This is a genomic window from Pseudomonas sp. FYR_2 (genome assembly GCF_043106425.1).
GTDB lineage: Bacteria > Pseudomonadota > Gammaproteobacteria > Pseudomonadales > Pseudomonadaceae > Aquipseudomonas > Aquipseudomonas monteilii.
Window position 1 is genome coordinate 1 of sequence record NZ_JBICMM010000042.1, and the last position, 57,565, is coordinate 57,565.

The 57,565-nt window shown below is 61.7% G+C and carries 46 protein-coding genes, 4 pseudogenes and 1 riboswitch; of the genes and pseudogenes, 30 read left to right on the forward strand and 20 right to left on the reverse strand.

Annotated elements, in window-relative coordinates; translation table 11 throughout:
- Positions 1-180 precede the first annotated feature (180 nt).
- Positions 181-858, reverse strand: coding sequence for a DUF3313 domain-containing protein (locus ACF8R4_RS18265; RefSeq protein ID WP_104834739.1), 678 nt, complete (start codon positions 856-858; stop codon positions 181-183).
- Positions 859-1,070: 212 nt separating this feature from the next.
- Between ACF8R4_RS18265 and ACF8R4_RS18270 the strand changes: the two genes are divergently transcribed.
- Both ACF8R4_RS18270 and ACF8R4_RS18275 read left to right on the forward strand, forming a co-directional pair.
- Complete coding sequence (locus ACF8R4_RS18270; RefSeq protein ID WP_104834737.1) at positions 1,071-1,454, forward strand: type II toxin-antitoxin system RelE/ParE family toxin; 384 nt, start codon at positions 1,071-1,073, stop codon at positions 1,452-1,454.
- Positions 1,435-1,740: a DNA-binding transcriptional regulator gene (locus ACF8R4_RS18275; RefSeq protein ID WP_104834736.1), complete on the forward strand. Its 306-nt coding sequence runs from the start codon at positions 1,435-1,437 to the stop codon at positions 1,738-1,740. Before ACF8R4_RS18270 ends, ACF8R4_RS18275 begins: the two co-directional genes overlap by 20 nt.
- 28 nt (positions 1,741-1,768) lie before the next feature.
- Here ACF8R4_RS18275 and ACF8R4_RS18280 read toward each other — a convergent pair whose 3' ends face one another.
- The 3 genes from ACF8R4_RS18280 to ACF8R4_RS18290 form a co-directional block, all read right to left on the reverse strand.
- Positions 1,769-3,064, reverse strand: a complete 1,296-nt coding sequence (locus tag ACF8R4_RS18280; protein ID WP_104834734.1) for an FAD-binding oxidoreductase — start codon at positions 3,062-3,064, stop codon at positions 1,769-1,771.
- A 13-nt stretch (positions 3,065-3,077) separates the two neighbouring features.
- Positions 3,078-4,166, reverse strand: a complete 1,089-nt coding sequence (locus tag ACF8R4_RS18285) for a polyamine ABC transporter substrate-binding protein (RefSeq protein ID WP_060499360.1) — start codon at positions 4,164-4,166, stop codon at positions 3,078-3,080.
- Positions 4,167-4,230: 64 nt separating this feature from the next.
- Positions 4,231-5,589, reverse strand: a complete 1,359-nt coding sequence (locus tag ACF8R4_RS18290) for a glutamine synthetase family protein (protein ID WP_060499361.1) — start codon at positions 5,587-5,589, stop codon at positions 4,231-4,233.
- 183 nt (positions 5,590-5,772) lie between these two features.
- Between ACF8R4_RS18290 and ACF8R4_RS18295 the strand changes: the two genes are divergently transcribed.
- Both ACF8R4_RS18295 and ACF8R4_RS18300 read left to right on the forward strand, forming a co-directional pair.
- A complete protein-coding gene (locus ACF8R4_RS18295) occupies positions 5,773-6,672 on the forward strand; it encodes a helix-turn-helix domain-containing protein (RefSeq protein WP_060499362.1) in 900 nt (299 codons plus the stop codon).
- A 59-nt stretch (positions 6,673-6,731) separates the two neighbouring features.
- A complete protein-coding gene (locus tag ACF8R4_RS18300) occupies positions 6,732-8,642 on the forward strand; it encodes an AAA family ATPase (protein ID WP_104834733.1) in 1,911 nt (636 codons plus the stop codon).
- Between the two features lie 38 nt (positions 8,643-8,680).
- On the opposite strand, the gene ACF8R4_RS18305 is transcribed toward ACF8R4_RS18300, so the two are convergent.
- The gene (locus ACF8R4_RS18305; RefSeq protein ID WP_156866954.1) at positions 8,681-10,066 is read right to left on the reverse strand and encodes an aldehyde dehydrogenase family protein; all 1,386 of its coding nucleotides are present in this window, start codon (positions 10,064-10,066) and stop codon (positions 8,681-8,683) included.
- 106 nt (positions 10,067-10,172) lie between these two features.
- Between ACF8R4_RS18305 and ACF8R4_RS18310 the strand changes: the two genes are divergently transcribed.
- The 3 genes from ACF8R4_RS18310 to ACF8R4_RS18320 all read left to right on the forward strand — a co-directional run bounded on the left by ACF8R4_RS18310 (position 10,173) and on the right by ACF8R4_RS18320 (position 12,480).
- On the forward strand, positions 10,173-11,042 hold the full coding sequence (locus tag ACF8R4_RS18310; protein WP_060499365.1) for a LysR family transcriptional regulator: 870 nt from the start codon (positions 10,173-10,175) through the stop codon (positions 11,040-11,042).
- Between the two features lie 133 nt (positions 11,043-11,175).
- Positions 11,176-11,619 carry a carboxypeptidase regulatory-like domain-containing protein gene (locus tag ACF8R4_RS18315; RefSeq protein ID WP_392493098.1) on the forward strand — a complete coding sequence of 148 codons (444 nt, stop codon included), beginning with the start codon at positions 11,176-11,178 and terminating at the stop codon, positions 11,617-11,619.
- A gap of 339 nt (positions 11,620-11,958) precedes the next feature.
- A complete protein-coding gene (locus ACF8R4_RS18320) occupies positions 11,959-12,480 on the forward strand; it encodes an acyloxyacyl hydrolase (protein ID WP_060499367.1) in 522 nt (173 codons plus the stop codon).
- 127 nt (positions 12,481-12,607) lie between these two features.
- Here the strand turns inward: ACF8R4_RS18320 and ACF8R4_RS18325 are convergent, their stop codons facing one another.
- Positions 12,608-14,743: a TonB-dependent siderophore receptor gene (locus ACF8R4_RS18325; protein ID WP_392493100.1), complete on the reverse strand. Its 2,136-nt coding sequence runs from the start codon at positions 14,741-14,743 to the stop codon at positions 12,608-12,610.
- 223 nt (positions 14,744-14,966) lie between these two features.
- A pseudogene (locus ACF8R4_RS18330) lies at positions 14,967-15,116 on the reverse strand (universal stress protein); the annotation flags it as partial.
- Between the two features lie 128 nt (positions 15,117-15,244).
- On the opposite strand from ACF8R4_RS18330, the gene hisN reads away from it, so the two are divergent.
- Together hisN and ACF8R4_RS18340 are read left to right on the forward strand one after the other, a co-directional pair.
- Positions 15,245-16,036: a histidinol-phosphatase gene (gene hisN, locus ACF8R4_RS18335; protein WP_060499369.1), complete on the forward strand. Its 792-nt coding sequence runs from the start codon at positions 15,245-15,247 to the stop codon at positions 16,034-16,036.
- Between the two features lie 225 nt (positions 16,037-16,261).
- Positions 16,262-16,993, forward strand: coding sequence for a hypothetical protein (locus tag ACF8R4_RS18340; protein ID WP_060499426.1), 732 nt, complete (start codon positions 16,262-16,264; stop codon positions 16,991-16,993).
- A gap of 23 nt (positions 16,994-17,016) precedes the next feature.
- Here ACF8R4_RS18340 and ACF8R4_RS18345 read toward each other — a convergent pair whose 3' ends face one another.
- Positions 17,017-17,160, reverse strand: a complete 144-nt coding sequence (locus ACF8R4_RS18345; RefSeq protein ID WP_225521798.1) for a hypothetical protein — start codon at positions 17,158-17,160, stop codon at positions 17,017-17,019.
- Positions 17,161-17,199: 39 nt separating this feature from the next.
- On the opposite strand from ACF8R4_RS18345, the pseudogene ACF8R4_RS18350 reads away from it, so the two are divergent.
- The 11 genes and pseudogenes from ACF8R4_RS18350 to ACF8R4_RS18400 all read left to right on the forward strand — a co-directional run.
- Positions 17,200-17,682, forward strand: a pseudogene (locus tag ACF8R4_RS18350) (helix-turn-helix domain-containing protein); the annotation flags it as partial.
- Between the two features lie 317 nt (positions 17,683-17,999).
- On the forward strand, positions 18,000-18,956 hold the full coding sequence (locus ACF8R4_RS18355) for an AraC family transcriptional regulator (protein WP_104834731.1): 957 nt from the start codon (positions 18,000-18,002) through the stop codon (positions 18,954-18,956).
- 221 nt (positions 18,957-19,177) lie between these two features.
- Positions 19,178-20,536, forward strand: coding sequence for a benzoate 1,2-dioxygenase large subunit (benA, locus tag ACF8R4_RS18360; RefSeq protein WP_392493102.1), 1,359 nt, complete (start codon positions 19,178-19,180; stop codon positions 20,534-20,536).
- Positions 20,533-21,018: a benzoate 1,2-dioxygenase small subunit gene (gene benB, locus ACF8R4_RS18365; protein ID WP_060499371.1), complete on the forward strand. Its 486-nt coding sequence runs from the start codon at positions 20,533-20,535 to the stop codon at positions 21,016-21,018. The genes benA and benB overlap by 4 nt, the downstream gene beginning before the upstream one ends.
- A gap of 72 nt (positions 21,019-21,090) precedes the next feature.
- Positions 21,091-22,101: a benzoate 1,2-dioxygenase electron transfer component BenC gene (gene benC / locus ACF8R4_RS18370; protein WP_060499372.1), complete on the forward strand. Its 1,011-nt coding sequence runs from the start codon at positions 21,091-21,093 to the stop codon at positions 22,099-22,101.
- 192 nt (positions 22,102-22,293) lie between these two features.
- Positions 22,294-23,055 (forward strand): 1,6-dihydroxycyclohexa-2,4-diene-1-carboxylate dehydrogenase, encoded by a 762-nt coding sequence (locus ACF8R4_RS18375; protein ID WP_200929350.1) that lies wholly within the window; start codon positions 22,294-22,296, stop codon positions 23,053-23,055.
- Positions 23,056-23,112: 57 nt separating this feature from the next.
- Positions 23,113-24,441: an aromatic acid/H+ symport family MFS transporter gene (locus ACF8R4_RS18380; RefSeq protein WP_104834728.1), complete on the forward strand. Its 1,329-nt coding sequence runs from the start codon at positions 23,113-23,115 to the stop codon at positions 24,439-24,441.
- A 54-nt stretch (positions 24,442-24,495) separates the two neighbouring features.
- Positions 24,496-25,695, forward strand: coding sequence for a benzoate/H(+) symporter BenE family transporter (locus ACF8R4_RS18385; RefSeq protein ID WP_060499375.1), 1,200 nt, complete (start codon positions 24,496-24,498; stop codon positions 25,693-25,695).
- 54 nt (positions 25,696-25,749) lie between these two features.
- Entirely contained in the window at positions 25,750-27,000 is a 1,251-nt protein-coding gene (locus ACF8R4_RS18390; protein WP_060499376.1) for an OprD family porin, read from the forward strand.
- A 74-nt stretch (positions 27,001-27,074) separates the two neighbouring features.
- Positions 27,075-28,145, forward strand: a complete 1,071-nt coding sequence (locus ACF8R4_RS18395) for a metal-dependent hydrolase (RefSeq protein ID WP_060499377.1) — start codon at positions 27,075-27,077, stop codon at positions 28,143-28,145.
- A 60-nt stretch (positions 28,146-28,205) separates the two neighbouring features.
- A pseudogene (locus ACF8R4_RS18400) lies at positions 28,206-28,340 on the forward strand (LysR family transcriptional regulator); the annotation flags it as partial.
- Between the two features lie 69 nt (positions 28,341-28,409).
- On the opposite strand, the gene ACF8R4_RS18405 reads toward ACF8R4_RS18400, so the two are convergent.
- The 3 genes from ACF8R4_RS18405 to ACF8R4_RS18415 form a co-directional block, all read right to left on the reverse strand.
- The gene (locus tag ACF8R4_RS18405) at positions 28,410-29,420 is read right to left on the reverse strand and encodes an aldo/keto reductase (protein WP_392493106.1); all 1,011 of its coding nucleotides are present in this window, start codon (positions 29,418-29,420) and stop codon (positions 28,410-28,412) included.
- A gap of 71 nt (positions 29,421-29,491) precedes the next feature.
- Positions 29,492-31,012, reverse strand: a complete 1,521-nt coding sequence (locus ACF8R4_RS18410; RefSeq protein ID WP_392493108.1) for an FAD-dependent oxidoreductase — start codon at positions 31,010-31,012, stop codon at positions 29,492-29,494.
- Positions 31,013-31,209: 197 nt separating this feature from the next.
- Entirely contained in the window at positions 31,210-32,538 is a 1,329-nt protein-coding gene (locus ACF8R4_RS18415) for an MFS transporter (RefSeq protein WP_392493109.1), read from the reverse strand.
- 163 nt (positions 32,539-32,701) lie between these two features.
- Between ACF8R4_RS18415 and ACF8R4_RS18420 the strand changes: the two genes are divergently transcribed.
- Positions 32,702-33,799 carry a sugar diacid recognition domain-containing protein gene (locus ACF8R4_RS18420; RefSeq protein ID WP_104834725.1) on the forward strand — a complete coding sequence of 366 codons (1,098 nt, stop codon included), beginning with the start codon at positions 32,702-32,704 and terminating at the stop codon, positions 33,797-33,799.
- A gap of 128 nt (positions 33,800-33,927) precedes the next feature.
- Complete coding sequence (locus ACF8R4_RS18425) at positions 33,928-35,067, forward strand: glycerate kinase (RefSeq protein WP_060499382.1); 1,140 nt, start codon at positions 33,928-33,930, stop codon at positions 35,065-35,067.
- Here ACF8R4_RS18425 and ACF8R4_RS18430 read toward each other — a convergent pair whose 3' ends face one another.
- Complete coding sequence (locus ACF8R4_RS18430; RefSeq protein WP_060499383.1) at positions 35,068-35,973, reverse strand: LysR substrate-binding domain-containing protein; 906 nt, start codon at positions 35,971-35,973, stop codon at positions 35,068-35,070.
- 206 nt (positions 35,974-36,179) lie between these two features.
- Between ACF8R4_RS18430 and ACF8R4_RS18435 the strand changes: the two genes are divergently transcribed.
- Positions 36,180-37,088: an SMP-30/gluconolactonase/LRE family protein gene (locus ACF8R4_RS18435; RefSeq protein WP_225521917.1), complete on the forward strand. Its 909-nt coding sequence runs from the start codon at positions 36,180-36,182 to the stop codon at positions 37,086-37,088.
- Here ACF8R4_RS18435 and ACF8R4_RS18440 read toward each other — a convergent pair.
- The 4 genes and pseudogenes from ACF8R4_RS18440 to ACF8R4_RS18455 form a co-directional block, all read right to left on the reverse strand.
- The gene (locus ACF8R4_RS18440; protein WP_016715244.1) at positions 37,078-38,028 is read right to left on the reverse strand and encodes a site-specific integrase; all 951 of its coding nucleotides are present in this window, start codon (positions 38,026-38,028) and stop codon (positions 37,078-37,080) included. The genes ACF8R4_RS18435 and ACF8R4_RS18440 overlap by 11 nt on opposite strands.
- Before the next feature lie 57 nt (positions 38,029-38,085).
- Positions 38,086-39,639, reverse strand: a pseudogene (locus ACF8R4_RS18445) (putative bifunctional diguanylate cyclase/phosphodiesterase); the annotation flags it as partial.
- A 216-nt stretch (positions 39,640-39,855) separates the two neighbouring features.
- Positions 39,856-40,839 (reverse strand): SCO family protein, encoded by a 984-nt coding sequence (locus ACF8R4_RS18450; RefSeq protein ID WP_104834720.1) that lies wholly within the window; start codon positions 40,837-40,839, stop codon positions 39,856-39,858.
- Positions 40,840-40,894: 55 nt separating this feature from the next.
- Positions 40,895-44,290 (reverse strand): Ig-like domain-containing protein, encoded by a 3,396-nt coding sequence (locus ACF8R4_RS18455; RefSeq protein ID WP_164524536.1) that lies wholly within the window; start codon positions 44,288-44,290, stop codon positions 40,895-40,897.
- Between the two features lie 249 nt (positions 44,291-44,539).
- Positions 44,540-44,654: riboswitch (TPP riboswitch) on the forward strand.
- A gap of 78 nt (positions 44,655-44,732) precedes the next feature.
- Between ACF8R4_RS18455 and ACF8R4_RS18460 the strand changes: the two genes are divergently transcribed.
- From ACF8R4_RS18460 to codA, 3 genes are all read left to right on the forward strand, one after another.
- Positions 44,733-45,380, forward strand: a complete 648-nt coding sequence (locus ACF8R4_RS18460; RefSeq protein WP_060499389.1) for a TenA family protein — start codon at positions 44,733-44,735, stop codon at positions 45,378-45,380.
- Positions 45,377-46,039 (forward strand): thiaminase II, encoded by a 663-nt coding sequence (gene tenA / locus ACF8R4_RS18465; RefSeq protein ID WP_060499390.1) that lies wholly within the window; start codon positions 45,377-45,379, stop codon positions 46,037-46,039. Before ACF8R4_RS18460 ends, tenA begins: the two co-directional genes overlap by 4 nt.
- Before the next feature lie 88 nt (positions 46,040-46,127).
- Positions 46,128-47,369 carry a cytosine deaminase gene (codA, locus tag ACF8R4_RS18470; protein WP_060499391.1) on the forward strand — a complete coding sequence of 414 codons (1,242 nt, stop codon included), beginning with the start codon at positions 46,128-46,130 and terminating at the stop codon, positions 47,367-47,369.
- 57 nt (positions 47,370-47,426) lie between these two features.
- Here the strand turns inward: codA and ACF8R4_RS18475 are convergent, their stop codons facing one another.
- The 3 genes from ACF8R4_RS18475 to ACF8R4_RS18485 form a co-directional block, all read right to left on the reverse strand.
- On the reverse strand, positions 47,427-48,098 hold the full coding sequence (locus tag ACF8R4_RS18475; protein ID WP_392493114.1) for a hypothetical protein: 672 nt from the start codon (positions 48,096-48,098) through the stop codon (positions 47,427-47,429).
- Positions 48,099-48,286: 188 nt separating this feature from the next.
- The gene (locus tag ACF8R4_RS18480; RefSeq protein WP_001138014.1) at positions 48,287-51,253 is read right to left on the reverse strand and encodes a Tn3-like element TnAs1 family transposase; all 2,967 of its coding nucleotides are present in this window, start codon (positions 51,251-51,253) and stop codon (positions 48,287-48,289) included.
- Between the two features lie 3 nt (positions 51,254-51,256).
- Positions 51,257-51,817 carry a recombinase family protein gene (locus ACF8R4_RS18485; protein WP_001161490.1) on the reverse strand — a complete coding sequence of 187 codons (561 nt, stop codon included), beginning with the start codon at positions 51,815-51,817 and terminating at the stop codon, positions 51,257-51,259.
- A gap of 1,002 nt (positions 51,818-52,819) precedes the next feature.
- On the opposite strand from ACF8R4_RS18485, the gene ACF8R4_RS18490 reads away from it, so the two are divergent.
- Positions 52,820-53,374 carry a tyrosine-type recombinase/integrase gene (locus tag ACF8R4_RS18490; protein WP_392493118.1) on the forward strand — a complete coding sequence of 185 codons (555 nt, stop codon included), beginning with the start codon at positions 52,820-52,822 and terminating at the stop codon, positions 53,372-53,374.
- Between the two features lie 865 nt (positions 53,375-54,239).
- On the opposite strand, the gene ACF8R4_RS18495 is transcribed toward ACF8R4_RS18490, so the two are convergent.
- Entirely contained in the window at positions 54,240-54,734 is a 495-nt protein-coding gene (locus ACF8R4_RS18495) for a helix-turn-helix domain-containing protein (RefSeq protein WP_392493120.1), read from the reverse strand.
- Between the two features lie 951 nt (positions 54,735-55,685).
- Between ACF8R4_RS18495 and ACF8R4_RS18500 the strand changes: the two genes are divergently transcribed.
- The 3 genes from ACF8R4_RS18500 (at position 55,686) to ACF8R4_RS18510 (ending at position 57,492) form a co-directional block, all read left to right on the forward strand.
- Positions 55,686-56,072 (forward strand): hypothetical protein, encoded by a 387-nt coding sequence (locus ACF8R4_RS18500; protein ID WP_392493122.1) that lies wholly within the window; start codon positions 55,686-55,688, stop codon positions 56,070-56,072.
- A gap of 13 nt (positions 56,073-56,085) precedes the next feature.
- The gene (locus tag ACF8R4_RS18505; protein WP_392493124.1) at positions 56,086-56,607 is read left to right on the forward strand and encodes a hypothetical protein; all 522 of its coding nucleotides are present in this window, start codon (positions 56,086-56,088) and stop codon (positions 56,605-56,607) included.
- Between the two features lie 366 nt (positions 56,608-56,973).
- Positions 56,974-57,492: a hypothetical protein gene (locus ACF8R4_RS18510; protein ID WP_060515827.1), complete on the forward strand. Its 519-nt coding sequence runs from the start codon at positions 56,974-56,976 to the stop codon at positions 57,490-57,492.
- Positions 57,493-57,565: the final 73 nt, after the last annotated feature.

Sequence of the window (57,565 nt, forward strand, 5' to 3'; positions counted from 1 at the left end):
TAAGGCTAACTACGTACCCGTGTCGCCCAGTGCTCCTTCTTGGCTATCACAGCCGGCTGGAAGTGGCGATGCAATTCGCGAACCTGCCACTCCCAGCGCCCCTCCGTTGTCACCGTCAGCCGTGCGTGCTCTGCGAAGCGGTCAAACTGACAATTAGCGTTTCCTTCAACACGGCAAGCACTAGCGCGATTTCTGCTTAACAGAAGTAAAACTGGCGCGCATGTCCTTGGCCCAACCATCCAGCACTGGCTTTACGTCATTCAAGGTCAGCTTCTGGGTATCGTTCTCCAGTTCCTGCCCCGTGCCTTTGCGCACCACCTGGGCCAGCACCTTCTGGCTGGCACCATCAAGGAACGCTGCCTCCACGCCGACATCCACTTCTTGATCACGGCCGCCCATGGCAGTGTTCACACCCGCCGAAATCAGTGCGATAGGGATGACTTCGTAAGGCTTCAGGCCTTCGTTGCTGGTCGACACCGCTGTAATGGCGGGGCGCACCACGATCACTCCCGGGCCTGGCCCCTTGGCCAGCGGCATCACGCTGCCCATTTCACGGCGCAAGGCTTCATTGAAGTACCGCGTGATTTCTTGCAGCGTCTGCTGCGAAATCACCGCCGTTGGCTGTGGTTTGGGGTAATACTGGCTGGGCTCGATGAACACCTGACTGTACTGGTTGATGTTAACGTTGGGGTCGATCCAGCGCATCACCGGGTCACCCGAAGGGCTCTTGGCTTCCTGCAGGCGGCTGTAGTCCTTGAGGAAGCCGGAATAATCCTTGGGGTCCACGCTTTTGCTGGAGCAGGCGGCCACGGCAAGCAGCGCGGCGCACAACAGGGTAATGCGAGGCAGTGATTTCATGATGGAGACGCGTCCATGAGAGGTCGGTCAGAACAACGCTAGCAGGTGCGAGGCAGTTGGCCAGTGGAGTAATCAATCTGTGGTGGCAGCACCGTGATAGCGGGTACTGGTAACAGTGCGAATTCCTACAGTGCCATCGGAAGTGGCTGGCTTTGAATCTGCAACCACTCTTGGAAAACTATGCCCGCTACGGGTATGGTTAGAGGTGGATCATGGAGATTTTCAAGCGCAAGGACTTCGCGCGCTTGCAGGCGGCCCAAAGACTTGATGATGAGTTGTTGTGTCAGGCAGTAGACGAGATGCAAAGAGGCTTGGTCGATGCAAACCTGGGTGGTGCATTGTACAAGAAGCGCGTAGCGGCGCAGGGCATGGGAAAACGCGGTGGTTATCGAACCTTGCTTTCCGCCCGAATCGGCAATCGATGTGTTTTCTTGCATGGTTTTGCCAAGAGCGACAAGGCAAACATCACGCTTGAAGAACAGAATGCGTTGCGATTTGCAGGTAAGGTTCTTCTGAATTTATCACCACTGGAGCTTTGCCGTGCGCTGCGCGCGGGGGTATTAATGGAGATCTGTTGTGAGCAGCAAGCTGGTTGAATCATTACGTGAGGATCTTGTTGCCCTTCATGAGGCAGGGGCAGTCGGCAAGATAACCCTTCGGGACTACGAAGCACTGTGCCCCGCGCCGGTGCTGGACTTCAGTGCACTAGAGATACGTCGCTTGCGTGAGGCACTCAATTTCAGCCAGCCGGTCTTCGCGATGCATCTGCATACTAGTGCGTCAACGGTGCGTAAATGGGAGCAGGGCGAAACCCACCCCTCAGGACCGGCTCTGAAGTTGTTGAACCTAATCAAAAACAAAGGTTTGCAGGTTATTCTTTAAGTAAAATCTTCATGCCTTCGTATCTTCATCACCCCAGTGCTTCGCGCAACCGGTACCACAGCATGCCAAGAGCGAGCAGTGGCGAGCGCAAAGCCTTGCCGCCGGGGAAGGTCAAGTGCGGCACGGCGCTGAACACATCCAGGCCATGGCTATGGCCGAGGGCAATGCTCTCGGCCAGCAGCTTCGCCGTCCAGTGAGTCACGTTCAGCCCATGCCCGGAGTAGCCTTGGGCGTAGTACACGTTCGGGTACTGGCTCAGGCGCCCAACCTGGGGGAAGCGGTTGGCGGTGATGCCGATCATGCCGCCCCACTGGAAATCGATGCGTACATTGGCCAGCTGGGGGAATACCTTCAGTACCTTGGGCCGCATATAGGCCGCGATGTCCTTGGGGTCGCGCCCGGAATAGTGGCAGGCGCCGCCAAACAGCAGGCGGCGGTCGGCGGTGAGGCGGTAGTAGTCCAGGCCGACCTTCTGGTCGCACAGCGCCATGTTCTGCGGAATCAGGCTGCTGGCCAGTGCTTCGGGCAATGGTTCGGTGGCCACCACGTAACTGCCGGCTGGTAGCACCTTGCCGCTCAGGCGTGGCTCCAGCTCGTCGAGGTGAGCGTTGCACCCGAGTACCAGGCTACTGGCCCGCACCTTGCCGCGAGCCGTGTGCAGGGTGACGCAAGGCCCGTGCTCGATGCGCACTACCGGGCTTTGCTCGAAAATGCGCACACCCAGGCCGTGCGCTGCACGGGCCTCGCCCTGCACCAGGTCGAGCGGGTGCAAGTGGCCCGAGCCCATGTCGACCAGACCGCCGGCGTACTGGTCGCTGGCGACAATCTCGTTCAACTGCCCGGCACCGACCAGGCGTGTTGCATGGCGATAACCCAGCGCAGCGAGGTCGTCCTGTTCATCCTTGAAAGCAGCGAACTGGGCCGGTGTATTGGCCAGTTCGCAGAAACCCCAACGCAGGTCGCAGGCAATACCGTAGCGGGCGATACGCTCGGCCACCAGCGCCACTGAATCGATGCCGGCCTGCTTCAGGTAACGCACGCCGTCCTGGCCCACATGCCGGGCGAATCCGCTGACATCGTGGCCAATACCGCGAATCAGCTGGCCGCCATTGCGCCCACTGGCGCCCCAGCCGATGCGCCGGCCTTCCAGCAGCACCACCGAAAGGCCACGTTCGGCCAGCTCCAGGGCGGTATTGACCCCGGTCAGCCCGCCGCCGACCACGCACACGTCAGCCGTCAGTTCGCCGTCCAGGCTGGGGTAGGGTGCCGCATCGCGCGCCGTGGCGGCGTAGTACGAAGCGGCGTGTTGAGTATTGAAAGACATGGGCGTTCTCGACTCAGCGGTTGGACTTGATCTTGCTCCAGGAGCGGGTCATGACGCGCATGATCTTCGGGCTCGGGGTGCTGGAGATGTACAGTTTGTCCAGCACGTCCTGGGGTGGGTAGATCTCAGGGTTGTTGACCAGCGATGCATCCATGTAGGCCTTGGCGTCCGGGTTGGCATTGGCATAGCCGACGGTTGCGCTGACCTTGGCGATCACTTTGGGGTCGAGCAGGTAGTTGATGAATGCCAGAGCCTGCTCGGGGTTGCTGGCGTCCTTGGGGATGGCCAGCAGGTCGAACCACAGGTTGCTGCCTTCCTTGGGAATGCTGTAGGCCACTTTTACGCCGTTCTTCGCTTCCACGGCACGGTTGGCGGCCTGGAACACGTCGCCGGAGTAGCCGAAGGCCACGCAGACATCGCCATTGGCCAGGTCGGAGACGTATTTGGATGAATGGAAGTAGGTGATGTAGGGGCGCAGCTCCAGCAGGCGGGCTTCGGCCTTGGCGTAGTCGGCCGGCTTTTCGCTGCGCGGGTCCATGCCCAGGTAATTGAGGACAGCCGGGAACAGTTCATCGGGCGAGTCCATGAAGGCCACGCCGCACTGTTTGAGCTTTTTCAGGTTTTCCGGCTCGAACAGCACCGCCCACGAGTCGATATGGTCCACGCCCAGTGCCGCCTTGACCTTGTCGACATTGTAGCCGATGCCATTGGTACCCCACAGGTACGGCACCGCGTACTGGTTACCGGGGTCGTTCTGTTCAAGCTGCTTGAGCAGCTTGGGGTCAAGGTGCTGCCAGTTCGGCAGCTTGCTGCGGTCCAGCGGCAGGAAAGCACCAGCCTGGGCCTGGCGGGCGAGGAAGTGGTTCGACGGCACTACCACGTCATAACCGGTGCGCCCGGCCAGCAGTTTGCCTTCGAGGGTTTCGTTGGAGTCGAACACGTCATACACCACCTTGATCCCGCTGCTGGCCTGAAAATCGGCCAGGGTGGTGTCACCAATGTAGTCGGTCCAGTTGTACACGCTGACCGAAGGGGTGGCGTGGGCGGTGGTGGCGAACAGCAGGGTGAATGCAGCGGGTATCAGGGCTTGCAGATGACGCATGGGACACCTCGTAGGTCTTGTTCTTCGAGTTCGGTGCAGGGGGCTTTAAGCCCCCCAAGGTGGGTCAGACGCTGAGCATCAGGAACTCGCGCTCCCACGAGCTGATCACGCGCTTGTAGTTCTCGTGCTCGGCCCGCTTGACCGCCACGTAGCCCTGGACGAACTGCTTGCCCAGGTACTGCTGCACGGTTTCGCAGTCTTCCATGTGCTGCAGCGCATCCTCGATGGTGATCGGCAAGCGCAGGTTGCGCCGTTCGTAGGCACGGCCTTGTACCGGTGCGCTGGGGTCGATTTGCTCGACCATGCCCAGGTAGCCGCACAGCAGGCTGGCGGCAATCGCCAGGTACGGGTTGGCATCTGCACCCGGCAGGCGGTTTTCCACGCGCATCGCCTCGGGGCCGGAAGTAGGCACACGCAGGCCGGCGGTACGGTTTTCTTCCCCCCACTCGACGTTCACTGGCGCCGAAGTGTCCGGCAGGAAGCGGCGGAACGAGTTGACGTTGGGGGCGAACATCGGCAGCAGCTTGGGGATGTACTTCTGCAAGCCGCCGATGTGGTGCAGGAACAGCGGGCTCATGCTGCCGTCTTCATTGGCGAAAATCGGCTTGCCGGTGGCGATGTCCACCACGCTTTGGTGCAGGTGCATGGCGCTGCCCGGCTCGTCGGTGATCGGCTTGGCCATGAAGGTAGCGGCGACGTTGTGCTTGAGGGCTGCCTCACGCATGGTGCGTTTGAACACGGTGATCTGGTCGGCCAGGTCCAGCGCGTCTCCGTGGCGGAAGTTGATCTCCATCTGCGCCGGGCCGTCTTCGTGAATCAGCGTATCCAGGTCCAGGCCCTGGATCTCGCACCAGTCGTAGACGTCTTCGAACAGCGGGTCGAATTCGTTGGCGGCATCGATCGAGAACGACTGACGGCCGCTTTCGGCACGGCCTGAGCGCCCCAGCGGTACCTGCAGCGGCAAGTCCGGGTCTTCGCAGCGCTTGGTCAGGTAAAACTCCATTTCCGGTGCGACGATCGGCTGCCAGCCTTTGTCGGCGTACAGCTTGAGCACCTTCTTCAGCACGTTGCGCGGCGACAGCTCAATGGGGTTGCCTTGTTTGTCGAAGGTGTCGTGGATCACGATCGCAGTCGGCTCGATCGCCCACGGGATCTGGTACACAGCGCTCGGGTCGGGGCGGCAGACCATGTCGATGTCGGCGGCGTCGAGCAGGTTGTAGTAGATGTCATCGTCAACGTAGTCGCCGGTGACCGTCTGCAGCAGCACGCTTTCCGGCAGGCGCATGCCACGTTCGTGGAGGAACTTGGCGGTGGGCGCGATCTTGCCACGGGCAATGCCGGTCAAGTCGCTGATCACGCATTCGACTTCGGTGATGCGGTGTTCTTTCAGCCAGGTGTACAGCTGATCGAAGGGGGCGTTCATACAGACCTCTTGGTTGGGTTTTAGTGTGGGAACGTGTAAGCCCGAGAAAGCCGTCGCAGGGTTTGCGGGGCATCACGCTTCCCAGGTGACGCGCTGGAGACTATCTTGGTCGTAGCCCCCCGGGGCAATCTATCCACTTTCTTCAGTAATGAATGCACCAAAAGAGTGCATACAGGACAATGCGTGACAACCGCCAATGCGTTGCAGGTCCAGGCTTTTCATACCACCGACGTTACCGAGCAAGTGCGCGCCACCCCTGGCTGGCAGCAACAGTATCGGCAGATGTCACCCGGGCATTTCAGCGGTGAACTGCGCTGCCTGGGGCTCGATGGTGTGGAGGTGTACGAAGAGCGGCTGAACACCCGGGTGGAGCAGTTTTTCCGCGCACCGAGCGGTTCGCTGGCGTTCTGCTTCGACCGCAGCGAGAACAGCCTGTACCTGCTCAACGAGCAAAGCCGCAATATCTGGATCACGCCGGAGAACTACCAGGAAGTGGCGGTGGTGTTCGACCAGGCCTTTCTGGCCCAGCACGGGCTGGACCCACAGCGCCTCGAGGGTTTGTTCATGGTGCCGTTGGGCAGCGGGCAGAATGCCCTGTTCGGTAGCTGGCTGAGCGCCACGCTGACGCGCCTGGGCGAGGCGGATTGCCCGCTGCAAGGGCAGGCCCTGGCGGAGCAATTGCTGGAGGACTGCCTGTTTATACTCGACAATGCCTGCCAACGCTTGCAGGGTGTGGCGCTGGGGCGCCGTGACGAAGAGCGGGCGATCATGCGCCGGGTGAGCGAGTGGGCAGCCGACTGCCCGGAAGAGACGCTGAACCTGGTGGAGTTGGCAGGGGTTGCCGGGGTTTCCCTGCGCCAGTTGCAGCAGGCGTTCAAGGCATTTACCGGCATGCCACCGGCGCAGTGGCTGCGTTTGCGCAGGCTGAACGGTGCGCGGCGCGACTTGTTGCGCGGTGGTGGCGTGACGGTCGCCGAAGTAGCGATGCGCTGGTCATTCTGGCATTTGGGAAGGTTTTCAGAGCGTTACAAACAGTTGTTCCAAGAGTTTCCCAGCGAGACATTGAAGCGGGGCAGGGGTTAAACCCAGCATTCCCTACTGAAAGTTGCTATCGTGCCGCCCTGTTTCCACCCGAGGTACCGATGTTTTACCTGCCTTTGCCCAGCGACCAGGCCGACCGCCTCGCCAGCAAACTCAACACCGAATTTTTCACCACTGCCAGCGTGCTCGACGCCGCCGCAGTGTTGTTCGTGCAAAACCTCCCACGCCAGCCCGGCACCGCATCGGCCGACGCACAAGAGCGCCGTTTCGCCGAAATCGTGCGCATCGCCAACGAAGTCGAAAGCGCTGCGCCCGGGCGTTTCCAGGGCCAGGTGGCGCAGCACTTCGATCGCGAAGCCTTTGCCATGGGCCTTGGCATGCTGGGTGAAAACGGCATTGCCCTGTTGTCGGCCGAGGTGGAGTACACCGTAGACGAGCTGCTGGATGCCGAAGGCCAGTGGAGCTTCCTGTTCGCCGACACCTACCGCCAGCGGGCCACACCGCTGCACCCGGTGTACTTGCCGTCCCTGGCCAGTGACCTGATGCTCAGCGATCAGCAAAACCGCCTGCTGCGCGAGTTTCTCAGTGGAATAGACGAGTCGGTGGCCGTGCAGGGCTTCGCCGGCACCGGCAAGACCTTCCTGATTCACCAGTTCGCCCGGCTGCTGGAGCCACAGCGCACGTTGCTGCTGGCATTGACCGAGGGCCAGTTGCGCGCCCTGCAAGCGCGGGTGAAGGACCCTGCCGCCTACACCGCTATGACCTTCGGCCAGCTGGCGGACGAGCTGCTGAACCGTGACCTCACCAGCAATGGCTGGCGCTTGCGCGACCCGTACCGTACCAAGCTGTCGTGGCGCCCGCAGGACGCGCAGGTGGTGCGCTGGCTGGCCATTCCCGACATCGGCCCGGTTGCCGCACGCGATGTGGTTGCCTTGTGCGTGCGCGCCGTGCGCACGTTCTGCCACAGTGCCGACACCCAGCTGCAATTGCACCATTTGCCCTGGGCCGGGCCGGGCACCTCGCCGCTGGACCAGGAGGTGCTGCTGGAAAAGGCGAGGTCGTACTGGCAGGAACTGATTCGCCCGTCGGCACGAGAAATCCAGCTACCGGTGCGCGACTACCACCGGGTAAAGCTGCTGTCGCTGACCGACTATGTGATCGACAGCCGTTATACCCACGTCATCGTCGACGAAGCCCATGAGTTGTCCGCACCGATGCTTGCCGTGCTTGATCGCAGCCCGCAGTCGATCATTGCCCTGGGGGACGAGCTGCAGAACCTCAACGGCCTCAGCCCGCACCATGGCGGTTTCATTCGCCAGCGCTGTATCGACCATTCGCTGCGTGCCGGGCCGGCGATGGACAACGTGCTGAACCCGCTGATTCAGGCGCACCCGGCCGCGATTCAGGCCGCTTTCAGTGGCAGTGCCGAGCACTACACGCGGGTCAGTTTCTTCGATGCCGTGACGGTGCCGGAACAACCCACGGCGCTGATCGTCGATGACGAATGGGGCCTGTTTGGCTGGTTCCAGCGTCTGACTCACCAGGGCGTGCCGTTCGTGCTGCTCAAAAGCGCGCGCAAGGACTTCGAATTGTTCGTCGAAGACTGCATCGAGTTGTACCGTTACGGCACACGGCCCCGGCACCCGATGCTGTTCCGCTATGCCAGCTGGCAGGCGTTGGAGCAGGACAAGGGCGATGACAAGGCGTTCGTTGCCGTGGCCAACATGCTGCGCAAGGGCTACACGCCGGAGCACTTTGCCAAGGCCAAGAGCCGTTACCGTTGGGACAAGGCACCCAAGTTGTTCCTGGGGCGGGTAAGGGATGTAAAGAACATGGAATTCGCCCGGGTGATGGTGTCACCGGAGCTGATGGTGGCGCCTCAGGTGGCGGGCAACCGCAATGAGCGTGCGCGGATGCTGGCGGGGTTGTACACCGCCTGTTCGCGGGCGCGGCATGAATTGATCGTGCCGGGAGGGATGCTGGACTGGGTCAAGGACCAGGTTCGCGATTGAAGCCTTTGGGGCTGCTAAGCAGCCCCAAAGGTTCTGAATCAGTTGCGGTCCAGCCAGACAGTCTGGGCATTGGTGAACTCGCGCACACCAAAGTGCGACAGCTCACGCCCGAAACCGCTTTTCTTCACGCCGCCAAACGCCACACGGGGGTCGGAAGCGCAGTAACCGTTGATGAACACGCCACCGGTATCCAGTGCTGTGGTCATGCGCTCGGCCAGCGCATAGTCGGCGGTATAGATCGTTGCGGCCAGGCCGAACTCGCTGTCGTTGGCCAGCTCCACCGCATGGTCGGCATCACGGGCAGTGATGATTGCGGCCACCGGCCCGAACAGCTCCTGCTTGAACGCCGTCATGTCCGGCGTGACGTTGGCGAACACGGTCGGCGCGTAGAAGTTGGCCACACCCTCGACCTTGTTGCCGCCCAGCAGCAGGGTGGCGCCTTCGGCGAGGGTCGCTTGCACCTGGCCGTCCAGCTCATCGCGCAGGTCGTAACGGGCCATCGGGCCAATGTAGGTGTCGTCGTCCAGTGGGTTGCCCACTTTCAGTTCACGGGTGGCTTCAACGAACTTGCGGGTGAATTCGTCAACGATGCTTTCTTCGACGATCAGGCGCTTGGCCGCGGCGCAGACCTGGCCGGTGTTCTGGTAGCGGCCGATGACCGCAGCCTTGACGGCGGCATCCAGGTCAGCGTCGGCCAACACGATGAACGGGTCGGAACCACCCAGCTCCAGCACGCACTTCTTCAGCGCGGCACCGGCCTGGGCACCGATCGCCATGCCGGCACGTACGCTGCCGGTCAAGGTCACGGCAGCAATGCGCGTGTCGTTGATGGCGCGGGTGACGCCATCCGGGGTCACGTTCAGCACTTCGAACACGCCCTCTGGCAGCCCGGCATCCTTGAACAGCTCGCCCAGCAGGTAGGCGCTGCCCATCACGTTCGGCGCATGCTTGAGTACATACGTGTTACCCGCAAGGATCGCCGGCACGGCGCCGCGCAATACCTGCCAGACCGGGAAGTTCCAGGGCATCACGGCCAGGATCGGGCCAAGCGGGCGGTATTCGATACGGGCTTTTTCAACCTGGGTCGGCTCCGGCGCGAGCATGGCCGGACCGTGCTCGGCGTACCAGCGGCACAGGCCAACGCACTTGCTGACTTCGCCACGGGCCTGGGCGACTGGCTTGCCGATTTCGCGGCTGATCATCTGGGCGAAGGCTTCGGCCTTGGCTTCGAGGGTGCCGGCCAGAGCGAGCAGGTACTCGCTGCGCTGCCCCAGCGACACTTGGCGCCACTGGCGGTAGCCAACCTTGGCACGTTGCAGCGCCGCTTCCAGTGCGGCGTCGGTGTCGAACGGGTAGGCGCCGATCTGCTCGCCGCTGTACGGGTCGAGGGAGATGGCGTGGGTCAGGCTGCTGATCGCGCTCATGGCGGACACTCTCGTTGTTGTTAATCAGTGACGCCAGACTAGTGGGCTATGGCTTTAATGAAAACTGAATAATAATGAGCGAAACATTCACGTTTGGAGAAAGGCTGTGGACCTGGTGCAACTGGAGATCTTCAAGGCCGTGGCAGAGCAGGGCAGCATCAGTGCCGCCGCGCAGCACATCCATCGGGTGCCGTCGAACCTGACCACGCGCATCAAGCAGCTGGAGGAAGACCTCGGCGTTGAACTGTTCATTCGCGAAAAGAGCCGCCTGCGCCTGTCGCCTGCGGGTTGGAATTTTCTCGAATACACCCGGCGCATTCTCGACCTGGTTCACGAGGCCCGGTTGACCGTGGCCGGTGAAGACCCGCAGGGCACCTTCGCCCTGGGCTCACTGGAAAGCACCGCAGCCGTGCGCATCCCGGCACTGCTGGCGGCCTACAACCAGCGCTATCCCAAGGTCGACCTGGACCTGTCTACCGGCCCTTCGGGCACGATGTTGGAAGGCGTGTTGTCGGGTCGCCTGGTGGCAGCGTTCGTCGATGGCCCGGTGCTGCACCCGACACTGGAGGGCATGCCCGTGTTCGAGGAAGAGATGATGGTGATCGCGCCGCTCAACCATGCCCCGGTCACCCGTGCACAGGACGTGAACGGGGAGAGCATCTACGCCTTCCGCGCCAACTGCTCCTACCGCCATCACTTTGAAAACTGGTTCGTGCAGGACCAGGCGGTGCCGGGCAAGATCCACGAGATGGAGTCTTACCACGGCATGCTGGCCTGCGTCAGCGCTGGCGCAGGCCTGGCCATGATGCCGCGCAGCATGCTCGACAATATGCCCGGGTGCAGCACCGTCAGTGCGTGGCCGATGTCGGAGGATTTCCGCTACCTGAAAACCTGGCTGGTGTGGCGTCGGGGCACGGTATCGCGCAGCTTGAGCATGTTTGTGAAGCTGCTTGAAGAAGCACGCACAACATCATGATATTCATATAAATTTACGTTCGTTTCATGCGTTAGTGCCGAATATCACGACGGTAACCAGACATCGGCACGAACACCGGTACGCCTGAAGGATCAGATACTAGGTAAGCCATCCTCTGAAGGAGGGTCGTACCATGCGTAACCATCACTATGCCCTCGGTGCGGCACTGCTGGTCGCTTTGGCCATGCCATGGACCTTGGCAGTCGCCGCCAACCTCAATGCCCCCATCGATATACAGGCCGTTCAGTTACAACCACAGGAACAGAACGGCGTGCGCTTTCTCCAGGGAGGCATCGGCCAGGATGAGGCCAACGCCCTGCGCAAGACCCCGGGTTACGACTTGCACGTAGAGCTTTCTACAGGGCCGGAAGGCAAGTTCCAGAGCGGTGCCAATGTCGATATCCAGAGCGCCCAGGGGCAGCCCGTGCTCAGCGTCATGTATGCCGGGCCACTGCTGTATGTGCAGTTGCCGCCTGGCAAATACAAAGTCACCGGTAACGCTCAAGGGCAGACAGTGCAGCAAATGGTGACTGTTAACGGAAAGGCCCCTGCGACGGTGAGCCTTAACTGGCGTTAATGGATAACGGGCGGGAGTACGCATGTACTCCTGCCGAGTCGGAGCACATCGCCATGAGCCTGAGCCTTCAACTGGAGATGTTGGACGAGCAGGGTTAGGTATTGGTCCGGGATGTGCTCGAACCCCTGAGGCGGAATACGACTGAAGCCCTGCGCACGGCAAGGCACATCTTGAAGAAGCGAATTAGCCAATAGTGGCAATTCACTTTCAACTTTCTGATTATCTGGACAATAATCAAAAACTATTACTTCGTGTGACCGGCCTGGAAGTGCCGGGCACCGCATAAAATCGAGGGGCTCAAGCCCCCACTTGCCGTGTAGACCATCAGGAGAGTCGTTGATGAAAACCCGTCTGGCAGCATCGCTGGCCGCCGCAGTGCTGGCCTTTGCAGGGGCCAATCTGGCCCAGGCCGCGCAGGTGTCCGGTGCCGTTGGCGCCACAGGCCAAGGTGACATGACCTACCGTATTGGCATGTCGTTCGACTGGGACAAGAAATGGCTGGAAAGCAACACCGGTTATCTGAGCGGGTATTGGGACGCTGCGTACACCTACTGGGAGGGCGGGGACGCCAGTGGCGCACATTCGCTGTCGTTCAGCCCGGTATTCACCTATGAGTTCAGCGGTTTCACCTACACGCCGTACATCGAGGCCGGCATTGGCCTGGCGGCGTTTTCCAAGACCGACGTGGGCGATCAGCGTCTGGGTTCTTCGGTCAACTTCGAAGACCGCATCGGTTTTGGCTTGAAGTTGCCGGGGGAGCAGAAGGTGGGGATCCGTGCGATGCATTACTCCAATGCGGGCATCAAGCAGCCTAACGACGGGATCGAGTCGTACTCGCTGTTCTACAGCAAGGGATTCTGACGCAAGCGGCCGCTGTGCGGCCCTTCGCCGGCAAGCCAGCTCCCACGCCGTGGACTGCACTGAAGTCATATGCAGTACCTGTGGGAGCTGGCTTGCCGGCGAAGGGCTGCAAAGCAGCCCCGGCTACTCAGAATGTGTAGGAAACCCCTGCCTGTACCGTGCGAGGGTTGCCTGGGTAGGCATAGGTGTTGAATGCCCCTTCGTCGTACTCCTTGTTGAAGACATTCTTCACATCTAGATTGAGGCGCACATGCTCGTTGAGCTGGTAGAAGCTGAGCAGGTCAACCACGGTGTAATTGTCCATGTTGTAGGTGACTGCTTCAGTCTGACCGCTACGGTCATCCACGTACTTGACGCCTACCCCCAACCCCAGCCCCTTCGCGAAGCCGTCCTGGAACTCGTAGGTATTGAGTAAGCTGAAGCTGTTGCGCGGAATGTTGGCCAGGCGCGTGCCGGTGGGCAGGCGGTTGTCCTTGGTAACTTCGGCATCGACATACGAGTAGCCACCGATGACGCGCCATTCAGGCGTGATGTTGCCGGCGACGTTGATATCCACTCCGCGGCTGCGCACCTCACCGGCGGCAATGCTGTAGTTCAGATTGTTCGGGTCGCGAGTCAGCACGTTTTCCTTGACGATGTAGTAGATCGCCGCGTCAACGCTCAACTGGCGATCAAGTGCCTCCCATTTCACACCCAGCTCGTAGGACTTGCCTTTCTCGGGGTCGAAACCACGCCCTGTTGCACCGGCAGGAGCGCCACTATTGGGCTTGAATGAGCGTGCGGTGTTGGCATAGACCGCGACGGTATCGGTCAGGTCATACAGCAGGCCGAACCGCGGGGTTACACCGTTCTCGCCTTTATCGAAGTCCCCCGCACTGTTGAGCTTGTTGACGTAGTCATGTTCAAAGCGTTCGAAGCGCACGCCCGCCAAGGCTTTAAGGCGCTCGGTCAAGGCAACTTGGTCCTGAACGAAGAATGCCCAGGTCTTGAGGTTTTCCTTGTCATGCGTGGTGGTGCGGTTCAGGGCCGGGCGCGCCTGGTTGTACACCGGGTCGAACAAGTCGATGGTGTAATCAGTCGCGCTGCCGCCTGAGCGCTGGATGATCGAATTGTAATCGTAGTCTTCATACTCGACACCGGTCAGCAGGGTATGGCTGAAACCGCCGGTGTCGAAGTGTCCGGTCAGGTTCAACTGGTAGTCGCGGTCACGCCATTCCAGCTTGCGGTAGTTGAAGTTACGCCCCAGGGTACGGCCATCGGCCTGCAGGGTGTTGGCTTCGATGGCGTTGCCCTTGAGGGTACCGTCCAGCCACTGCATGCCGCCGCCCAAGGTCCAGTCATCATTGAGCGCATGCTCGAAACGCAACTGCGCCATGTTGTTATCGTTGTGCAGCCTGTTGTCGCTGCCTTTGCCCCAGATGTTGGTATCGCGCGAGGCGCTTCCAGCTTGGTTGGTGTAACGCGTCAGCCCGCGGTCAAGCGGGTGGTTGTTACGCATGAAGTCGCCTTCAAAGACGATTTTGGTCGCATCGTTCACCTGCCAGCTCAGCACCGGCGCGACGTTGTAGCGTTCGCTTTCGATGTTGTCGCGGAAGCTGTCGCCACCTTCGCCCAACACATTCAGGCGATAGGCCAGGCTGCCGTCCTGGTTCAAGGCACCGGTGGCGTCGAGGGTGGCGCGGTGCATGCCTTGATCGTCGAACTGGCTGCCCAGGGTGACCTGTTGTTCAGCCTGCGGCTGCTTGGTAACCACATTGAAGGTGCCGCCGGGGTCGCCACGGCCGTACAGGCTGCTGGCCGGGCCGCGGATCACTTCCAGACGCTCGACGTTGTTGGCATCAGGCGCATTCGGGTAACCGCGGTTCATCGGGAAGCCGTTGCGGTAGTACTCGCCAGTGGTGAAACCGCGGACAGTGACCGTGGTCAGGCCCTGCCCGCCAAAGTTGTTGGCGCGGCCCACACCACCGGCATAATCCAGGGCGTCTTGCAGGCGGGTGCTGGCCGTATCGGTCAACACATCCTTGGGCACCACGCTGACCGACTGCGGCGTTTCGTGCAGCGCCGTGTCGGTGCGGGTGGCGCTGGACGAGCGGGTGGCCTTGTAGCCAAAGACCGGGCCATCGGCGCGTTCGCTGTCGGCGTTGCTGGTGATGTTTAAAGCCTGGAGTTCAATCTGGACAGGGTCGCTGAGCGGTTCGGGCTCGGCAAAGGCCAGCGGGGAGACAGCATGAAGCACACAAAGCGAAACGAACGTGCGACGCATCGACGGTACGATCCTGGAGTAAGGCGCTGAGGGAGCGGGTGAGGAAGCGTCGCGAAATTACTACGAATCATTATCAAATGCATTCTTTTTGTATGGCACTGGTGTACCAAATATCAACCAGTGAAATACACACCGGCCTTTACGCGGGTAACCCGCTCCCACCGTTGATATCCCTGACGGAGCGGGTTTGCCCACGAAGCGGCCGGTTCAGGTATGCCAGAGCTCAGTGAACGGACTTGATCGCCAGCACATTACACAACGGATGCTCCAGTACATGGGCCGTGGTTCCGCCCAGGAACGTCTGCATCGCGTCATGCCGGTGGCTGCCCATGACAATCACATCGGCCCGGCTGTGGCCGACAAACTGGGCTACGTGTGGCAGCCCCCCGGTGATCTGGTCTTGTTCAGTCTAGTTCGCCTCAGGCTGCATGAGCGGCAGGCTGGCGATGCTCGTTGTGTCGGGTATGATGCTGCCCCTAATCATTGTCCTGAGGCCGTCCCATGTCCCTGAGTGCTGAACAGATCGGTGAATTCCGCACCTTCGCCGAGCAGCTGGCCGATGCCGCCGCGGTGGCGATCAAGCCTTATTTCCGTGCCAGCCTGGCTGTCGAGGACAAGGGGGGGCGGTTGTACGACCCGGTCACCGTGGCTGACAAGGCGGCCGAGGACGCCATGCGCGAGCTGATCCAGGCCCGCTACCCCGACCACGGTATTCTGGGTGAGGAAGCGGGTGTCGCGGTCGGCAGCAGCCCGCTGACCTGGGTGCTTGACCCGATTGATGGCACCCGTGCCTTCATCACCGGCCTGCCGTTGTGGGGGACGTTGATCGCCCTGAATGACGGCGAACGGCCGGTTGTAGGTGTGATGAACCAGCCATTCACCGGCGAACGCTTTGTCGGCACCCCTGAAGGTGCCTGGCGCAGCGGCACGCCGTTGCAAACCCGTGCCTGCGCCGACCTGGCCTCGGCCACGCTGATGTGCACCACTCCCGACATGTTCGATACCGCCGAGCGCAAGGCTGCGTTCGAGGCCGTTGCCGGTCAGGCGCGGTTGATGCGTTATGGCGGTGATTGCTATGCCTACTGCATGCTGGCTTCGGGCTTTGTCGATGTGATCGTGGAGGCCAGCCTGCAGCCGTATGACGTGCAGGCACTGATGCCGATCATTGAAGGGGCGGGTGGTGTGATCACTGCGTGGGATGGCAGCTCGGCGCAGAATGGTGGTTGCGTGGTGGCATGTGGGGACCCGGCGCTGCATGCGCAGGTGGTGGAGATGTTGCGCCACGCCCTGTGATTGATGCGTCGCCTGTGCGGGCCTCTTCGCGGGCAAGCCCGCGCCCACAGGTACTGTACAGTTATCAGAGTCTGCGGTACTCCTGTGGGAGCGGGCTTGCCCGCGAAGAGGCCCGCACAGGTTGCCGCTAATCCCAGCCTCCGCACTTTTTCCGATTTCCGGGCTCTATGCTTGGCTAGGCTGCTCTGATCCCCAATGCAGCCGCCGAATATCGACCCGGTGCCGATGGTTGCAAGCTACCCAAGTTTCTTCTCCCGCCTGCTACTGGCAGGCGCCCTCACATGCCTGTGCGCCTGCACCCAGGAGCAAGGCCGTGACATCGTTAATCAGTTCGGCAACGGCAAGCCCAGCGAGCTGTTCCAGACCAGCGTCGACCGCATGGCCACGCTGTCCATGCGCGACAACCTGCAAAGCCTGTACCTGCTGATGAACAAACTGTACCAGCGCAATCCCAACCAGTGGAAAATGTCTGGCTACATCGACGCCGCCACCGCCGAGCGACAGATTCGCATGGCCATCGAGCAACGCCAGCCATTGCCGCAACTGGGCAACCGCCGCGACCTGGCGGCATTGAGCTACGCCCTGAGCCCGGAGTTTCGCGGTGATCGCGTTGGTGCCTTCATTTACGCCATCGGCAGCATGCTGATTACCGCGCATGGTGGGCGTACCGAGTTCTACATGACCGATACCATCGACCCGCTGTTCGTCAACAACGCAGCGCGTAATATCGAGAAGGCTACTTGGATGCTCAGCCAGCGGCAGGACGCCAATGGGGTGCTGTTGCTGTTCTCCAACGAGATCTCGGAAGAGGGCAGTAACCTGAGTTTTGCCGTGGAGTTCGGCAAAATCGTTGCGCGGCTGGATCTGCTGGCGGAGTTGCTGGATGAACGTTATCGGCGGATTGGTTTGAACTACGCTCAGAGCCTGCTGCTAATGAACTTTCTGCCCGTGCAGTGACCAAGGCAACACCGTCAGCGCGTTCATTGATTACGCAACGACTCCAGCAGCGGCTGAAACTCGTCCAGCAAGCAGTCCCGCAACCGCCGGCAAGTGGAGTCATGTTTCTTGTCTTCATTGAACGCCAGGAAGTGGAAGGTATCTTTCAACACCAGTTCTTGCTCCACAGGCCGCACCAGCAGCCCAACGCCACCCCTTGACTGCCTAGCCGCCAGGCCCACGTGCTTGACTGTCGCCGCATTAGCTGCGCAGGTGCCAGCAGTGCGCTGAACATGATGCTGGCGCTGCTCGAACACTGCGGCGGCGCGCCGCTGCGCCTAGCGCTGGAGCTGATGCACGCCAATATAGAAGACCCGATTGGCATCGATGAAATCGCCAAGCACGCAGGGTTGTCCCGTCGGTACCTGGAAAGGTTGTTCCGCCGCCATGTACAGGCCACGCCGCCACGGTATTATCTGGAGCTGCGATTGTCCCATGCGCGGCAGTTGCTGCAGCACACCAGCACGTCGTTGACCGAGGTGGCTGTGGCCAGCGGGTTTGTTAGCTTCCCGCATTTTTGTCGGCGCTTTCGTGAGCTGTTTTCCATTGCCCCGCGCCAATTCCGGGCGCGGAGCCAAGGATGGGTAGGGCGACAGGAAGCGGTTGTACGCTGCATTCGTTACTGCCTATGCCGGCCTCTTCGCGGGTAAACCCGCTCCTACACTGATCGAAGGAGCACCACAGGCCGGTGTACGAGCAGGTTTAACCGCGAAGAGGCCAGCATAGGAACAACTGTTCGATCACCGAACATGTGAATCATCATTCTTGTCCTATATCCGCCCATCCATTGCCAAAGCCGCATTGCCCAACCCCCGCCTTTTTGCTGTAGTGTGCCTATCCGCCGGTTGTCACCTGCCCTCATCACCCCACAACCGGCCCGATAGAATGACCGTGACGACCGCAACCACTGCCCACAAGGGTGTAGGAAGCGGCGACCAGAACAATAACGATACCGAGTGCCTTGCCTATGGAAAGCCGCCTGCTGAGCGAGCGCAGTAGCGTGTTTCATCACGCCGACCCTTATGCTGTGTCCGATTATGTGAACCAGCATGTAGGCCAGCATTGCATCGGACTGTCGCGCACCACGCACCCTCAGGCCAGCCTCAGCCATCGCAAATTTGCCGAACTCGACCTGTGCCGCATCAGCTACGGTGGCAGTGTGCGCGTTACCTCGCCAGCGCTGGAAACCATCTACCACCTGCAAGTGTTGCTCAACGGCAACTGCCTTTGGCGGGGGCATAAGCGCGAGCAGCACCTGGTACCGGGCGAGTTGCTGCTGATCAACCCGGATGACCCGGTTGACCTGACCTATTCGGAAGACTGCGAGAAGTTCATCCTCAAGGTGCCCACCCGGTTGCTGGACTCGATTTGCGATGAGCAGCGCTGGCACCGGCCAGAAGGTGGCGTGCGGTTCTTGCGCAACCATTACCGGCTGGATGAACTGGAAGGGTTCGTCAACCTGCTGGCCATGGTTTGCCACGAAGCGGAAGTGAGTGATTCGCTGCCGCGCGTGCAGGGGCACTACAGCCAGATTGTCGCCAGCAAGCTGTTGACCCTGATGAATACCAATATTCGTCGTGAAAGCCTGGGTTCGCCAGGGGCAAACCTTGAGCGAATCATTGACCACATCGACCGTAACCTGAAGCTTGAACTGACGGCCGAGGCGCTGGCGGAACAAGCGTGCATGAGCCTGCGTTCGTTATATGCCCTGTTTGACCGGCATCTGGGCATCACACCCAAGCAGTATGTGCGCCAGCGCAAGCTGGAGCAGGTGCGTGCTTGCCTGGGCGACTCCAGTTGCGCGGTGCGCAGTGTGACGGAACTGGCCATGGATTATGGCTTCCTGCACCTTGGGCGGTTTTCCGAGGTGTACCGGCAGCAGTTTGGCGAATTGCCTTCCGAAACCTTCCGCAATCGGCGCTGAACCGCGCCGGCCTCTTCGCGGGCTCGACCGCTCCCACAGGTATTCCACAAGCTTGGGGACAGTGGTAATCCTGTGGCAGCGGGCAAGCCCGCGAAGAGGCTCTCAAGCCAGACGCCTCAACCTGCACAAAACGGATATCACTGCGCACAAACCGGATACTCCCGCCTAATACCAGCGCCCAAACTGACCAGGTCTAAACAATAACAAGGGAGACCCTGGCCATGTCCCTGGGATTCGACTACCTCAATGCCATGCTCGAGGACGACCGTGAAAAGGGCATCTACCGCTGCAAGCGGGAGATGTTCACCGACCCACGCCTGTTCGACCTGGAGATGAAACACATCTTCGAGGGCAACTGGATCTACCTGGCCCACGAAAGCCAGATCCCCGAAAAAAACGACTTCCTCACCCTGACCATGGGGCGCCAGCCGATTTTCATCGCGCGCAACAAGGACGGTGAGCTCAATGCCTTCCTCAATGCCTGCAGCCACCGAGGCGCCATGCTGTGCCGGCACAAGCGCGGCAACCGGTCCAGCTACACCTGCCCGTTCCACGGCTGGACGTTCAACAACAGCGGCAAACTGCTGAAGGTGAAAGACCCAAGCAACGCCGGCTACCCCGACAGCTTCAACTACGACGGCTCCCACGACCTGACCAAGGTGGCGCGCTTCGAGTCGTACCGGGGCTTTTTGTTCGGCAGCCTGAATGCCGATGTGAAACCGCTGGCCGAGCACCTGGGCGAGTCGGCCAAAATCATCGACATGATCGTCGACCAGTCGCCAGAAGGCCTGGAAGTGCTGCGCGGTGCCAGCTCGTACATCTACGAAGGCAACTGGAAGCTCACCGCCGAAAACGGCGCCGACGGCTACCACGTCAGCTCTGTGCACTGGAACTACGCCGCCACCCAGAACCAGCGCAAGCAGCGTGAGGCCGGTGACGAGATCAAGACCATGAGCGCCGGCTCCTGGGCCAAGCAGGGCGGGGGCTTCTATTCCTTCGACCATGGCCACCTGCTGCTCTGGACCCGCTGGGCCAACCCGGAAGACCGCCCCGCCTACGAGCGCCGTGACCAGCTGGCTGCCGACTTCGGCCAGGCCCGTGCCGACTGGATGATCGAGAACTCGCGCAACCTGTGCCTGTACCCGAACGTGTACCTGATGGACCAGTTCAGCTCGCAGATCCGCGTTGCCCGGCCGATTTCGGTAAACAAGACTGAAATCACCATCTACTGCATCGCGCCCAAAGGCGAGAGCGCCGATGCCCGCGCCAAGCGCATTCGCCAGTACGAAGACTTCTTCAACGTCAGCGGCATGGCCACCCCGGACGACCTGGAAGAGTTCCGCTCCTGCCAGACCGGCTACGGCGGCGGCTCTGGCTGGAACGACATGTCCCGTGGCGCGAAGCACTGGGTCGAAGGCGCCGATGAAGCGGCTAAAGAGATCGAGCTCCATCCGCTGCTGTCTGGCGTGCGCACCGAGGACGAAGGCCTGTTCGTGCTGCAACACAAATACTGGCAGGACACCATGATCCAGGCCCTGAAGGACGAACAGCAGCTGATCCCTGTGGAGGCCGTGCAATGAGCCTGTATGAAACCGTGCGCGACTTCCTCTACCGCGAAGCGCGCTACCTGGATGACGCCCAGTGGGACGAGTGGCTGGAGCTGTACGCCAGCGACGCCAGCTTCTGGATGCCGAGCTGGGATGACGATGACGCCCTCACCGAAGACCCACAAAGCGAAATCTCGCTGATCTGGTACGGCAACCGTGGCGGCCTGGAAGACCGCGTGTTCCGTATCAAGACCGAGCGCTCCAGTGCGACCGTGCCCGACACCCGCACCTCGCACAACATCAGCAACATCGAGATCGTCGAGCAAGGCGAGGGCAGCTGCCAGGTGCGTTTCAACTGGCACACCCTGAGCTTCCGCTACAAGACCACCGACAGTTACTTCGGTACCAGCTTCTACACCCTCGACCTGCGCGGCGAGCAGCCGCTGATCAAGGCCAAGAAGGTGGTGCTGAAGAACGACTACGTGCGCCAGGTCATCGACATCTACCACATCTGATACAGGGTTTTACGAGCATTGCCCGGTGCGTCATGCGACGCGCCGTGGGCCGGCTCGCCCGCGAGGTGCAACATGAGCTACCAGATCGCACTGAATTTCGAAGACGGGGTTACCCGTTTCATTGAAGCCACCGGCTATGAAACCGTGGCCGACGCGGCCTACCGCCAAGGCATCAACATCCCGCTGGACTGCCGCGATGGCGCCTGCGGTACCTGCAAATGCAAGGCCGAATCCGGGCGTTACGAGCTGGGTGACAACTTCATCGAAGACGCCCTGAGCGAAGACGAAATCGCTGAAGGCTATGTGCTCACCTGCCAGATGCGCGCCGAAAGCGACTGCGTGATCCGCATTCCGGCTTCGTCGCAGCTGTGCAAGACCGAACAGGCTAGCTTCGAGGCGGCCATCAGCGATGTACGCCAGCTGTCGGCCAGCACCATCGCCCTGTCGATCAAGGGCGAGGCCCTCAGCCGCCTGGCCTTCCTGCCGGGGCAGTACGTCAACCTCAAGGTGCCGGGCAGCGAGCAGAGCCGTGCCTATTCGTTCAGTTCGTTGCAGAAGGACGGCGAAGTCAGCTTCTTGATCCGCAACGTGCCGGGCGGTTTGATGAGCAGCTTCCTCACCAACCTGGCCAAGGCCGGCGACAGCATGAGCCTGGCGGGGCCGTTGGGCAGCTTCTACCTGCGGCCTATCCAGCGCCCGCTGTTGCTGCTGGCTGGCGGCACTGGTCTGGCCCCGTTCACCGCGATGCTGGAAAAGATCGCCGAGCAGGGCAGTGAACACCCGCTGCATCTGATCTATGGCGTGACCAATGACTTCGACCTGGTCGAGCTGGATCGGCTGCAAGACTTTGCAGCGCGTATCCCCAACTTCACCTTCAGCGCCTGCGTAGCCAACCCGGACAGCCAGTACCCGCAGAAGGGCTATGTGACCCAGCACATCGAGCCGCGCCACCTGAACGATGGCGATGTGGACCTGTACCTGTGCGGGCCGCCACCGATGGTCGAGGCGGTGAGCCAGTACGTGCGCGAGCAGGGCATTACCCCGGCCAACTTCTACTACGAGAAGTTCGCGGCAGCGGCCTGACAACTCCCAATTATTCCAAGCAATACGCCGAACCTGCGGGAGCGGGCTTGCCCGCGAAGCAGGCAGCGCGGTGGATGGCACGGGCTCTGCCCGTGTTCGCGGGCGAGCCAGCTCCCACAGTGATCGCGCGGGCTTCAGATTGGAGCAAGACAGTTGCTCCCTCAGGGGCTATTGCGAACCGGAGATTTGCGTATGAACAACCGATTCCAAGGCAAGGTCGCCCTGGTCACCGGTGCCGCACAGGGCATCGGACGGGGCGTGTGCTGGCGGCTGAAGGCCGAAGGCGCGCAAGTGGTCGCGGTAGACCGTTCCGAACTGGTCCACGAGCTGGCCGGCGAGGGCATGCTCACCCTCACCGCCGACCTCGAACAACACGCCGACTGCGCCCGTGTCATGGCCAGTGCAGTGGAAACCTTCGGCCGCCTCGACATCCTGGTCAACAACGTCGGCGGCACCATCTGGGCCAAGCCTTTTGAACACTATGAGGTGGCGCAGATCGAAGCCGAGGTGCGCCGCTCGCTGTTCCCCACCCTGTGGTGCTGCCATGCCGCGCTGCCCTACATGCTCGAGCGCGGTAGCGGCGCCATCGTCAACGTCTCGTCCATCGCCACCCGTGGCGTCAACCGCGTGCCTTATGGCGCGGCCAAAGGCGGCGTCAACGCGCTCACCGCGTGCCTGGCCTTTGAAACCGCTGGCCGTGGTATCCGCGTCAACGCCACCGCACCCGGCGGCACCGAAGCGCCACCCCGTCGCGTGCCACGCAACAGCGCCGAGCAAAGCGAACAGGAAAAACACTGGTACCAGCAGATCGTCGACCAGACCCTCGACAGCAGCCTGATGCACCGCTACGGCAGCATCGACGAGCAAGTGGGCGCGATTCTGTTCCTTGCCTCTGACGAAGCCTCATACATCACCGGCGTGACCTTGCCGGTAGGAGGCGGCGACCTCGGCTGAGCAGCAACTTCCAGGCAACAGTTTTCCCTCACAACAAAAACAAGAGCGACAGATGCCATGCGAACCCTTGACGTACACCCGATCATCGATAACGCGCGCTTTACCCCGTTCCATTGGATGGTCATGGCCTGGTGCGGCCTGCTGCTGATCTTCGACGGCTATGACCTGTTCATCTACGGCGTGGTACTGCCGGTCATCATGAAAGAGTGGGGGCTTACCCCGTTGCAGGCCGGTGCGCTGGGCAGCTACGCGCTGTTCGGCATGATGTTCGGCGCCTTGGCATTCGGCAGCCTGGCCGACCGTATCGGGCGCAAGAAGGGCATTGCCATCTGTTTCGCCTTGTTCTCGGGGGCAACCATTCTCAATGGCTTTGCCAGCAGCCCGAGCGAGTTCGGCATCTACCGTTTCATTGCCGGCCTGGGCTGTGGCGGCCTGATGCCCAACGCTGTGGCACTGATGAACGAATATGCGCCCAAGCGCTTGCGCAGCACGCTGGTGGCAATCATGTTCAGCGGCTATTCGCTGGGCGGCATGCTGTCGGCAGGTGTGGGTATCTTCATGCTGCCGCGCTTTGGTTGGGAGTCGATGTTCTTCGCCGCTGCCGTGCCACTGCTGCTGTTGCCGGTGATCCTCTACTACCTGCCTGAGTCGATCGGCTTCCTGGTGCGCCAGGGCCGCACCGAAGAAGCTCGCAAACTGTTGAAGCGGCTGGACCCGGAATGCGATGTACAGGCGGATGACGTGTTGCAGGCCGCTGACCGCAAAGGCAGCGGGGCATCGGTGCTTGAGCTGTTCCGTAATGGCCTGGCCATACGGACACTGGCGCTGTGGCTGGCGTTCTTCTGCTGCCTGCTGATGGTCTATGCACTCAGTTCCTGGCTGCCGAAACTGATGGCCAACGCGGGCTACAGCCTGGGTTCGAGCCTGTCGTTCCTGCTGGCGCTGAACTTTGGCGGCATGGCCGGGGCAATTCTGGGCGGCTGGCTGGGCGACCGCTACAACCTGGTCAAGGTGAAGGTGGCGTTCTTCATTGCCGCTGCGCTGTCGATCAGCCTGCTGGGGGTGAACAGCCCGATGCCGGTGCTTTACCTGCTGATCTTCATTGCCGGCGCCACCACCATCGGCACGCAGATCCTGCTGTATGCCGGCGCCGCGCAGATGTATGGGCTGTCGGTGCGCTCCACCGGCCTGGGCTGGGCCTCGGGCATTGGGCGTAACGGCGCCATCGTCGGCCCGCTGCTGGGCGGCGCGCTGATGGGCATCAACCTGCCGCTGCAACTTAACTTCATCGCGTTCGCCATCCCTGGCGCAATCGCTGCGCTGGCCATGGCCGTGCACCTGGCCAGTGGCCGTCGGCACGCCCAGGCCCTTGCGACGCAGGCGTAACCCGAAGAACAAGCGCCGGGCACCGCGCCCGGCCAATGCCGCGCCAGAGGTGCCATGAAAACCCTGATCAAGGACAGCTCGCTGTCCGCCATCGTCGCTGGCTGCATCGCCACGATGATCTCCTACGCAGGCCCGTTGGTGATCATCTTCCACGCCGCCGAAGCCGCCGGCCTGTCCCACCAGCAGTTGTCATCCTGGGTCTGGGCCGTGTCCATGGGCAGTGCCGTGCTCGGTGCGCTGCTCAGCCTGCACTACCGGGTACCTGTGGTGATCGCCTGGTCGATTCCAGGTTCCGCGCTGTTGGTCACCGCCTTGCCGCAACTCGGCCTGGAGCAAGCCGTGGGGGCTTACCTGGTGGCCAATCTGGTTCTGCTGATGATCGGCATCAGCGGGGCCTTCGACCGCATTATCGGGCGCCTGCCGGGGTCCATCGCTGCCGGCATGCAGGCGGGCATTCTGTTCAGCTTCGGCATCGACGTGTTCCGCGCCCTGCCAGTGCAGCCGCTACTGGTGCTGGCGATGTTCGTTACCTACGTGCTGATGCGCCGGCTACAGCCACGCTATGCGGTGGCGGCGGTGCTGTGCGTGGGAACCCTGGTGACCGTTGCCAGCGGGGCGTTTCGCAGTGAGGCGCTGGTGCTGGAACTGGCTTCGCCACAGTGGGTCACGCCGCAGTTCAGCCTTTCGGCGGTATTCAGCCTGGCCTTGCCAATGGTGCTGGTGGCGCTCACCGGGCAGTTCATGCCAGGCATGGCGGTACTGCGCAACGCCGGGTACGCCACACCCGCCAGCCCGTTGATCAGCGCCAGTGCCCTGGCTGGAGCGCTGCTGGCGCCGTTCGGCTGCCACGGGCTGAACCTGGCGGCGGTTACCGCCAGCCTGTGCACCGGCCATGAAGCCCATGAAAACCCGCGGCGGCGTTATGTGGCGGCGGTGGCTGGCAGTGCGCTGTACCTGCTGCTGGGCATTGCCGGCGCCACGTTGATGTCGCTGTTCGCCGCCTTTCCTGCTGCGCTGATCGCTGCCCTGGCCGGCTTGGCCCTGTATGGTGCCATCAGCGAGGCCCTGGCCCGCAGCCTGGCAGAGCCGGCCGAGCGCGACGCCGGGCTGTTCACCTTCCTGGTCACCGCTTCGGGGGTGGCGTTCCTGGGGTTGTCGGCGGCGTTCTGGGGGCTGCTGTTCGGCCTGCTGGCCCATGCGCTGCTCAGGTTGCATCGGCCACGTGCCCGGGAGGTGCTGCGCCGTACCCCATGAACTGCAGTGTTCCCAACGCTTTACCCATAAAAACAAGATCAAGAGAGCTTCGGAATGAATCACACCCCTTGTGTCGCCCTGGGCCTGACTTTGCTCAGCCAACCACTGCTGGCTGCCGAAGGCGGCTTTTTCGAGGACTCGAAGGCCACCCTGAGTGCCCGCAACTACTATTTCAGCCGCGATTTCTCTGACATCGTCGGGGCCAACAAGCAGTCCAAGGCCGAGGAGTGGGCCCAGGGCTTCATCCTCGACTTCAAGTCGGGCTACACCCCCGGTACCGTCGGTTTTGGCGTGGACGCGCTGGGCCTGCTGGGTATTAAGCTCGACAGCAGCCCCGACCGGGCCAATACCGGCCTGCTGCCGGTGCATGGCGATGGCCGTGCCGCCGACGAGTACAGCCGCCTGGCGCCTACCTTCAAGGCCCGCCTGTCGAAGACCGAAGTGCGCATCGGTGAACTGCAACCCAACCTGCCGGTACTGACATTCAGTGATATCCGCCTGTTGCCGCCGACTTACCAGGGCGCCAGTTTGAGTTCGTCGGAAATCGACGGGCTGACCTTGCAGGCCGGCCACCTGAAAAGCACTCACCTGCGTAACGAAGGCGGCGACGGCAAGATGAACGCCATGCTCGGCCATGTGCCGATGCGCCAGGCTGAAAGCGATGCCTTCAACTACGTGGGCGGGGACTATGCGTTCAACGCCAACCAGAGCAGCGTCAGCCTGTGGTACGGGCAGTTGGAAGACATCTATGAACAAGGCTTTGTCGGCCTGAAGCACAGCAAGCCAGTAGGGGACTGGGTGCTTAGCGCAAACCTGGGCTATTTCACCGCGCGTGAGGATGGCGATGCGCTGCTGGGCAATATCGACAACCAGGCATTCTTCTCGATGTTCACCGCCCGGCATGGCGGGCACAGCTTCCATGCCGGCTACCAGGGCATCTATGGCGACAGCCCGTTCCCTCGGGTATTCGCCAACATTTCGCCGTTGGGTAACGAGGTGCCGACGTATGAGTTTGCCTACACCGATGAGCGCTCGTACCAGGTGCGCTACGACTACAACTTCGCCGCCCTGGGCGTACCGGGCCTGACGGCGACTGTGCGGTACATAACCGGTAACAATGTCGATACCGGGCTGGGTTACGAAGGGCGGGATCGCGAACGTGACCTGGACATTGGCTATGCGGTGCAGAGCGGCGTGCTGAAGGGGCTGGGGATTCGGGTGAGGAACGCCATGGCGCGCTCCAATTACCGCAGTGACATCGACGAAAACCGCCTGACGTTGGTGTACACCTGGCAGCTGTTCTGAGCCAGCCAAGGGAATTGTGCACCGAGGTCGTATGAAGGTAGCTTGCGCAAATGTCCCTTTCAGGAGCGCGACCCTTGGACTCCATCACCCAAGCCTTACTCGGCGCGGCCCTGCAGGGTACCGTGCTTGGCCGCATCCAGGGGCGGCGCGCGTTGCTGTATGGCGCTGCGCTGGGCACGCTGCCCGACCTGGACGTGATCATCCGCTACGCCGACCCGGTGTCGCAGATGACCTACCACCGCGGGTTCTCCCACTCGCTGTTCGTGCTTACCGGGCTGGCCTTGCTACTGGCCTGGCTGGTCCACAAATGCTGGCCTGGCAAGGGTTACACCTTGTCCAGGTTGTTTGTGGCGTTCTGGCTGGTACTGGTTACTCATCCGTTGCTAGATGCCTTCACGGTCTACGGTACGCAGTTGTTCTGGCCTTTGCAGGCCACCCCGCAAAGCTGGGCGGCGGTGTTCATCATCGACCCGGTCTACACCTTGCCGCTGCTGGCGGCGGTTATCTACGCCATCTTCAAGGGCGTGACTGCAAAGGCGACACGTCTGCTGACCTTGGCGCTGGTGTTCAGTACCGCTTACCTGGGTTTCGGCCTTGCCGGGCGTATGGCGGCAGAGCAGCGCTTCCAGGCGGCACTGGATCAGCAAGGCATTGTCGCCAGTGAAGTGCGCGCCGTGCCGTTCGCTTTCAACAGTCTGGTCTGGCGCGTACTGGCTAAGACCCAGGAGGGTGATTACTACGAGGGCATCAGCAGCGGGTTTGACCGGCAAGCGCCTGAAATGCAGCGTTTGCCGCGTAATCTGCAGCTGGCGAAAGCACTGGCAGGAAGCCCTTTGCACCAGCGTTTGCGCTGGTTTACCGATGACTGGCTGCGCTACGACCAGGTGGGCGACGCGCTGGTGGTGACCGACTTGCGCATGGGCATCCCTGGCAACTACACCTTCCGTTTCAACATGGCCCACCGTGACCGCCAGGGGCACTGGGTTGCCGACGTACCTTCGCGGTGGCAAGGCAGTGGGCCTGGCTCGATGTTCAACGGTAATGACCTGCGTTTGATCTGGCGGCGTATTGTCGACCAGCAGCCACCACTGCCGTTGGCCGCCTGGACAGACGCGTACATGAGGCAAGCCCCGAACACGCCCTAGCCAGCCTGTGGCCTTGCATTAGCTGGCTTCGGCCCCATTTATGCCGGTTCGATGACTCATCGTTTCACCGACCGCTTCGTCGACCTGGTCGAGGAGGGCGTAGACGTTGCGGTGGCTATTGGCGCACCCAAGGAAGACTCACAGTTGTTGACCCGCACGGTGGCCTGGCAGCAGTGCGTGACCTCGCTGTGGCCGCCATCGCACGATACCGGGGTGATTGGGGAAAGGGGGGACCGGGAGCCCGGCGCAGGGCTCCCCAATGCGTCAGCTGCGCGCCAAGCGCCCGCTCACATAATGCGCCACATCATTGAACCCCGGCGTGGATGCATGCCCCGGCGTTACCAGCGAGTCGATGAACGCTTCATCCTCCGCCGTGATCTTCACCGCCAATGCACCGCCATAGGTGTCCCACTGCGCTTCGGTACGCGGCCCGACAATCGCCGAGCTCACCAGCTGGTTATTCAGCACCCAGGCAATGGCGAACTCAACCATTCCCACGCCCTTGGCCTCAACGTAAGCCTGGATCTGCCGGGCGATGGCCAGCGACTCCTGGCGCCACTCCACCTCCATGATGCGCTTGTCCTGGCGCCCTGCGCGGCTGCCGGCATCCGGCACCGCCCCCGGCGCGTACTTGCCACTGAGTACGCCACGCGCCAACGGGCTGAACGGCACGACGCCCAGGCCATGGGCGGCGGCGGCAGTGAGTTGCTCGGGCTCGGCCTGACGGTTGACGATGTTGTACAGCGGCTGGCTCACCACCGGCCTGGGCACCCCGAGGCGCTCGGCAATGTGGCAGACCTCGGCAATGCGCCAGCCACGGAAGTTGGACACGCCCCAGTAGCGGATCTTGCCCTGGCGCAGCAAGTCGCCGATGGCCAGCACGGTCTCTTCCAGCGGCACCTTGTGGTCTTCACGGTGCAGGTAGTAGATGTCCAGGTAGTCCATGCCCATGCGGGTGAGGGTGGCCTGCAGGGCATTGAAGATGTGTTTGCGCGACAGCCCGCTGCGGTTGGGCAGGCCATCGGCCGGGCCGAAGCCGACCTTGCTGGCGACGATCCAGTCCTGACGGTGGCGTGCCACCGCTTCACCGACGATTTCTTCCGAGCGCCCGGCGTTGTAAACGTCCGCAGTGTCGATGAAATTGATGCCCTGGTCCCAGGCCTTGTCGATGATGCGCAGGGCGTCTTCGGTATTGGTCTGCTCGCCGAACATCATGCTACCCAGGGTGAGGGCGGATACCTGCAGGCCACTGCGGCCGAGGGGGCGGTAGATCATGCGCTTGGGTCCTTTTCAGTCGGCTGATCCCGCTGTTTTACACACAACCGGGGCGCATTGAAAGGCGGACCTCAGCCAATTAGCGCCAAAGCCTCTTGTAGGCTTAACGGGCGTTTCATGCGTTGCGACAGCGTTGCCATGGCATCGGAATAACCCTTGGCGACCACGGCTTCAACCCGTTCATCCACACACTGCAGCGCAATGAAATCGCCTTTTTCCGGCTCACCGACGAACTCGATCCGGTTCCAGTCCCGGGGGTGGCCAAGTACTTCGTAAGTGCGGCCGTGCTGGAAAGTCCAGAAGAACGGCACATCGGCATAGCGGCGCTGCTCGCCAAGCATGTTGGCTGCAGCGATCACCCCGTGTTGCTGGGCCAGACGCCAGTGCTCGATGCGCACAGGTCGACCGGTGAGCGGGAAGGTGGCGATATCCCCCGCCGCCCACAGGCCATCGGCAGCGCGCAGTTCTGCGTCGACCCTCACGGACTTGTCCTCGGTCAGCGGCACGCCCTGGAGGAAGGCAGTGGCCGGTTTTACCCCCGTGCCGAGCAGCACCAAGGGTGTTTGAAGCCGTTCTCCGTTGGCCAGTTGCACGGCTTCGACGTTGTCCTGCCCCTCGATGCGCTGAACTTCAGTAGGGCCGTGGAAGGTAACACCCTTGCGCTCATGCAGCTCACGGATGCTGCGGCCGATGCGTTCACCCAGCTGCCGGGCCAGGAGGACTTCGTGGCGGGTGACCACGTGCACCTGTAGGCCGTACTTGCGCAATGCCGAGGCGGCTTCGAGGCCGATGAAACCGTCACCGATGATGACCACCGGTTGGCCGGGTTCGGCGGCATCGAGCAACTGGGCGGCATCCTCCCGTGAGCGCAGGGTGAACACCCCGGGCAGCTCGGCGCCGGGGATGTCCGGGCGCAGTGCTTTCCCGCCGGTGGCCAGCAGGCAGGCGTCGTAATCGATCTGTTGGCCGTCGGCGAGCGTCAGCTGGCGTTTCTGGCTGTTGAGTGTGCGCACCTTGCCGTGCTTGCGCTCCAACTGGCCCTTGCGCAAGGCGTCGGCATCAAGCAGGGCGGGGACTTCATCGGGCGGCATCTGCCCGGCAATCACGAATTTGCTCAGGGCCGTGCGGTCGTAGGCGGGCTGGCGTTCCTGATCGACCCACACCAGCCGGCCGGCGAAGCCGTGGGCCAGCAACGTAGCGACTGCAGCGCTGCCAGCGGCGCCAGCACCCACCACGACGAAGCAGCGGGCATCGCTGTGGCGTGGCGGCTCGATGGCTGGCAGGGGCTGGTCATCGACCCAGACTTCATCGCCCTTGACCCAGGCTTTGTAGCGACGCAGGTCGGCCAGCGCCGGGGGCTCGCAGACCACGCCATCGTCAACCGCGAAGGCCGCTTTATGCCAAGGGCACACCAACAGGCCACCGCAAACCACACCTTCGTCGAGCGGGGCGCCTGCGTGGGGGCAATGGCCTTGGTAGGCCCGAACCTGGTCGCCCTGGCGGATGAGGACAAGTTCTTCGCTACCGGCCTGAACACGCAGAGGACGGTGTTCGTCGAGCTCGCTCAGGAGGGCGACGGCGTGCTGGGTCATGAGGTTCTCCAAAGGGGTCTTTGGAACCATTTGACGCCTGGGTCGGGCAGGGGATGCGTTGAGCTGACGATCGGTGGAGGGTGTGGATTGTGCGTGGCCTGGGCTGGCCTTTTCGCGGGCTTGCCCGCTTCCACAGGATCACCACGAGCTCGAACACTGTGGCGGTCCTGTGGGAGCGGGCGAGCCCGCGAATGGGCTCAACTGGCCTTTGCAGTACTCAGCGCACCTGCCCGCGTTACCCGCAAGGCTACCAGGCTACCCAGCACGATCAGCGCCGCCAGCGAATACAGTGCGGCATCGGTGGAACCGGTCTGGTCCTTAATGAACCCCACCAAGTACGGGCTGAGGAACCCCGCCATCTGGCCCACCGAGTTGATGATGGCCAAACCGGCCACAGCGGCACCGGCACTGAGCAGCGCGGTGGGCATTGGCCAGAACATCGGCAGGCCGGTGAGCGCGCCCATGGTGGCAATCGACAGGCCAAGAATGGCAATGGTCGGGTTACCCGCGAAGTTCACCGCAATCAGCAGGCCGATCGCACCCATCAGCATCGGCACCACAAGGTGCCAGCGCCGTTCGTTGCGCAGGTCGGCCGAGCGCCCGCACAGGATCATGAACACACCCGCCAGCAGGTACGGAATGGCGCTGAGCCAGCCGATCAGCAGCGGGTTGTCGAAGCCCATGTTCTTGATGATCGATGGCAGCCAGAAGTTGATCGCGTACACACCGCTCTGGATGCAGAAGTAGACGAAACCGAAGGTCCAGATCAGCGGGTTGGTCAAAACGGCCAGTACGCTGTCGCCGGCAGTGCTTGGTTTGCTGGCAGCATCGGCTTCCAGGTCGGTTGCGATCAGCTGGCGTTCCGCCGTACTCAGCCAAGGCGCTTTCTGGTAGCCGTCACTGAGCAAAAACACCGCCAGTATGCCCAGGGCAACGGTCGGCAGGCCCTGGATCAGGAACATCCACTGCCAGCCGGCCAGGCCGTGTTGGCCAGCGGCGAAGTGCTGCAGGATCCAGCCGGAGAACGGCCCACCGAGCAAGCCCGACACCGGGATCGCCGACATGAACAGGGCCATGATGCGCCCGCGACGGGCCGCCGGGAACCAGCGCGAGAGGTACAGCACCACACCTGGGAAGAAGCCGGCTTCGGCGGCGCCGGTGAACAGGCGCAAGGTGTAGAACTCGGTGGGGGTGGTGACGAACAGCAGGCAGGTGGAGAGGCTGCCCCAGGCGATCATCATCAGTGCAATCCAGCGCCGAGGGCCAAAACGGTTGAGCGCCAGGTTGCTTGGCAAACCGCACAGTACGTAACCGATGAAGAAGATGCCGGCGCCTAGGCCGTACACCGTTTCGCTGAACTTCAGGGCGTCGAGCATCTGCAACTTGGCAAAGCCGACGTTGACGCGGTCCAGGTAGTTGAACAGGTAGCAGATGAAAATGAACGGAATCAGCCGCAGGGTGATGCGCCGATACAGCGCGTTGCGGGTGGTGTCCGTGCCTTGGTCAGGGGCGAGGCTGTGTGCCATGATCGGGTTCTCTGTTGTTATGGTTGTCGCCGCGTCGCCTGTGCCGGCGCTCGCCCTGACGAGTCTCGGGGACTGCAGTCGGCCTGTCTTTGTGCTTTTGCACAGTGCCTGGCCCAGGCTGCTGTGCCCGAGCCCAAAAGCCTGACACCTAAAGGACCCCGCAATGTTCGAACTCGACCATGACCTGGCGCAGGATATCGTTGACCGGGCGATGGCCATTCTGCCGTGCAACGTCAATGTCATGGACAGCCAGGGGTTGATCCTGGGCAGCGGTGAACCGGAGCGTATCAACACCCGCCATGAAGGCGCGCAACTGGTCCTGGCCAATGGCCGTATCGTCGAGCTGGATACTGATGCGGCCAAATGCCTGAAGGGCGTGCAGCCCGGGGTGAACCTGCCGCTGATGCTCGATGGCCGGCTGATGGGCGTACTGGGCCTGACGGGTGACCCGCAACAGGTGCGCACCTATGGTGAACTGGTACGGATGACCGCCGAGATGCTGCTGGCCCAGCGCCATTTGCAAGCCGACCAGCAATGGCGACGCCAGCGTTGTGATGACCTGCTGGCGCTGTTGCTAGGCGGCAGCGGCGACTCGCCACGCTTGCTCGACGAAGCCCGGCAACTGGGCCTGAAGCCGCAGTTGCCACGGGTGCCTTGCCTGTTCGAGCTGGCCTCGGGGCCGCCCGCCGAGGCGCTTGCCGCGTGGTTGCTGAGCCGCTACCCGGACAGCTGGTGTGTCAGCCCGGCGCGGCGGTCGTTGCTGTGGTGTCGGCCCGCAGGTGTGAAGCTGGATGAGCCACGCCTGCTCGAGCGGCTGCAACGCCATGGCTGGGGCGTGGAGCGCCTGGCTTTGGGCAGTACCGCGCAGAGCTTGGAACAACTGCGCCGAGGTTATCGCCGAGTGCGAGACTTGCTGGCCTACGGGCGCGAGGTACTCCCCGCCGAGCGCTTGCTGAGCCTGCATCGCTACCGGCTACCGGCGCTGCTGTGGCGGCATCGCAACGACGATGCGCTGGATGAACTGCTGGAACCGTTGCAGCGCATTCGCGCCAAGGACAACAGTGGGCAGTTGCTCACCACCCTGCGCGCGTGGTGTGCCCATGACGGCCAGAGCCAGGCCTGTGCCGATGCCTTGGGCATCCACCGCAACAGCCTGCGCTATCGGCTGGAACGGATTGCCGAACTGGGTGAGGTCGACCCGCTGCGCATGGAGGGGATGCTGAGCTTGTACCTGGGGTTGCAGCTGTTGCCTGCTGACTGACGCGGCGCCTGCAGGCGCCGCCACGAAGGCATCTGCCCAAACAACCCGCCCGGCGGTTTGTGCATTTGACCGAGGCCAGCCTGGCGGGCACCTGTCAGCATGCCGCTCATCAGGACAGGAGAATCCCCATGAAGATCGTCATTGCCCCCGACTCGTTCAAGGACAGCCTCGATGCTGCCGGTGTCGCCCGTGCCATCGCTGCTGGCCTGAGCCGGGCGTGGCCGGACGCAGCCTTGGTCGAGTGCCCAATGGCCGACGGCGGCGAAGGCACCATGGAGGCGATCCTGGCGGCCAGCCACGGCGAACTGCGCCTCCAAGCGGTACGTGGGCCACTGGGGCACAGCGTCGAAGCCGGTTGGGGGTGGCTGCCACAAAGCCGCACGGCCATCATCGAAATGGCCCAGGCCAGTGGCTTGCAGCTGGTGCCAACCGACCAGCGTGATGCGTGCCGCAGCAGCACCTGGGGCACCGGCGAGCTAATTGCCGCCGCCTTGGCCGCCGGCGCACAGCGGGTGGTACTGGCCATCGGTGGTAGCGCCACCAACGATGCAGGCAGCGGCATGCTGCGCGCGCTGGGCCTGCGCCTGCTGGATGCCGAGGGGCAAGCGCTGGAGGAAGGTGGCCTGGCACTGGCGAAGCTGGCGCGGATCGACGCCAGTCACCTCGACCCGCGCCTGGCCGAGGTGCAATTCGAAGTCGCGGCGGACGTCGACAACCCGCTGTGCGGCGCCAACGGCGCATCGGCGATTTTCGGCCCGCAGAAGGGCGCTAACCCGCAGCAGGTGCAGGCGTTGGACCAGGCGCTGGGGCATTTTGCCGACCATTGTGCACAGCTGCTGGGCGACGATGTGCGCGACTACCCTGGGTGCGGCGCTGCCGGTGGTATGGGCTTCGCCGCCCGTGCGTTCATGGGGGCACAGTTCCGCCCGGGGGTAGAGGTGGTGGCCGAACTGGCCGGCCTTGACGCCTTGGTGCAGGGCGCGGACCTGGTGGTGACGGGTGAGGGGCGTTTCGATGCCCAGACACTGCGCGGCAAGACGCCGATGGGGGTTGCCCGGGTCGCCAAGCGCCACGGTGTGCCGGTGGTGGTGCTGGCCGGGACACTGGGTGAGGGCTACCAGCAGTTGTATGCCCATGGGGTCGATGCTGCATTTGCGTTGGCCAGCGGGCCGATGAGCCTGGAGCAAGCGTGTGCCAACGCGGCAGAACTGCTGCAGGCTCGGGCTTGTGACGTGGGCCGGTTATGGCGCTGCGCCGCGCGCGCCTGATCAACGCGTTTTTGCGTCTTCGAACAGGGCGATGAAATTGGCCAGCGCAGGCGAGGCATTCTGGGCGTTCCATTTCATGTACAGGCCGATGCCTGGGGTGGATTGCTCGTCTATCGGGCGGATCGCACAGAACTGTACGCGCTCGCGCGGAGTCGATCGGGCGAATGAAGCCGGCACCAGGGCCACACCGAAACCACAGGCGACCAGTCCCAGCAGGGTATGAATCTGTGCGGCTTCCTGCACCACCCGAGGGTAGAAGCCGGCCGACTCGCACAGGGCAACCAGCTGGGCATGGTAGCCGCCGCCCAACGCTTGCGGGGTAAACACAAAGTCCTCATTGGCAAACTCGCGCAGGTCGACATCGCCTTGCTGCGCTTTCACATGGCTGGCGGGCAGCGCCATGACTATCTGCTCGTCAAGCAGCAGCCGTGACTCCAGCGTACCCACCGGCAGCGGTAGCCTGCGCATGAAGCCGATATCTGCCTCGCCGGCCAGCAGCGCCTTGGCCTGCGTCGCCGATGGCATCTCGCGCAGGGTCAGCTGCACGTTCGGGTAAGTCTCACGATAGCGCCGCAAGCGGTTGAGCAGCGAGTCGTAATAGGCGATGGAAATGGCCGTGATGGTCAGTTTCCCGCTGACACCCGCAGAGACATTACGGGCGTACTCGATGCCCTGTTCCAGCTCGGCAAGCACGCGGTAAGCCGTATCGCGAAAGGCTGTGCCAGCCGGGGTCAGACGCACCCCGCGCGTATTGCGCAAGAACAAGCTGAAACCGAGTTTTTCTTCCAGGCGGCTGATCGCCTGGCTCAGCGGCGGCTGTGCCATGTGCAGGCGCTCGGCAGCCTTGTGAAAATGAAGCTCTTCGGCCACGGCGATGAACTGCCTGAGCAAGCGTGTTTCGATCAATCAAGCATTCCTTCAGCGCGGCGACTCGGTGGTGATATCCCTGAGATATCAAAGTTGCATGCTTTTAATATTAAGTCATTGAATTTTTTGTTGTTATCGTAAAAAAGGAGAATCGAAGGTAGCCAGAAATGCCCGTTACAGAGCCTTTCCACAACGAAGGTGCGGCCGTCACCGATGCCGCACAGGGCCTGGGCTTGGTCTATGGCATGGGGCAGGCCGGACGATCGCCCCGCATCAAGGAATGCAGCGGCGTGCCAGTCAAGGTCGCCAATACCCGCGCCGACCTGGGCGAAAGCCTGGTCTGGGATGAGCGTAACGGCGCGTTGTACTTCATCGATATTTCTGGCGGGCGCATCAACTGCCTGACGCCAAACGGCGAAGTCGAGAACCTTTACGCGTCAGCCGCGCGCATTGGCGCCCTTGCGCTGACCGACCGGGGCAACCTGATTTTCACCGAAGATGCCAGCGTGGCCATCTTCGATGTGGCGGCGCGCAAGGTATGCCAGCATTCGGCATCGGTCCATCCACGCTCCACCTTCCGCTTCAACGACGGCGCCTGTGACCCGCAAGGGCGCTTCGTTACCGGGTTGATGGACGATGCCCTTAGCGGCAATACCGGGGCGCTGTTCCGTTTTGACGGGCAGTTGAGCGACGAGGTCATCCACGATGACATGGCCTTGCCCACCGGGGTTGCCTGGTCGCAAGACGGCCAGACGGTGTACTTCGTCGATTCGGCGGCGCGCGCCATCTACCGTGCCGAGTACCTCATGGAGGGCCGGCTGGGCGCTGTTACGCTGTTTGCCGAAACCCCTGCCGAACTGGGGCGGCCAGATGGCCTGGCGCTGGACCGCGAAGGCGGGCTGTGGGTGTGCCAGTACCATGGCAGCTGCCTGCTGCGCTACGACCGCCACGGCCACCTGACCGATCAGGTACTGATGCCGGTACCGTGCCCCACCAGTTGCTGCTTTGGCGGGCCCGGCATGAATACCTTGTTCATCAGCACCGCGCGTTTCGACATGAGCCCTGAAGACCTGCTCCATTATCCGGATGCTGGCGACCTGTATGCCATCCACCCGACAATTGGCGGTGTCGCCCGGCACAGCTTCAAGGAATAAGCGCTTGGGCCTGGCTGGCCGGCAACACGGCCAGCTCGCCAAAACGCTGCGCCGAGTCGATGTAGCGCAGCGCCGACTTGGCGTCTTTCCAGCCCACGTAGCTCATCAGTGATTTTAGTTCCCAGCCATTGGCTGTGGCCCAGGTGGCAAAGCCACGCCGTAGCGAGTGGCCGGTATACAGCGCCGCCGGTACCCCGGCACGTTCCAGCATGCGCCGCAACAGGCCGACCAGGCTGTTGCTGTTGAGCGCGCTTTCACCGAGGTTGCCCCAGCGGTCAAGCTTGCGAAACACCGGCCCATGGGCAATGCCGGCAACTTCCAGCCATTGCAGGTAGGCCGTTACCGGGCACAGGGCCTTGAGGGCAGGGGTGCGGTGCTGCACGCCCAAGGCTTCGCGGTCACCTTTGCTGCGCGGCAGGAACAGCGTGATGCCGACACCGGCTTCGGCCTGGATATGTTCGATGCGCAAGCGTGCCAGTTCATCACCGCGAAAACCTCGCCAGAAGCCCAGCAACAGCAACGCAGTGTCGCGGCGTGCCCGGCGCAGGGCGGCCAGGTCGTGGTGTTCGCGGGCCTGGCGAGCCTCCTCTTCAAAACATGCCACGGCGGTTTGCAGGTGTTGCAGCAACAGCGGGGCGGCCTGCCTGGGCGGCGTCGGGTGCAGGGTGCGGATGCCGCGTAGAACCTGACGTACCAGCGGTGCCTTGGTCGGGTCGGGGAAACCTTGGGCGACGTGCCATTGACTGAGCGCGGCCAGGCGCTGACGCAGGGTACTGACGGCGTGGTGTTCGGCATGTTCGACCAGGTAGCGGGCGATGCTCTCGGCGGTGGCCGGGAGAAAGCCGCCCCAGTGGCTTTCGAAGTGCTCGATGGCGGCCTGGTAGCTGCGCCGGGTGTTGTCACGGGTGGCGGCGCGAAGGTAGCGCTCGATATCGGTCATGGTGCGGCTGTCGGTGGGTGATGGGCACACGATAAACCGAAATCCCAGGACAAGCACCTAATGCGGCGTCGGGGCAACACCATCCTGCCGGGCCGGCACCAGCCCCATGGTATCGTGCGAGGCCTCGATGCCGTTGAAGTGCGGGTAGTCGCGCAACTGTGCCGGCGACAGCGGTCGGCTGAAGTGATAGCCCTGGGCAATATCGCAACCCGCCAGTTTCAGGCACACCACCTGCTCACGGGTTTCCACACCTTCGGCCACCACTTCAAGGCCCAGCCGTTTGGCCAGGATGATGGTGGAGGTCACGATCGGGCTGTCGTCATGGCTGTTGGACAAGGGGGCGATCAGCGAGCGGTCGATTTTCAGCTTGCTTAGCGGCAGCGAATGCAGGTGGGCGAAGCCGGCGTAACCGCGGCCGAAATCGTCCAGGCTGATGCCCAGGCCCGCGCTGCGCAGGGTGTGCAAGTGCGCCACGGCGGTACTTTCCGGGTCGAGGATGGTGGTTTCAGTGATTTCCAGCTCAAGCCGCTGCGGCGCAATTGCATACTGTTGCAGTTCGTTCAGCAACCGCGTAGCGAAGTCGTCCTGGCGCAGTTGCAGGGCGGAGACATTGACCGCCAGCTGCGTCTCTCGGCCCAGGGCATCCCACCCCGATAATGCCTCGCACGCCAGGCGCAACACCTCCCAACCCAGCTCGACAATGAAGCCACTGCGTTCGGCCAGGTCGATGAAGCGGTCCGGGTACAGCAGGCCGAATTCGGGGTGATCCCAGCGCACCAGCGCTTCGTAGCCCATCACTTGCTGGGTGTCGAGGCGAATCTGTGGCTGGTAGTGCAGCACGAACTGGCGCTCGGCCAAGGCACTGCCGAACGCCTGTTCGAGGGTGAAGGCCTGAATGTCGGCCAGGTTCAGTGAGGGGTCGAAGAAGCGATATTGCGCGCGCCCGGCCTGTTTGGCCGAATACATCGCCGCGTCGGCACTGCGGATCAGGCTGTCGATGTCCTGGCCGTCGCGAGGGCAGATGCTTACGCCCACGCTGGGGCTGGTATTGACCTCCTGGCCATCCAGGGCATAGGTGGCCGACAACCGCTGGACCAGTTCGCGAACCCAGGTATTGATCTGTTCCTCGCTGCGTTCGCCTGCCAGCAGCACCACGAATTCGTCGCCGCCAAAGCGCGAAGCCTCGTCGCCGGGGTCCAGAAGGCGCTGGATGCGCCCGGCCACAGCCTGCAGCAGCAGGTCGCCGATCTTGTGCCCGAGCGAGTCGTTGATCGACTTGAAGCGGTCCATGTCGATGAACAGTATCGCCATCAGCCGGCGCTTGCCCCGTTGCCGGGTAAGCGCGTGGCCCGCCACCTCGACAAACTGGCGACGGTTGTGCAACCCGCTGAGGTGGTCGGTGGCGGCGGCGTGGCTGCTGCGCCGGTGTTCGTCCTCAAGGCGCCCGATCAGTTGCTGGTTGACCTGTTGGGCCTGCTCCAGTGCGTTGAAAGCCTCCTGGTGCTTGCGCAGCAGGCGCAAGGTGCACAGCAAACTGCCGAGGATCAGCAGGGTCATGCCCAGGTTCAGCCAGAACTGCCGCGAATAGGGCAATGCCGAGGGTGTATACAGGCCAAGGCCGCACGCCGGGTGGGCGGCGGTTACGGAGAGGATGTGCAGCCCCCAAAGAAAGGCCAAAGTGGCTGCACACAGCATCAGGATCAGCAGCCGCAGAAGGCGGGTGGATGAAAGCGAACGGCGAATCACTGCTGATAGTTCCCGACCCTGGGTGATGCTCGAAAAATACGACAATAAGATGACAGGCTGATGACTGATAGCTAATCGCCTTTAAGGGTTTCCCGTATCCGCCAAGGGCGCCTGAAGGCGTGCGGTTTCCTCTTCCATGTAGGTCATCAAGGCGCTGACTTCGGCATCACCCAGGCGCATGTTGGGCATCGCCAGGCGGTTGTACTGCTCGTACAGCAGCATGGCCAGGGGGTCTTTTTCTGCCAGCATGCGGTCGGGTTCTTTCAACCAGCGGGTCAGCCAGTTGGCATCACGCTGGCGGGTCACGCCCAGCAGGTCGGGACCTATACCGGGTTGCCCCAACTCGGTATTGCCCAGCGTGTGGCAGGATGAGCAACGGGTGCGGAAGATCTGCTCGCCACTGCTTGGCGGGCGTACTTCCGGGGCTTGGGCGTAGTCATTGTTCAGGGCACTGGCCTGCTTCCAGTTGTGCAGGCTGTTGCCCAGGCGATCGGCGAGGATGTACGGGCTTTCGAAGGGTGAAGCCTTCATCCAGCGGCCGGTGGCTTGGTTGCCGATGATCAGGCTCAGGTTGTGGTCCTTGGAACGGCCGTTTTCCAGGCCGTCAATCCACAGCCCCAGGCTGCGGCGCAACCGTTCGATGTCGTCAGGTTCACCGGTGAGCAGTGTCCAGCCGGGGCCGATACCGAACTTTTCAGCGTAACGTTTGAGGGTGGCGGGCGTGTCGTTGTAAGGGTCGATGCTGATGGAGTACAGGAAAATGTCCTTGCCGACCCGGTCACCAAGAATCTTCTGCACCTGGCGCAGGCGTGCGGTCTCTACCGGACAGGAATCGGAACAGCCGGTGAAGATGAAGTTGATGGCGACAACCTTGTCTTTGATCAGGTCATCGAAGAAATGCACTTGCTCACCGTCCTGGGTGAGCAGGGGGATGTTGGGAAAGTAGTCGGCACCCCAAGGGCTTTCAGCTTCTTTGGCCACCGGTTGTTGCGGCTGCAACGGCCACAACGGGATGCTGGCGGCGAACAGCGCGAGCACCAGCAGGAAACGCCATGAGCCGGGCATGATGCAGTCCTCGTCGGTTGGCTGGCTGGGGCCGCGAGGCGGCCCCGCTTTGCAGTCACTTGATACTGATGGGCACGGTCACACTCTGCCCCAACGCCGATTTCACGGTTACCGTGGCCGGTGTTGCCGGGCCAGTACCGGTAGTGGTCACCGACAGCTTCCAGCGAGCGCCGGTGGTGGCCGCAGTCAGGGTGGCATTGCCCAGGCTCAGCGGGCCGCTGGTAGTGGCAGCGGTCACGGTAATGCTGTTGCCGGTCGCCACCGTGGTGGCGCCCGCCACTTCCCAGGTGTAGCGGTTGCCACTGCGTACTTGGACCGAAGCACTGGCGACCTGGACCTGATCGACCGCTGCCGCCTGGCTCACCGCGATGTTGACCGTGGCCGGGTTCACCGACTCGGCCCCTTTGGCATCCCGCGCCGTGTAGTTGAAGCTGGCGGTGAACGGTGTGGCGACCGTGGCCGGCGGGGTGTAGGTCACCGTGGTGCCATTGGTGCTGACGCTACCCTGACCGGAGTCTGGCTGGCTGAGGCCAACGACAGTCAATGGCAGGTTACCTTCCGGGTCGGTGTCGTTGGCCAGTACGTTCAGGGTGATCGGCTTGCCCGCTGTGGTTGCCGCACTGTCGTTGGCCGCGACCGGTGGCTTGTTGGCAGCATCATCGTTGTCGTCCTTGCCTTTGGTGCGGAAGGTCGGCAGGCCCACCGACGCCATGTATTGCACGCCATCCCAACCTGGCAGCGGGGTCGGCATCACCTGGAACTGCCCTGGGTGTTCAATGTCCCAGCGCAGCAGCATCGAGGAGTCTTCGTGCTGGGTGTTGTGGCAGTGCTCCATGTAGGTACCGGCGAACTCGCGCAAGCGAATAGCCATTTCCACTTCTTCCGACGAATCGGCATCTGGCCCGATGCGGTAGACGTCCTTGCGTGCCCATTTCTCCCATTCTGGCGGCGCCTTGCCGTCGCGGCTAAGAATCACACCTTCCTCGAAGTGCACATGCACCGGATGGCTCCAGCCATTGCCGCCGTTGACGATCTTCCACACTTCCAGCGTGCCGTCGCCGCTGAAGCCGCCATCGGTGGACTGCTGGGCCAGTTGTGGCGCAGCACTGATGCGCCGTGGGTCCATGCTGTAGCCGAAGCCACCATCGGTCTTGATGGTCCAGGGGGTGGTGTCGGTGCCGTCGGAGCGACCAAAGATGAACTCGCGGTGGCGGGCATCCTTGATCTTGGCCTGGTCGGCGGTCGAGTTGCGGTCAATGGGCAGCGGCAGCATCTTCAGGCCTTCGGCTTTGCCCGGTTTTGCCGGCTCATAAACCACCGGGTCCATGCTCACGTCCTGGCCGCTGTAGGGCTGCACGATCAACTGCAGGAACTTGCCGACCAGCGGGTCGCCGTTATCCCACTGTGGGCCTTTGCTGGTCTGCTTGATGACGGCCTTGTATTTCTCCGACAGCACGTCGGCCAGCGAAATGGCACCTTCCGGGCCCTTGCCGGTGCGGTGTTCCTCCAGGTTGACGAAGTACAGCTTGTCGCCCACCTTGATGCCGTTCTTGGCGAAGTTGATGATGATGTCGTAGCGCTCGGCGATACCTTGCAGCGGCAGGATACCGTTGTTGTCCTGCAGGTTGCCGTCACCGTTGAGGTCCATGGTGCCGTCGAATGGCACGGCGTGCTCCATGATGTTGCCGTCGTTGGCGATCATGTGGAACGGCACCCGCGCATAGGAGACGTTGGAGCCGGATGGCCCCTTGAATTCGCCGCTGGTCCCGGCGATTTCACGCACGACGGCGAACTTGAAGTAGCGGGATACCGAGCCATTGAGCAGACGGAAGCGGTAACTGCGCGCGCGCACCTTGAGCTTGGGCTGGTACTGCCAGTTGACCAGCATCTGGTCGCCAAGGAAGCCATCGGTGTTGAACGGGTTGAACCACAGCTGGCCGTTGGCATCCCAGGCCTTGTCGGCCATCACCAGGTTGACGTCGTAGTCGCGGTTGCCCCAAGGCATGCCCGAACCGCTGGGGAAGCGCAGGTTCACGCCATCCTGCAGGGCCTCGTTGCCGCGGTCCAGGGCGCTGTAGTAGTTCATCATCACGGCGTTGCCCTTGTAGACGTTCTGCGCCGTGAAATCCATCATGTGGTCGTGGAACCAGTGGGTACTCATGGTTTCGCGCCAGTCGCCACGGATCTTTATGCTGCCGTTCTGACAGGTTTTCAGCCCTGGCGAGCCGTCATTGACGAACAGGGTTTCACCCGGTGAGCAAGGGAACGCGGCACGCGGGTCTTGTGCGCGGGTGTTGATGGTGTCGTAGCCGGCCAGCTGCACCGGCCAACGGTAGTCATAGTACTGGCCGGGGAAGAAGTAAGCGTTGGCAAAGCCGTCGCTTTCGGCCGGGGAGTGGCCGTTGTGCTCGTGGGTCGAGATGGTGTGCAAGCCAAAACCGCCGTTGGCCGAAGGGTCGATCGGCAGGGCGTTGTAATGACGCATCAGCACCGGCTGGCCATAGCGCACCATCAGCAATTTGACCGGGAAGGTGCCATCGAACGTCCACAGCGACTTGTGGTTCTGCAGCGGCATATTCGGGTGGAAGCGGGTGTCGATACCCTTGGTGGTGCCCAGCGTGGTCGGGATGTCGGAGGTCTGGTAGTACAGCCCGCCCGGGGCAAATTCACCGACCGCATAGTTGTGCAGTTGATTGCGGTCGCGCAGGCCCTGGTTGATGCGCGCACCGGCTTGCGCGGTCTTGAACGCAGCTTGCGGGTAAAACTCGTTCCAGCGCTGGTGTGACCAGCTTTTTCCTGGTGGACGGCCTTCAGCCGGGGAGCCGACCGGCTGGCGGTTCAGGAACATCTCGATCTGCGCCTTCCACGGGTTGCGGTCGAGCACGTTGGCGTACTGGGTCGGGAACGGGTAAAGCCCGGGTTGCTTGAGGAAAGCCTCCAGCGCAGTGCCACTGGGGCTGCTGCGGGCTACGACATTGGGGTCCTGCGCCGGGGCGGCCCCCAGGGTGGGAACCGGGAAGGTCAGGCTGGGCGGTGGCAGGGTGGGGTCGAGCTTTTCTGTGCCGAATTCTTCAAACAGCAACAGCTGCTGGGTGAACGGCTGCGCACCAAACAGCGGGCTGGGCTTGCCGTTGGTAGGGTACCTGTCCGACGTTTGCAGGGCAGGCGGTAGTACGTTGTCGGTGCGCACCGTATCGCGGTCGCCATACACACCATTGGTCAGCTCCAGCGAACCTTGGTTGGCTTCAGGCAATGTATTGAGGTTCAACAAGGCCGGGGTCGGATCAGCCGGTTGGTCGGTGTAGGCGGAGGGATCGGTTGGCGGCGGCGGGCTGTTATCGTCGAGGGGGGCCGCTGTAGCCGTGATCAGCCCGAGGCTGAGCATCAGCGCGGTGACGGTGGACAGCTGGAATGCATGCCTGGCTGGGTGGATCACGACAGGTGTTTTCATTGCCTTATGCCTCGCTCGCGGCTGTATGGCTTAGAGCCATCAAAGGCGTTTTGCCCGGTAAAATGCCCTGAGCAACGGCTGTGCCAACATCTATTTCAGTAATGCTTTGTTAAACAAATCCTTGTGGCGTCTGATGTGCGCTAAATAACAGGGCGTCAAAGATGGGGATATGTCCCCACTAGCGGGTCACCCGGTGCCCAGGCTTTGGGGGTTGGGTAGTGACAGCACCGACTCACTGGGGTATACCTGAACGCCACCAAGGGGAGCCCGGCAACGGGCTGAGAAACCGCTGAACGTTGCAGCGCGGTGACCCTTCGAACCTGATCCGGATCATGCCGGCGAAGGGATGGGATTCGTAACCTGCCTTTTTGCCGGCCTCACTGCGAGGCCCGTCCATGCTCACCACCAAGGTCTCGCTGTCACCCCCGTCAAGGACAGCAACATGACCGAACGTTTCAGCCAGTACCTGCGCCGCCAAAGCGAGCCGACTTGGTCGGCGGCCGTTGGCCACCGTTTCGTGACCCAATTGTGCGACGGCAGCCTGCCGGCCCCGATCATGGTCGACTACCTGGTGCAGGACCACCGTTTCCTCGACAGCTTCCTGACCTTGCTGGGCGCGGCCATCGCCACCGCCGACACGTTCGAGGCCCGCCTGCGCTTCGGCCGTTTCGCCGGGATGATCTCCAGTGATGAGAACACCTACTTCCTGCGCGCCTTCGAGGCCCTGGAGGTAAGCCCGGCGCAGCGCACTGAACCTGCCGACACTGCGCCAACCGCAGGTTTCAAGGCGATCATGCGCGAAGCGGCAGCTACCCGCTCCTATGCGGCGGCGCTGGCGGTGCTCAATGTTGCCGAAGGCCTGTACCTGGACTGGGCACTGAAGGCGCCGAAACCGATGCCGGACAACTTCGTTCATGCCGAGTGGATCACCCTTCACGACAACCCGGACTTCCAGGCCTTCGTTGCCTTCCTGCAAGCCGAGCTGGACCGCGTTGGCCCGCAGGAAGCCGCACTGGCCAGTGATTTCTACCAACGCACCGTCGAGCTGGAGCTGGCATTCTTCGATGCCGTCTACCCGGAGGGCAAGTGAGCATGGATATCTTCGAGCGCCTCAAGGCTGTCGCGACCCAACAGTGGAACAGCTACGTCGACCATGACTTTGTGCGGCAGATGGGCGAGGGCACGTTGAGTGAGGACGCGTTCCGGACTTACCTGGTGCAGGATTACCTGTTCCTTATCCAGTTCGCCCGTGCCTGGGCGTTGGCCGCCTATAAAAGCCGCCGCCCGGCGGACATACGCGCCGCGCAGGCCGGGCTGGCAGCGATCCTGGATGAAACCGAACTGCACCTGCGCCTGTGCGCGCGCTGGGGGTTGACCCAGGCCGATATCGAAGCTGCGCCCGAGCACCAGGCCACGGTGGCCTATACCCGCTATGTACTGGACTGCGGTGCCGCCGGCGACCTGCTGGAACTGCATGTGGCGCTGGCGCCTTGCGTGATCGGCTATGCCGAAATCGGCCGGACCCTGGCGGAACGGATCGGCGATTTGAGCAACCACCCGTACCGCGAGTGGATTGGTGAATATGCCGGGGAAGGCTATCAAGGCGTGGCGGCGGCAGCGCGTAAGCACCTGGATGAACTGGCAGCGCGGAGCATGACCGAACAGCGCTTCGCAGACCTGGTGGGGATTTTTGGGCAAGCTTCCAGCCTGGAGGCTGATTTCTGGCAGATGGGGCTGGACAGCCAGTAAATCGATACCTGCGCCAGGCACTGGCGGATCCCCTTGGGCTCGACCACTATGCAGGTAGCGGCGATAAGCGAGCCCAAGGAGTAACAGCATGAACATTATCAATGCACGCTTGCGCGGCAAGCCCGGTTTGTACCGCATCGAACTGAGCGGCGAGCGCATTGCCACCATCGTGCCCCAGGCCGAGGTGGTGGCACCCGTTTCTATCGATGACCTTGATGCCGGTCAAAACCTGGTGGTGGCACCCTTTGTGGAACCGCACATTCATCTGGATGCCACCCTGACCGCCGGCGAGCCGAAGTGGAATATGAGCGGCACGTTGTTCGAAGGCATCGAGCGTTGGGCCGAGCGTAAGGAAATCACCACCCACGACGACATCAAGGTCCGCGCGAGAAAAACCATCGGCATGCTGGTGGACCACGGAATCCAGCATGTACGGACCCATGTCGATGTCACCGACCCGAGCCTTACCGCACTTAAGGCCATGGTCGAGGTGCGTGACGACGTGCGCGAGTTGATCGACTTGCAGATCGTCGCCTTCCCTCAGGAGGGTATCGAGTCGTATGCCAATGGGCGGGCGCTGATGACAGAAGCCGTGGCCATCGGTGCCGATGTGGTGGGCGGCATTCCGCATTTCGAGAACACCCGCGACCAGGGCGTGTCGTCGGTGAAGTTCCTGATGGACCTGGCCGAACGTACCGGCTGCCTGGTGGACGTGCACTGCGACGAGACCGACGACCCGCAGTCGCGCTTCCTTGAAGTGCTGGCCGAAGAAGCCAGGGTGCGCGGTATGGGCGCCCGGGTAACCGCCAGCCATACCGTGGCCATGGGTTCGTATGACAATGCCTACTGCTACAAGCTGTTCCGCCTGCTGAAACTGTCGGGCATCAACTTCGTGTCTTGCCCGACCGAGAGCATTCACCTGCAAGGGCGCTTCGACAACTACCCGAAACGCCGCGGCGTCACTCGCGTGGCCGAGATCGACCGCGCCGGCATGAACGTGTGCTTTGGCCAGGACTCCATCGTCGACCCTTGGTACCCGCTCGGTAATGGCAACATCCTGCGCATTCTCGAAGCCGGGCTGCACATCTGCCACATGCTCGGTTACGAAGACCTGCAGCGCTGCCTGGACCTGATCACTGACAACAGCGCCCGCACGCTGAACCTGGGCGAACGCTACGGAATTGAGGTGGGGCGGCCGGCCAACCTGTTACTGCTGTCGGCGCCTGACGACTACGAAATGGTGCGTAGCCAGGGGCATGCGCTGGTGTCTGTGCGCAATGGCAAGGTACTGATGCGGCGCACGCCGGCGCAAGTGCAACGTTTTCTCTGACGTTGCTTCAGCCTCGGCCCAGGGTGCTGGGCCGAGCAATCCGCTCGAGGGTTTGAGTCAGCCGTTGATCAACTCCAGCACCTTTTCGGGCTCCAGTGTCGGCAGCGGTAATACGATGTAGGCCCAATAGTAGTACCCGTCGTCTTCCGTCACATCTTTAGCCAGCAGGACAGTGAACGGAGTTGGCTGGCTTGAGGCCGGAGAGAACACACCGTTGCTATCAATATTGCCATTGCCCGCAATGCGAACCCACTGGGTTTTCGCGGCACTCACCTCGACGGGCGTGGTAGCGCCCCATTTGGTATACCACATTGCCAGGCGCACTTTGCCTGAAGCCAGGTGCGCCTTGAAAAAGTGCGTTTCAGGAGCGTACTGGGTCAGGAATGTCGACGTTGCCGTTTGACCGACTGCAGTAGCATTGATCACGTCGGCATAAAGAGGGTGCTCCAGATCTGCCTTCAATGCCGCAGGTACATCGGTTTTGTTGTTTTCGTTAAGCGTGACAGCTGGCGTTAACCGGGGCGGCGGGTAATAGAACCGGTTGCCGCTCTCGTTCTCAAGCTTACCTACGGGTGAGCCCTCGAATGCCCATTGTGCGTTGGCGCTCGAGGGTTCAAGGGTGAGTGCCTGCTTCTCGTCGCCTGGATTTACCTGCCGCAGCAAGGGTGTAATCGATGGTTTTTGTGCCGCCAGAGAGACAGAAACTGGGGCGCTGAATACGCTGGCCATGCCGAACTGAGCGCCATAGTAACCGCTTTGCGAGTCGTAAACCCCGTACCGGAATGTAACGGTTTCATTTGGCGCAAATAGGGACACCACGCAGTTCATGTCCTGGGGAGGCTTGCTTTGAGCGACCTCAGGGAACGCCGTGTCGTGAAAATAGAGGGGAGCCCGCAGAATTCGGAAAAAATCGTACGCTAAGGTTTTCCGGGCATCCGTAAGGGCCGAAACTTCCCGTCTTCCAGTCTGCGGCTCTGCCGCCAGACGTAATCGCCGGTTAGGTTGATGTGCTCCCAGCCCAGCGGCGACAGGAATTGCAGCAGCTCGCCGTCCACCGGCTTGCCGGCCTCGACCAACCCCTGGGTGGCGCGTTCCAGGTACACCGTGTTCCACAGCACGATAGCCGCCGTCACCAGGTTGAGGCCGCTGGCCCGGTAGCGCTGCTGCTCGAAGCTCCGATCCCTGATTTCCCCAAGGCGGTTGAAGAACACCGCCCTGGCCAGCGAGTTGCGCGCCTCACCTTTGTTCAGGCCGGCATGCACGCGGCGGCGCAGTTCAACACTTTGCAGCCAGTCCAGGATGAACAGCGTGCGCTCGATCCGGCCCAGCTCGCGCAGGGCCACGGCCAGTCCGTTCTGGCGCGGGTAGCTGCCGAGCTTGCGCAGCATCAGCGAGGCGGTGACGGTGCCCTGCTTGATCGAGCTGGCCAGGCGCAGGATGTCGTCCCAGTGGGCACGCACGTGCTTGATGTTCAGGGTGCCGCCGATCAGCGGGCGCAACGTCGGGTAGGCTTGCACGCCCTGCGGCACGTACAGCTTGGTTTCGCCGAGGTCGCGGATGCGCGGCGCGAAGCGGAAGCCTAGCAGGTGCATCAGGGCAAAGACGTGATCGGTGAAGCCGGCCGTGTCGGTGTAGTGCTCCTCGATCCGCAGGTCGGACTCGTGGTACAGCAGGCCGTCGAGCACATAGGTGGAATCGCGGACGCCGACATTCACCACGCGGGTGCTGAACGGCGCGTACTGGTCGGAGATATGGGTATAGAACAGCCGTCCCGGCTCGCTACCGTACTTCGGGTTGACGTGCCCGGTGCTCTCGCCCCGGCCACCCGCGCGGAAGCGCTGGCCATCGGAGGATGAGGTCGTGCCGTCGCCCCAGTGGGCGGCAAAGGCGTGGCGATACTGGTGGTTGACCAGCTCGGCCAAGGCCGCCGAATAGGTTTCGTCGCGGATGTGCCAGGCTTGCAGCCAGGACAGCTTGGCGTAGGTCAGGCCGGGGCTCGACTCGGCCATCTTGGTCAGCCCGAGGTTGATCGCATCACCGAGGATTGCGGACAGCAGCAACGTCCTGTCTTTGGCCTCGGCCCCGTCCTTCAAGTGGGTGAAGTGGCGGCTGAAGCCCGTCCAGTCGTCCACGTCCATCAGCAGTTCGGTGATCTTGATGCGCGGCAGTAACTGGCTGGTTTGGTCGATCAGCGCCTGCGCCCGATCCGGCACCGCCGCATCCAGCGGGGTGATTTTCAGCCCTGACTCGGTGAGGATGGCATCGGGCAGCTCGTTGTCCTTGGCCAGGCGGGTGACGGTGGCCAACTGCTCGTCCAGCAGCTGCAAACGCTCTTCCAGGTACTGGTCGCTGTTCGGGTTGATCGCCAGGGGCAGGGCCTGCTCGCGCTTGAGTGCGGCGAACTTCTCGGCCGGCAGCAGGTAGTCGTCGAAGTCGCGGAACTGCCGCGAGCCCTTGACCCAGATGTCGCCGGAGCGCAGGGCGTTCTTCAGCTCGGACAGGGCGCAGATTTCGTAGAATTTCCGGTCGAGGCCTTCCGGGGTGATCACCAGCGGCTTCCAGCGCGGCTTGATGAAGGCCGTGGGTGCATCGGCCGGCACCTTGCGCAGGTTGTCGGCGTTCATCTCACGCAGGGTCTGCACGGCTGCCAGCACGCCTTGCGCGGCCGGCGCGGCGCGCAGTTCCAGCACCTCCAGCAAGGCCGGCGTGTAACGGCGCAGGGTGGCGAAGTTCTCGCCGACCAGGTGCAGGTGGTCGAAGCCTTCCGGCCGGGCCAGCAGCTCGGCCTCGCTGACGCTCTCGGTGAACTCGTCCCAGGGAATCACCGCCTCGATGGCGGCATAGGGGTCGCTGCCGCTTTCCTTCGCTTCCAGCAGCGCCTGGCCGATCCTGGAGTACAGGCGCACCTTGTCGTTGATCGCCTTGCCCTGCTTCTGGAACTGCTGCTGATGCTTGTGCTTCGCGCCGCTGAACAGCTTGACCAGGATGCGGTCATGCAGATCGACCAGCTCATCGATCACGGTCGCGGTGCTCTCCAGCACCACGGCGGCCAGGGTCGCGTAGCGGCGCTGCGGCTCGAACTTACCGAGGTCTTTGGGCGTCATCTGCCCACCCTCGCGGGCCAGCTTGAGCAGGCGGTTCTGGTGGATGTGCCGGCCCAGGCCTTCGGGCAAGTCCACCAACTGAAATGTCTTCAGCCGCTCGATGTGTTCCAGCATGTGCCGAGAGTTGGGTTTCAGCGGTGCCTGGCGCAGCCAGGTCAACCAGGTGATGCTGCTGCCGGCCTTGAGCTTCAACAGCTCGTCCAGCTTGGCCCGATGCGAGTCCGTGAGTGGTTCGACCAGGGCGCGGTAGACCCGCCGATTGGCTCGCGCAATGGCTTCCGAGCAGGCCCGGTCAATCACGCTCAGCGCCGGCAGGATGCGTCGTTTCTGCCGTAGGCTCTCCAGGGCCTGACCGGCCAGCAGCAAGCCTTTGTCGGTCTGCTGGGCCAGCTCGGTTAGCTCGCGCACCAGGGCGCGGAAGTCGGACAGGCCGAACGGGGCCAGTTGCAGGTAGGTGCGCAGTTCCTGGGCATGCTCGCGACGGGTCACGTCGCGCTCGCCGTACTTTGCCCAGCTCGCCGGCTCGGCCTGGACTTGCTTCGCCACCCACAGGATGACCGGCTCGGGCAGCTCGCTGTCGGTTCCCAGCGCGTAACCGGGGTAGCGCAGCAGGCAGAGCTGCACGGCGAAGCCGAGGCGGTTGGCGTCGCCGCGTCGCTGGCGGATCAGCGACAGGTCGGAGTCGTTGAAGGTGTAGTAGCGGATCAGGTCATCCTGGCTTTCCGGCAGCGCAAGCAGGGTGTCCCGCTCCGTGGCCGAGAGGATCAAGCGACGCGGCATGTGTCAGTCGTCCGTGCGGAGGTACTGGTAGAGGGTTTCCCGGCTGATGTTGAACTCGCGGGCAAGCTGCGCCTTGGGCTCGCCGGCCGTCGCTCGCTGCCGCAGGGTAGCAGCCTGCTCATCGGACAGGGCTTTCTTGCGGCCCCGGTACGCGCCACGCTGCTTGGCCAAGGCGATGCCCTCACGCTGCCGCTCGCGGATCAGGGCGCGCTCGAACTCAGCGAAGGCCCCCATCACCGACAGCATCAGGTTGGCCATCGGCGAGTCCTCGCCAGTGAACACCAGGCCCTCCTTCAGGAACTCGATGCGCACGCCGCGCTGAGTCAGCTTCTGTACCAAGCGACGCAGGTCATCGAGGTTGCGGGCCAGCCGATCCATGCTGTGCACCACCACTGTATCGCCTTCGCGGACGAAGCTCAGCAGCGCTTCGAGCTGGGGGCGCTGGGTGTCCTTGCCCGATGCCTTGTCGGTGAACACCTTGCTCACCTGGGTTTGTTCCAGCTGGCGTTCCGGGTTCTGGTCAAAGCTGCTGACCCGGACGTAGCCGATGCGGTGCCCCTGCACGATGTCTCCTTGGTTGAAGGCGGCTTAAGTGCACTTTCTGTTCCGTTGTGCCTCAAAGCCCATTTCTGTCAGGCTGAAATCTATAACCTTCGCGGGCATGTGTCAAAAAATGGGAAAGCAGACTCTATTCTGACGAAGCGGCGCGGCCCTGCCTGACATCAAGTTAGGGTATACCCCATTCGGACACCGACTACACAACCTAAGGGCTTGCAGGCTGTCAGCAGGGCTTATCGTACGATTTTTTCCGTTTTCTCTATGCCCCCCTGCAAGCGCCTATTCACGCGACCTACGCTACAGGTGGGTTAAGAGAATCGACCCGCACACGCTGTTTCCCGCCGTGGCGGCGTTATTCCGCCCGATCACCTCGCAATGCGTGTCGCAGAACGATGCGAATCAGTTCGGTGCAGATCGTCTTCAGCAGCCACACGGCAGCAGACAGTAGGTGCTTCATGGTGAATCTCCTTGTTGGGGTTGCCCGTATCCGGTCGTCACGACCAGTTGCCTGCAAATTGTCGAGTGACGAAACCCCGCTTACTGGCCGGGGTAAAGATCGTTTGCAGGCGCCAGCGTAAGCGACCCAGCCTGGGCGACCTGGTCCGACTTTCCGAAACCGGATCGAGGCGGTAGCACTATGCCCGTACACCACCCATTGGGGCGTCTCCCAGATCACCCGTTGAGGCGACACACCACATTGGATGTGTAAGAGGATATGGTGCTGAGGGAGCCCCTCATCCGCCTAAGGAAAGATATGAAGGAACACCTTTTACTCGTACTCGTTGTCACCGGCGCCGCCGTTGCTGGATGGCTGATCTTCATGGCGTTGATACTTGTCCTACGGCTGTTTGCCTGATTCCCGCTCGATCCGTTGTTCGTTCAAAGCACCTCCTAATTTACACAATAGAATTCTGTAAATTAGCTAACCACCGGAAACACTGGACTTTCCGTAAAGCCCTGTGTTCTAATTAACACAATCTACGGAATTCAACGGAACGTAAATAAGAAATGAACACAGTCGAAGCAGTCAAGAACCAGAGCGACGCGGAAACCATCAGCCGGAAGCTGACCAAGAACGCCAAGGGCAACACCCTGTACGCGGACATCTGGCGATTCGGCGTCAACACGGCTCTGCGGATCAGCGACCTGCTGAGCTTGACCTTCGAGGACGTACAGGGCGGCAATCTGGTCATCAAGGAAGGCAAGACCGGCAAGACCCGCGACATCGAGCTGAACGTTGCCGCCAAGGCCATTGTGGAGCGTCGTAGGGCAGCCTACCCGACTCACCAGTACCTGTTCGAGGTGGACAGCAACCGGGCCAAGGGCAAGCCCGTTAGCCGCGTGGCCGTCGCCAGCGCCTTCAAGGCCGTGGGTGATGAGATGGGGTTGCAGTTGGGTACACACTCGATGCGGAAGACGCGGGGCTGGTTGATGTACAACGGTGGCTCATCCATCGAGCTGATCTGCAAGGTGCTGAACCACAGCAGCCCAGCCGTCACCATGGCGTACATCGGTATCACGCAGTCAGAAGTAGACGCGACCTACCACCAGTTCGTGTTCTAGGGGCTGGAAGGCCGTAGGAAGCGATTACAGCGACGTTAGCGGGTGGACGGTGTTCACCCCCTAGATATTCGGCAAAAGCTGGAGAATAGCGCCGTAGCCGCTCGTAGAGGCGTTAGACACCGAGCCTCAGTTGGCCCGGTTTGACCGATTCCCCGGCGATATTTTCCGCCCACGGAATGCCGTCGATATTCGCCCTGGGCGAGTACCTGGTTGAAAAGTTTCGGGGTATCAGGCGCTTGGAAAGTTGGTAGCGAGACGCCACGCCTTGCCATCGCAAGAGGTCGCCGCTACGATTCCAAGGATCAGAAAGACGAAAGCCCCGACCGGCAAGTCAGGGCTCTCAGATTTGGTAGTGGCAGGAGAACAAGTCCTGATCACGACCCGCAAACCAGCAAGGAAGAGTTGCTTGGTCCACGTACTCGCCATTCTAGCGCGTGCGTGCCCCAACACAACCCCTCTCTGCTCGACGGTTTGCCACAGATACTGGTGGTAGGAACGAGTGTCACTTGGGTATCTGCGTGCTGATAGGCGACGACAAGCGGGATTGGTCATAGTCGCCAGTGGTGAAGTTGCCGTGTGTAGTTGCAGTACGTGGATGTTGGCGAAAGCCTCTTGCGTAGCGCCCTCTCACGGTGAAGCAGACCACGATCAGGCCGGGTTGAGTGATTTCCGGCAAAGCTGCTTAGGTGTCCGTGAGCAACCACGGGATACCCCGGTGATGCGACGGTGACGGCGACGGGCCTGCCCTCGATTACTGGTGACTTCCTCGGGTTGAGCTGCGTGCTCTCCTAGGGGAAGTTGCGACCCGGCTACCGCTCTGGCTCCAGCTCCGAGCCTATCCCGTCCGCGCCATCCTGCAAGGCCTTTAAGCTTCCCAACTAGATAAAAGATCACCGAAGGTGCGAATTGACGGGGCGTGGGCAGACTGGCCAGTCCTGCCTGACACAGATGCTTGATCCAACGCTGCCGGTGCGACTGGTGCTGCCGAGGCCGTATCCGCAACTTCTGGTGTACCTGGTGCAGTTGGTGCCGATGGCTTGTGCTCGATGCGCATCAGCGTTGCCCGTAGTTCCGCGATCTCTTCAACTAGGGGCGCTGTGGCCCGCTGCACCGCATCCTCGATCAACTTGGCCAGTTCGGTGGTGCTGGGAGCGGGTGTGAAAGAGTGTGCATCTGGTTGTGCATCTGGGTGTGCAACCGTTGTGAGCTTGCCGTATACCCGCTCAAGCTCGGCAGTCTCGAAGTAGCGCCGCCCATCTTGGCCAACGCTATAGCTGACGCGGCCTGCGTCACTGTGGTTGTACAGTGTTCGCCTGCTTACGCCTGTGAGCCTAATGGCCTCTTGAATGGTGTGCAACATGCTTGGGGTCCGGGTGTGCAACAGTGTGCAAAGCGTAGCATTCCCCGTCTGCCGTGGTCTTCTGCGTAGTTCATGACCAGCAGACGCGGTGCTACGCCCAATCTGGCGGTCGCCGTGGGTGGTAGGGCAGTAGAATTCACGTACAAGCGTGCTCTTACACGCAGGCCAGCCAGTTGTTGTACCTGGTCAATCTGGGCTACTGCCGACCAACTTACGGTTTCATTATGGTGTAGCCACCTTGAACTTTGCTTACTTGTTGCCGTGGCCTTCAGCTGGGTAAGCCGCCACAACGCAGAAAGTTGAAGATAATGCAACTTTATTTGCATGTATGTATTGACTTCTACCAGAAATTTGATAGAATTATAGAACTGGCCAGAAACAACTTTGCCAGTCCCCCGCAAGACCCTCGAAGAACTTCCCCAGCTGAAACGCTTATAGCACAGAGCATATTGCTGTCGCTTATGGCGTACTGCCGTTGTCGATCCGGCATCAGATGATCGGTGATTTAAAGATGCGAGAAGACAGTTGTGCAGGATGGTTCTGGCTTGAATGGCTCTTGAACCTCAATGCTGTGCCTTGGCCAAGGCAGCAACGAACTGGCCACCCATTTAAAGATTTGCCCCTGCAACAGGGGTAATACGCTGTACTTGTCCAAGTACAAGCACACACTGTAGTACCAATCGCCCGTAACCTCACATACCGAGGACGGGCATTTATTGCCCTAAAGAAACATTAACATACATACGAGGTAATTAATATGGCTAACCGTAGACCATTGCGTAAACACACTTGCGAATCTTGCAAGCGATGCTTCTTCAGTCGCTCGTCGCTATCCAGATACTGTTCAGTCCAGTGTCAAGTCCGTGAATGGCGAGCCCGCAACAAGGCGACTCAAGAGCAATTGGAAGCAGAGTTTAACGCCCAACAAGCAGAGCAGCAGGGAGATGCAGCATGACGACCGATAACAGCATCTGGCTGGAAGTACGCCGTGATAATGGCGCGATTCTATCGTACTTCCTGGAGCAACCTGGTCTGCCGCCAGAATCGACCTTCTACGTCCCGGCGTCAAAGGCAGAACTTGCCTACCTGAACGGGCTTGAAGACGCGATCTTGCCAGCGGGCATGGTGGCCACGCTTTCCGATCTGGAAGCCCACAGGGCAAGGGTTGAAGCGGCAAAGAAGCCCAAGGCAACCACCCCCACGAAGGCGCCTGTAGCAGCCCCAGCGAAGCCCGTACAGAACGCCAGCACTGGCAGCAGTACCCAACCATCAAGCGACAAGCAAAGAGCCAAGGCGAGCTTTATCGCGGCTCTCAAACAACACCGTTCAAACAAGTAATAAGGAAACTAATATGACCAATGTAACCAACACTTACGGCACAACTGTAGTCGAGTTCTTCAAATACTCCGATACCGAATTTAAGCAGTTGCTGGACAAACGCACCGAACAATATTACAAAAGTTCGGAAGGTCTTCATTACAAGGGCTTGGCCGCCAATGTAGATTGGGTCCGTGATACACCACTTGAGGTGGCGTTGATCGAACTTCAACACATCCTTCGAGATGGTTTCACCATCGTTAAGGTGGTCACCCAGCCATTGTGGTTCAAGGCAATTCTACGCAAGCCGGAAGACGTTATTGCGACCGAACTTCCCAAGTTGGCAGAGATGGCCCTGGACGAGTACGAGCAGGACCGATACCAGCGGAATGTGACTGAAACCGCTCGGCAGGTGGCTATCAGCGTAGAACGCACTGAACGGCAGGCAGCAGCGGCAGCGGCCAAAGCAGCAGAGAAGAAGCGGACCAGTGATGAGCAGAAAGCCTTGGCAGACCTGCTCCGCGCCTACGCAGAACCAGCCGAGGTGGCGGCATGACTCAGGCCACCAAGGCGCTAGGCGTCTCGTTCACAGCGGATGAGTTCCATGGCCTGTGCTACTACGCACGGCGCCATGAGATGCCTGTTCGGGACTTCATCGAGTGGGCTATGCGGTGCTACGTCAAGGCGATGCGGGCAGATGAACAGGCCACGGCGGGTAAGAATCGGGGCCGTTGACGGCCCTTGATACCGCCGCACTAAAAAAGCAGAATCATCCACTTGACCCGCCCCAGAACCCACGGTGACAAGACTGCCACACAGCCCGCGTAGTTAAAGGGCCGGACAGAGACTAAGCCTACCCACGCCAGTGCGTGCAATCGGTACGGCGATCCGTGCAGGTTTAGGAGGTGCAAATGAAGATTCTATGGCCTATCCCCTTCATCCGGTAAGCCATCACCAATGGGAACAGCAAGTGGAATCATCGGAAGACAAGACCAAGCGAAAGTTTGCCAACTACTTGCTTGCCCCAATATGGAACTACCAGTACTCGGTGTTCTACGAGACGCCCGAGGACAGTAAGAACCTGTTAATTGACCAGAAGACATTCAGGCAAGAGCTGGGCAGGAAGTTTGCAGATCAACCGTTCTTGATTCGAGTTCAAAGTTTGCAAAGCCCTAGGCGTGGCAACGTACGGCAGGCGTACTTGACCATGTACACCACAAGTAAGGTGGCAGGGCTTCAAGAGCTGGCCGATAAGTGCTTCCCGGTGACGATGAAGGTTGTATATCGGCGGGTCACACCAGACTGGTGCGAAGTTAAAGCGAACAAGATTCTGAGCCAGCGGCCCCACGATTTGACCAAGTTGTTCGGTGATGTACGGGTACGCCGGTACGGGGTCATCAACAAACGCTTGCTCGCAGACATTGAAACCGAGGTTGATTAACTGGTCATTATTCGACCAACAACTAATCGGGTTGGGCGTAGGCCACGGCTCACAGCGGCAACCGATCTGCTGC

Excerpts from the sequence above, each read along its gene's own strand:
- ACF8R4_RS18450 (WP_104834720.1), bottom strand. The coding sequence starts at position 40,839 with ATGCCCGGCTCATGGCGTTTCCTGCTGGTGCTCGCGCTGTTCGCCGCC.
- ACF8R4_RS18325 (WP_392493100.1), bottom strand. The coding sequence starts at position 14,743 with ATGCGTCGCACGTTCGTTTCGCTTTGTGTGCTTCATGCTGTCTCCCCG.
- ACF8R4_RS18390 (WP_060499376.1), top strand. The coding sequence starts at position 25,750 with ATGAATCACACCCCTTGTGTCGCCCTGGGCCTGACTTTGCTCAGCCAA.
- ACF8R4_RS18495 (WP_392493120.1), bottom strand. The coding sequence starts at position 54,734 with ATGTTGCACACCATTCAAGAGGCCATTAGGCTCACAGGCGTAAGCAGG.
- ACF8R4_RS18300 (WP_104834733.1), top strand. The coding sequence starts at position 6,732 with ATGTTTTACCTGCCTTTGCCCAGCGACCAGGCCGACCGCCTCGCCAGC.
- benC (WP_060499372.1), top strand. The coding sequence starts at position 21,091 with ATGAGCTACCAGATCGCACTGAATTTCGAAGACGGGGTTACCCGTTTC.
- ACF8R4_RS18500 (WP_392493122.1), top strand. The coding sequence starts at position 55,686 with ATGACGACCGATAACAGCATCTGGCTGGAAGTACGCCGTGATAATGGC.
- ACF8R4_RS18355 (WP_104834731.1), top strand. The coding sequence starts at position 18,000 with ATGGAAAGCCGCCTGCTGAGCGAGCGCAGTAGCGTGTTTCATCACGCC.
- ACF8R4_RS18455 (WP_164524536.1), bottom strand. The coding sequence starts at position 44,290 with ATGAAAACACCTGTCGTGATCCACCCAGCCAGGCATGCATTCCAGCTG.
- ACF8R4_RS18270 (WP_104834737.1), top strand. The coding sequence starts at position 1,071 with ATGGAGATTTTCAAGCGCAAGGACTTCGCGCGCTTGCAGGCGGCCCAA.
- ACF8R4_RS18410 (WP_392493108.1), bottom strand. The coding sequence starts at position 31,012 with ATGACCCAGCACGCCGTCGCCCTCCTGAGCGAGCTCGACGAACACCGT.
- ACF8R4_RS18265 (WP_104834739.1), bottom strand. The coding sequence starts at position 858 with ATGAAATCACTGCCTCGCATTACCCTGTTGTGCGCCGCGCTGCTTGCC.
- benA (WP_392493102.1), top strand. The coding sequence starts at position 19,178 with ATGTCCCTGGGATTCGACTACCTCAATGCCATGCTCGAGGACGACCGT.
- benB (WP_060499371.1), top strand. The coding sequence starts at position 20,533 with ATGAGCCTGTATGAAACCGTGCGCGACTTCCTCTACCGCGAAGCGCGC.
- ACF8R4_RS18435 (WP_225521917.1), top strand. The coding sequence starts at position 36,180 with ATGGGGCAGGCCGGACGATCGCCCCGCATCAAGGAATGCAGCGGCGTG.
- ACF8R4_RS18420 (WP_104834725.1), top strand. The coding sequence starts at position 32,702 with ATGTTCGAACTCGACCATGACCTGGCGCAGGATATCGTTGACCGGGCG.
- ACF8R4_RS18480 (WP_001138014.1), bottom strand. The coding sequence starts at position 51,253 with ATGCCGCGTCGCTTGATCCTCTCGGCCACGGAGCGGGACACCCTGCTT.
- ACF8R4_RS18440 (WP_016715244.1), bottom strand. The coding sequence starts at position 38,028 with ATGACCGATATCGAGCGCTACCTTCGCGCCGCCACCCGTGACAACACC.
- hisN (WP_060499369.1), top strand. The coding sequence starts at position 15,245 with ATGTCCCTGAGTGCTGAACAGATCGGTGAATTCCGCACCTTCGCCGAG.
- ACF8R4_RS18375 (WP_200929350.1), top strand. The coding sequence starts at position 22,294 with ATGAACAACCGATTCCAAGGCAAGGTCGCCCTGGTCACCGGTGCCGCA.
- ACF8R4_RS18425 (WP_060499382.1), top strand. The coding sequence starts at position 33,928 with ATGAAGATCGTCATTGCCCCCGACTCGTTCAAGGACAGCCTCGATGCT.
- ACF8R4_RS18285 (WP_060499360.1), bottom strand. The coding sequence starts at position 4,166 with ATGCGTCATCTGCAAGCCCTGATACCCGCTGCATTCACCCTGCTGTTC.
- ACF8R4_RS18280 (WP_104834734.1), bottom strand. The coding sequence starts at position 3,064 with ATGTCTTTCAATACTCAACACGCCGCTTCGTACTACGCCGCCACGGCG.
- ACF8R4_RS18305 (WP_156866954.1), bottom strand. The coding sequence starts at position 10,066 with ATGAGCGCGATCAGCAGCCTGACCCACGCCATCTCCCTCGACCCGTAC.
- ACF8R4_RS18320 (WP_060499367.1), top strand. The coding sequence starts at position 11,959 with ATGAAAACCCGTCTGGCAGCATCGCTGGCCGCCGCAGTGCTGGCCTTT.
- ACF8R4_RS18340 (WP_060499426.1), top strand. The coding sequence starts at position 16,262 with ATGGTTGCAAGCTACCCAAGTTTCTTCTCCCGCCTGCTACTGGCAGGC.
- ACF8R4_RS18380 (WP_104834728.1), top strand. The coding sequence starts at position 23,113 with ATGCGAACCCTTGACGTACACCCGATCATCGATAACGCGCGCTTTACC.
- ACF8R4_RS18290 (WP_060499361.1), bottom strand. The coding sequence starts at position 5,589 with ATGAACGCCCCCTTCGATCAGCTGTACACCTGGCTGAAAGAACACCGC.
- ACF8R4_RS18315 (WP_392493098.1), top strand. The coding sequence starts at position 11,176 with ATGCGTAACCATCACTATGCCCTCGGTGCGGCACTGCTGGTCGCTTTG.
- ACF8R4_RS18415 (WP_392493109.1), bottom strand. The coding sequence starts at position 32,538 with ATGGCACACAGCCTCGCCCCTGACCAAGGCACGGACACCACCCGCAAC.
- ACF8R4_RS18490 (WP_392493118.1), top strand. The coding sequence starts at position 52,820 with ATGAACACAGTCGAAGCAGTCAAGAACCAGAGCGACGCGGAAACCATC.
- ACF8R4_RS18510 (WP_060515827.1), top strand. The coding sequence starts at position 56,974 with ATGGCCTATCCCCTTCATCCGGTAAGCCATCACCAATGGGAACAGCAA.
- ACF8R4_RS18475 (WP_392493114.1), bottom strand. The coding sequence starts at position 48,098 with ATGGCCAGCGTATTCAGCGCCCCAGTTTCTGTCTCTCTGGCGGCACAA.
- ACF8R4_RS18460 (WP_060499389.1), top strand. The coding sequence starts at position 44,733 with ATGACCGAACGTTTCAGCCAGTACCTGCGCCGCCAAAGCGAGCCGACT.
- ACF8R4_RS18385 (WP_060499375.1), top strand. The coding sequence starts at position 24,496 with ATGAAAACCCTGATCAAGGACAGCTCGCTGTCCGCCATCGTCGCTGGC.
- ACF8R4_RS18505 (WP_392493124.1), top strand. The coding sequence starts at position 56,086 with ATGACCAATGTAACCAACACTTACGGCACAACTGTAGTCGAGTTCTTC.
- codA (WP_060499391.1), top strand. The coding sequence starts at position 46,128 with ATGAACATTATCAATGCACGCTTGCGCGGCAAGCCCGGTTTGTACCGC.
- ACF8R4_RS18405 (WP_392493106.1), bottom strand. The coding sequence starts at position 29,420 with ATGATCTACCGCCCCCTCGGCCGCAGTGGCCTGCAGGTATCCGCCCTC.